This window comes from Arthrobacter castelli DSM 16402, from assembly GCF_000430705.1.
Classification (GTDB): Bacteria; Actinomycetota; Actinomycetes; order Actinomycetales; family Micrococcaceae; genus Arthrobacter_C; species Arthrobacter_C castelli.
On record NZ_AUMN01000024.1, the window covers coordinates 1 to 56,653 of the forward strand.

The following is a 56,653-nucleotide window of genomic DNA, read 5'->3' on the forward strand; positions in this document are numbered from 1 at the left end:
CGACCGGCTCTATTACGCCAGCCCGGCCGGGCAGGTACCGGCCACAGGCGGCCAGTGGAAGAAAGCCGGCTCCCCACCCATCACCCACACATAAACCGGCGTCGTGGAAGGGACCTGTTGTTTTCCGCTGCCGGCACAGTAGCCTGAGACGTGTCAAGGCAATGGCGTCGATCTCAGGAGACAGCAATGAGTGCAAACACATACCGCGTCATCGAAATCGTGGGAACGTCCACCGAAGGGTCGGACGCGGCCATCGCTAATGGGGTGGAACGTGCAGGCCAGACCATGGAAAATCTGGACTGGTTCGAAGTTATCCAGCTCCGCGGCCACATCGACAACGGATCAATTCAGCACTACCAGGCAACCCTCAAGGTCGGTTTCCGGCTCAACGACCCGGCGAGCTGAAGCGGGCGCCGCCCAGGACCCTAGATGTACATGGCCGGGTCAATGTACTCGGCCGGGTCCACCTGGGGTTGCTTTTCATGTTCCGATACGCGCGGCCTGGCCTTGGCCGGGATGCCGGTCAGGATCGAGTCTGCCGGCGCGTCCTTGACGACGACGGCGTTGGCTCCCACCGCGCTGTCCGCACCGATCTCGACCGGGCCCAGCACCTTGGCGCCGGCGCCGACCACCACCCGGTCACCGAGGGTGGGATGGCGCTTGACGCGCGCCAGGGAACGGCCTCCCAAGGTGACGCCTTGGTAGAGCATCACGTCTTCGCCGATTTCCGCGGTTTCGCCGATAACGACCCCCATGCCGTGGTCGATAAAGAAGCCACGTCCAATGACCGCACCGGGATGTATCTCAATGCCGGTAATCCACCGCGCCGCCTGCGAAATCAGCCGTGCCGGAAGCTGCAGACCCGGGTTGGCCCACATCCGGTGGGTCAGCCGGTGCACCCAGATGGCGTGCAGTCCCGAATAGGCCAACAGGTTCTCCACGTCGCCACGGGAAGCTGGATCGTGCGCGCGTGCGGAGGCGAGATCGTCCCGGAGCCGGGAAATGAATGTCATGACTTCCTTTTCGTGGGCGCGGTGCCGGGCGTCGAAGCCATCAGCTGCGGATGTCGTCGTATAGCAGGGTGGAGATATACCGCTCCCCGAAGTCGGGCACGACGGCGACAATCAACTTGCCTGCGTTTTCGGGGCGCTTCGCCAGCTCCAAGGCCGCCCAGACGGCTGCTCCGGAGGAGATGCCGCCGAGGATACCTTCCTGGGTGCCCAATGCCCGGGCCATCGAGACCGAGTCATCAATGGTGGCGTCGAGCACCTCATCGTAGACATCTGTATCGAGGATTTCGGGAACAAAGTTCGCCCCAAGTCCCTGGATCTTGTGCGGGCCGGGGGCGCCACCGTTGAGGATGGCGGAATCCTGCGGTTCGACGGCGACAATCTGCACCTCCGGCTTGCGCTCCTTCAGCAGCTGGCCGGCGCCGGTGATGGTGCCGCCGGTGCCGATGCCCGAGACCAGCACGTCGATTTCGCCGTCGCTGTCGGCCCAGATTTCCTCGCCGGTGGTGTTGCGGTGCACGTCCACGTTGGCCTGGTTGGCGAATTGCTTGGCCCAAATCGAGTTATCGGTGTTGGCCACGATTTCCTGGGCTTTATCCACCGCGCCGCGCATTCCTTCGGAGCCGGGAGTGAGGACTATCTCAGCGCCGTAGGCACGCAGCATGACGCGCCGTTCGGTCGACATGGTCTCGGGCATGGTGAGGATGACCTTGTAGCCGCGGGCGGCGCCGACCATGGCCAGGGCGATACCGGTGTTGCCGGAGGTGCCTTCAACAATGGTGCCGCCCGGCCTCAGGGCACCTGCGCGTTCGGCGGCGTCCACGATGGACACGCCGATCCGGTCCTTCACCGAATTGGCCGGGTTGTAGAACTCCAGCTTCACCGCAACCCGGGCATCGAGCCCTTCGGTCAACCGGTTGAGCCGCACCAAAGGAGTGCCGCCAACCACCTGTGTTACGTCGTCGTAAATCCTTGCCATCAAAGCCTGCCTCTTTAGTAGTGTGAATTAGCCCGCTGCCAGCCTACCGACCGCAAAGAACGCTCTGCTAAGCCACCAGCCATTCTCTGTAATGTTTTCGGGCCTTGGCCAGTTTCGGATTAATGATCACCTGGCAATATCCCGCCTCCGGGCGCTTGCCATAGAAATCGTTGTGAATTTCTTCTGCGGCGTGGAAACGAGGCAGCGGAGTCAATTCCGTAACAATCGGTGCGTCCCACGCATCCTGGTTCCGGTCGATGGCCTCCTTGAAGAGCCGCTTCTGCTCGTCATCGGCGTAGAACATCACCGAGCGGTACTGCGTACCAACGTCGTAACCCTGGCGGTTCAGGGTGGTGGGATCGTGGGCGGTGAAAAACATGTCCAGAATGACGTCGGCCGGGATGATTGACTCGTCGAATGTCACCGATACGACTTCGGCATGACCCGTTGTGCCCGAACATACGCTCTCGTATGTCGGTTCCGGGTCTTCACCGCCTGAATAGCCGGATACCACCGCGGTCACGCCGCGGGTCTTTTGATAGATCGCATCGAGGCACCAAAAACAGCCACCACCGAGAACATAAGTCTGCATGCCCTTAACAATGCACGCGCGGCCCGGAAGATTCCCGAGCCGGGTACGGCGCGCTCATTTAAGGTAAAACTGGGGTATGGACACACCAGCAACGCCCCCGGGCGGACCCGGCGGTGGCGCTTCGCCGCGAGCCGGCGCCGTGGCCGGTCACGGCACAGTGGCCGGCGACGGCGTGGCCGGGCCCACTGTGGGCGAAGTGCTGGCCGCAGCCGAAGAATTGTGGCCGGCGACGCTGGCCGAACAGTGGGACGCCGTCGGACTGGTGGCGGGCAGGCCGTCACGGCAGGTGCAGAAGATCCTGCTGGCGGTCGACCCGACGTCGGCGGTGGTTGACGAAGCCCTGCAGTGGGGCGCGGACCTGCTGATCACCCATCACCCGCTGCTGCTGCGCCCCGTCACCTCCGTCGCGGCCACTTCATTCAAGGGCGACGTGGTCCACCGGCTGATTGAGGGCGGATGCGGGCTGCTGACCGTCCACACCAATGGGGACAGCTCCGTTGGCGGCGTGTCCGACGTGCTCGCTGACGCGCTCGGCCTGACCGATGTGCAGCCGCTGCAGCAGGCACCGGCGGGATTGGATGAAGAAGGCCTCGGCCGGTACGGGGAGCTGGCCGAAGTAAGCAGCCTGTCCGACTTCGCCGCGAAGGTGTTCAGCATTCTCCCGGCCGTGGCCGGGGGCGTGCGGGTGGCAGGCGACCACGATGGCATTGTGAAGCGGGTGGCCGTCTGCGGGGGAGCGGGCGATTCCCTGTTCGAAGCAGTCCGTAGCTGTTCGGCCGACGTGTTCGTGACAGCCGATATGCGCCACCATCCCGCATCCGAGGCGCGCGAGGCGGCGGCCAATGGCAGGCCGTATCTGATTGACGTGTCTCATTTCGGTAGCGAATGGTTGTGGTTGACGCCGGCGTCCGAGGCGCTGGATAACGTGCTGACCGATCAGGGCCACCAAGTCGATATCCGCGTCAGCAACATCAACACCGATCCCTGGGATTTCGTTCTCACTCCCGGCGCAGGTTAGGGTTCCACACGGTCGGTCCATCGCGTCCGGGCTGATTTTCGAAGGACGCCTGCACTAACCTGTTACAGACCGGGCCGACGGCGTCCGGGTGACGTTTGGAGGAATTCAGTGGCAAAAGCGGCAGCAGCGGACCAATTGAAATTACTGGATCTGCAAGCCCTGGACACCAAACTCGCGCAGCTTTCCCACCGGGCACGCACGGCCAACGCCAACCCGGACATTGCCGAGGCGGACAAGGGCCTCTCACAATCACGCCGTCAGCTGGTGGAGACCGACACCGCTATCGAGGACACCCAGCGGGAGCTGACGAGGGCGGAGAACGACGTCGAAATGGTGGTCAATCGTATCGACCGGGACCAGAAACGGCTGGACAGCGGAGCAGGCACCTCCAAGGACCTGACAGCCTTGCAGAGCGAACTGGAATCGCTGGCCAAGCGCCGCTCCGACCTGGAGGACGTTGAGCTGGAAGTGATGGAGCGGATGGAGGCGTTGACGGTCCGCCGCGGCAGCGAGGCAGCAGCGTCAGACTCGCTGGCGCAGCAGCACGATGAGCTGCTCCGGCAACGCGACGAGGAACTCGCCGCCATCGAGACTGAGCGGGAATCGGTCGAGCAACAGCGTGCCGAAACGGCCGACGGTATCGACGCCGGGCTGGTCGGCAGCTATGACAAAATCCGTGCCAATCACAACGGCGTAGGGGCCGGTGCGCTGCACCAGCGCCGCTGCGGCGCCTGCCGGATGGAACTGAACCCCCGCGATCTGGCCGACATCGCCAAGGCTGCCGAGGACGACGTCGTGCGTTGTGAGGAATGCGGCAGGATATTGGTGCGTACAGCGGAATCGGGGTTGTAGAGCCGTGACACTTTTCGATGAGTCTGAACCCTTGGACGCCCACAGTGGAGACCTGCTGGTTGTCGAGACCGACGGCGGCTCCCGAGGCAACCCGGGCCATGCCGGTTACGGGGCGCTGGTCCGTGACCCCGACTCGGGGCGGATCCTGGCCGAAACGGCCGAGTACTTGGGCGTGGTGTCCAACAATGTTGCTGAATATTCCGGTCTCGTGGCCGGACTGCAGCTGGCGTTGGCCCAGGATCCCGATGCCCGAATCCACGTGAAGATGGATTCGAAACTCGCCGTGGAGCAGATGACCGGGCGTTGGAAGATCAAGCACGAAGACATGCGCAAGCTGGCGACCAAGGCCCGCAGCATCGTCGATCCGCAGCGGGTGACGTACGAGTGGATTCCGCGCGAGGAGAACCAGGACGCCGACCGGCTCTCAAACGAGGCCATGGACGCCGGAGAGGCCGGCGAGCAGTGGGTCCCGTCCCCGCCGCCGGATCTGAGCCCTGAACCCACCACATCGCCCATGCCCATCATCGTGGACCGGGATCCGGAACTGTTCGTTGAAACCGAGGCGCCCGCCGAAACCCAGGCTGCGGCCCCGGCGGCGCCGGCGGCGCCGTCGGAGCCTGTCGTCGCGGCACCGCCGACCGGCCGGGTGCACCACATCGAATTGTGGGTGGAGGACTTTGCCGAGGCCCGCCGGTCGCTGGGATGGATCTTCGAGCAACTCGACTACCAGCGGAAGAACGAATGGGAGTCGGGCGCGAGCTGGCAAGGCGCCGTCGGATACATCGTGCTCGAATCCGGGCCCGACGTGACCCCGGGACGGCATGAGCGCAAGCGCCCGGGCCTGAACCATCTGGCATTCTGGGCCGGACCGCCGTCGGCGGTCGATGCGATGGTCGCAGACGCACCGGCCTACGGCTGGACACTGATGTTCGAGGACCTGCACCCGTACGCCGGCGGCAGCGGCCACTACGCGGCGTACTTGGAAAATGAAGCCGGCTTCGAAGTCGAACTCGTCGCCACGATTGAACCTTCGTAAGCCCCGAGCCTCCACAGCCGGGCAGCTGAAACGCCGCGCCGGCCGGATCCAGGACGACCTGGAACCGGTGGCGAACGCCGCGGAAGAAGTGGCGAATACCCGCACCCTGGACGCCGTCGCGCGGCTGGGCTACGCCATCACCGCCATACTCCATCTGCTGATCGGCGTCGTGGCAGTGAGGCTGGCCCTCGGCGGAACCGGCAGGGCCAGCACCGCCGGGGCCATTGAGACGCTGGCCCAGGACACCCCCGGACGAGTGGCTGTCTGGATCGGGTTTATCGGTTGTATGGGACTTTCCCTGTGGCAGCTGAGCGAGGCGACCGTGCGCAGCCGGAGGCAACCGGCGCGGTACCGGCTGAGCAAGGCACTTACCTCCGGAACCCTGAGCGTCGTATACGCTGTCCTGGCGTTGACCTTCGCCAACTTTGCGGTGGGACCGGGCTCAGATGCCCGGGCGGGCACTCGCCATTTCAGCGCCATCGTGCTGTCTTATCCCATGGGAGCCGTGTTGCTCAGCGCCGTCGGTGTGGTGGTCGCCGGCGTCGGGGTTTACTTCATTGTCAAAGGCATCCTGCGTAAATTCCGCCCGGAGTTGAGTTTCTTCAACTCCGTGGGCGGTACGGTCATCGACGCGCTGGGAATTCTTGGCCATGTGGCCAAGGGTATTGCGTTGATTCTGGTCGGTGTGCTGTTCGGCGTTGCCGCCGTCCAGCACAATCCCGCCCGTCCCACCGGGCTGGACGCCAGCTTGAAGGCGCTGCTGGATGAACCGGCGGGCCAGTATGTGCTGGCCGTGATCGGAATTGGATTCATCTGCCACGGCATCTTCGGAATCATCCGCGCCAGATACGGCCGGATGTGAAGGGGGCCCGGGTGGCCGGTTCGTGCAGGAAAGGGTGCAGGGATGTGAACGTCTGCCGGAGCTATCCGTGCAGCACAATATTGAGCTGGTACGGCTTACGGCCGGAAGCCTCGACGAGTTCTGCGTCCCAGTGCCGGCGGGCCGCCTTGAGCAGTGACTGCGGTGTGGACGGCGGTGCGCCGCGTCGCGTCAGCAAGTGCCGGGCCAGCTCACCGCGGGTGTGTTTCGCGAAGTGCGACACCACGGTGCGACGGCCATGGCGCTGCTGGAAGACGTTCACAGCCGCCGTCTGATGCGCCGGGGCGGCCCAGGCGGAAGAGTAACTGCTGGAACGGCAGTCGATGATCAGTTCATCATCGGCACGACGGGATAACGGTTCGGAAAGTTCCCGCTTCCAATAGGAGGACAGCCGGCCGGTTTCGGGCAGCGAAACACCCATCGACAGTCGGTATGCGGGAACCCGGTCGGCGAAACCAATGGCACCCCACAAGCCGGAGATAATGACGACGGCGGCATCAGCCCTGCGCTGCTGCACCGGTGTCATGCGGTGATAGCCCAGAGCGTCGTACAGCACACCGGAGTAGATGGTGTGCGCTGGTGCTGCAGGTTCCACGTCAAGTGCGGTATTGCGGCGCACCTCGTCGAGCAGTGAAGCACCAACCCCGAGGACGCCCAGCGCGTCATCGGCCGAACTGGCGCCGGCCAAGGCCGCCAGCACCTCCTTGCGCGCCGGATTGAGCCCGGGGAAGCTGAGCTCGTCCAGGGCAAACGGGGCGCCCGTGGCGGCGGGGGTCTTACCTTCGGAGGGCGGCAGTAAAATCAGCACCCGTCGATCCTACCGGTGTCCGCACCTTGCCATCAGCCGGGTAGGATGGACGCGGATGGGTTGGCCAGGCGGCCGCGTGTGAACGAGGAACGTCCGGGCTCCGCAGAGCAGGGTGGTGGGTAACGCCCACTCGGGGTGACCCGCAGGAAAGTGCCACAGAAATCAGACCGCCGGTGCATGCCACCGGTAAGGGTGAAACGGCGGTGTAAGAGACCACCAGCGCCCCGGGCAACCGGGGCGGCTAGGTAAACCCCACCCGGAGCAAGGTCAGACAGGACGTGTTGGAGGGCTGCTCGCCCGAGCGTCCGGGTAGGCCGCTGGAGGGCACCGGTAACGGTGCTCGTAGATGGATGGCCGCCACGCCACATGCGGGCAACTGCGGTGGCGTACAGAACCCGGCGTACCGGCCAACCCATCCCGATAAAATCCTTTGCCCGGCGGTCTTTGTGTGCCATGATGCCGACATGGACGAATCTGCAGAATACCGACAGGCGGAAGCGAACCTGAAGGAAGCGGACCGGCAATTGAAAAAGGCCCAGGAAGCCCACAAAGCCGGTGAGATCGACGATGCGCGTCTCGATGAGCTGATCAGGTTGCGCCAGACCGCCGCGGAAGACGTACAGCGGCTCTCCGGGCAGTGGTACTGAAGCCCGGGCAGTGGTACTGAAACTGCTGCCTGAGCAGGCTTAGTGGCCGAACGGGTCGGGATCCACGCCCGGCATCCAATGGTGCCCGGGTACGCCCCAGCCGTGGTCTTTGGCTGACCGCTTCGCCTTTCGCGCATAGCGGTCGTTGAGGCGGTCCACGTAGAGTTTTCCATCCAGGTGGTCGTATTCGTGCTGCATGCACCGGGCAAACCATCCGGTTGCTTCAAATTCGACCGCTGCACCGTCGGCGTCGAAACCCGTCAGGCGCGTCCATGCTGCCCGCTGCAGCGGAAAGGAATCCCCGGGCACCGACAGGCAGCCCTCGGAGTCCTCCTCAGGGTCCGGTGCGGTCCCGGGAACCTTCGTGGTGGTGATCCTGGGGTTGACCAGCACTCCGCGATCGGGGACGCCGTCGTCGTTGCCCATGTTATAGACGAATATCCGCAGTCCTACGCCTATCTGCGGCGCTGCCAGTCCGACCCCGTTCGCGGCATCCATAGTCTCGAACATGTCATCGACAAGCCGGGCCAGGTCGCTGTCGAAGCTGGTGACCTCCGCCGCACGCCGGTGCAGCACCGGTTCGCCGGTGATGACAATGGGACGTACCGTCATTTCGTCGTGTCCTTCGTGGCGGCGAACTGTCCTCCAACGACTTCAGGCATGATTTCGTACCGAGTGCGTTCCATCGTTGCTGCTGCCTCTCCGCCGGTTGCGGCGCAAAATCAGTGGGTAACCTCATGCGAAAGGCCGCCCCGGACGGATCCGGTGCGGCCTGCAGAAACCGTTTGGCCTCGCATTTTCAATGGGGTGAGTAACGGGGCTTGAACCCGCGACCTCCTGGACCACAACCAGGCGCTCTGCCAACTGAGCTATACCCACCATGTGACCCTACGACTTTATTCTGCTTCGGCCCTGGACACAAACCGGGCAGCGATTCGCTTGGCTTTGTCGCTGTCCGGGCCGGGGGCGGGCACGAATACCGACTCCCGGTAGTACTTCAATTCGTTGATCGAATCCTTGATATCGCCCAGGGCGCGATGGTTGCCTGTCTTCGCCGGAGACTGGAAATACGCCCTTTGGAACCAGCGCCGGGACAATTCCTTGATGGTTGACACGTCGATGATCCGGTAATGCAGGTGATCGATGACGGCAGGCATGTCGCGGGCCAGGAACATCCGGTCCATGCCCACCGAATTTCCGGCCAGCTGAGCCTTATTGGGCGTCGGCACCCAGGCGGTGATGTATTCCAGCACCTGTTGTTCGGCCTCGGCCATGGTGATGCCGTGCGGCAACTCGTCGAGCAGCTTGGACTCGGTGTGCATATGCCGGACAAAGTCGCCCATCCGGTCCAGGGCCCCTGGTTCCGGCCTGATGACGACGTCGACTCCGTCCCCAAGGATGTTCAATTCGGAGTCTGTGACGAGCACGGCCACCTCGATCAGCGCGTCGGCGAGCGGGTCCAGACCGGTCATCTCACAGTCGATCCATACGATGTGTTCGTTAGATATAGGCACCTGACCAATGTACCGTGCCGTCATGCCGGCAGCACCCGAAGCAACCGCAGCACCCGCAAGCCCCCGCAGACTCGCGGCCCCCGCTGCAGCGCCGCGTGCGTGCGCTAGACTTGCGGCACGATGCCGATGTTGCTTCGAAGATAGGAAATCCTTCCAGAGATGACCGGTCCGGTTCCGTCCACAGAGCCCCCTGCACGGGGCTCCGGTCCGGAAGTGGACAACCCGAAACGTGCCATCGTGTCCGGAACCGTCGGCTCGGTCATGATGCTGGCCGGCTCCCTCGGCGTCGGGTGGCTCCCGGCCGTATCCGATCTTTCACGCTGGCCATTGTTCATATTTCTGCGGCTCAATCCGTTTGGGGTCGTGCTCTGCGTCGTGCTACTCGCAGCCGGCGCCATGTTGCTGGTGCGCTCCTGGCTCCGGCTGGGACAGCAAGTACGTGTCTGGGGCCGGCAGGCGCGCAGGGCCACACTGACGGCCGTGGCGGCCTGGGGTGCACCGATGATGCTCGCCATTCCACTGTTCAGCCGCGATGTGTACGCGTACATGGTGCAGGGCCAGATGGTGCTCAACGGACTCAACCCCTACGAAGAGGGCTACTCCCAGGTGTCCAACTGGTTCTCCACCGGCGCCGACAAGCTCTGGGCCCAAAGCCCGACGCCTTATGGGCCCTTGTTCCTGTGGGTCGAGGAATGGGTCGCCTGGCTGTCCGGCGGCCAGCAGATGCTGTCCATCCTGCTGTTCCGGCTTGTCGCACTCGCCGGAGTGGCGCTGTGCATTGTGTACGTACCAAAACTCGCCAGGCTGCACGGCATCAACCCGCACCGGGCGCTGTGGCTGAGCGCGGCCAACCCGTTGTTCCTCATCAACTTCATCGCGGCGGTGCACAACGATGCGCTGATGCTGGGCCTGGCCCTGGCAGGTCTGTACCACACTGCGGTCAGGCGGCCAGTGCTGGGGATCCTGCTGGTCTCCCTGTCGATCGCCGTCAAGCCCGTGACAATCATCTTCCTTCCTTTTATCGGCCTGCTGTGGGCGGGCAGGAGAGCCGGCTGGGGGCGGAAAAGCCTCTACTGGGCGCTGACCGCCTGTGCCTCCTTCGCGGTGCTGGCGCTGCTGGGGGCATTGAACGGCTACGGATTCGGCTGGGTTGGCGCCATGAGCACCCCCGTCACGCTGTGGATCTGGTACGCACCGGTGGGGATTGCCGGATGGATTGTGGCCACGTTGTTCAGCGCCTTCGGGCTCAACGGCTGGGTCTTCGGCAATGTCGTGCACCTGCTGGGGCTGGCCGCAGCCGGAGTCATCATCGTGCTGCTGGCGCTCAAGGGAAGCTACCAGCGCATCATCCGGCGGCTGGCGATCGCTCTTGGCGCGCTGGTGCTGCTATCGCCGATGATCCAATCGTGGTACGTGGTGTGGCTGATCCCGTTGTTCGCGGTGACCGGCATCCGCACCGACTGGCAGGTCAAGACCCTGTACTTCCTGGTCTCGTTCTTCATGATCTATTCGGTCTCCGACCAGCTCGATATCACCTGGTTCATCGACCTGAACCTGCTGGTGGCACGCTGCGTGGCGGCCGTGGTGGCCGTCGGGTTCGGCCTGTACCTGGTGTTCATCGACCCGAAGACGAAGGCGCTGTTCCTGCGCAAACTTGAAGACCCGCAGTCAACGCCGCAGATCTAGCCGCTGCCGGCGGCCCAGCCGGACAACGGCCTTCACGGCCCATCCGAGCAGCACAAACAGCAGGACATTCCGGCCGGTCAGCAAGAGGGCAACCCATGGGTTCAGGGTGTACAGCTCCCCGTAGAAAATCGGATACACCAGCGTGGTCAACGCCGCGATAACAAGCATCAGCAGCCCGGGCACCCGCCAGCCGTGCCGGTCGTGGGCCAGCCCGACGGCGACGACGGCGATCAGCCACACTTGGAACTGCGGCGAGCCAACCTTATTGAACACCACGAACGCGCTCACCATAGCCAGCGATCCGGCCAGGATCAGCGGTGTACGTGCAGCGCCATTGCGCATCGCCCACACCAGCAGCCCGGCGATGCACAGTGCGGCGAGGATCAGCAGCGGGGTCATCAGGTTGGCCATCACGGGGCCCCATGCACCCCGGATTTCCAATGTATTGATGTCCCGGTGGTGGAAGACCCGGGCGTCATCCAGTCCCAGTACCGCCTGCCACAACCCCGGAGTAGTGAATGGGGCTTCAAGCTGCATTCCCCGGTCTGCCTGCGCGCCGATGAAACTCAGCAAATGGGACAATCCGCCTGCCGCGGCTACGGCGGCGGCAATCAGCACCGATACCGCGAAACCGGTCAGCAGCAGCGTCAGCCGCTTCCGGCCGGCCACCAGCAGCACGCCGATGACGGCGGCCGGCCACACCTTGATCCATGTGGCCAGTGCCAGTACAGCGGAGGCAATGACGGGGCGGGCAGCAAACAGCATCAGGCCGGCGACCACCATCGGACCGGTGAGACCGTCGATGCGTCCGACGGCGACCGGCGCCAGCACGGATGTGGCGGCCAGCCACCAGTACGCGGCGGGAAAGCCTTGGACCCGGCGCCCGCCACGGGTCAACAGCAGCACCGCCGCGGCGTTGAGCAGGGTGAAGATCAGCCACCACGTCAATTGGTAGAGATCGTAACCGGCAGCCATCGAGGCCAGCATCGGCAGCAGCGCGGCAATGGGATATACCCAGTCCTTATCCAGACCGACCCAGTTGCCGTTGTGCAGGCCGTTGAAAGCCCACCAGCGGTAAAAGGCGACGTCGCTGAGCACATCCCCTTGGACAATCAGCGGCAGCAGGAACATCAGGAACCCCAGGTGCACAGCGACGAAGACCAGCAGCAGGGTTCGGGGCCGCCGCATGCTCCGGCGGACCGCCGGAGGCAGCCGCTGCTGAAAGGTGGCAGGCATCAGGGCCGGCCGAGCGCGCCGAATGTCCATCCGGCGTTGCGCCACTTGGTGGGATCGAGCACATTGCGGCCATCGATCATCACCGTCCGGGCCACCTGAGAGCTGAGCTGATACGGATCGAGCTGTCGGAATTGCTTCCACTCAGTCAGCAGCAGCAACGCATCCGCGCCGGCCACCGCCTCGGCCAGCTCCGGGGTGTACGCCAGATCTGGGAAGCGCAGTTTTGCGTTACCCGTGGCGTGCGGATCACACACCACCACGTCTGCTCCCGCGTCCTGGAGCTGTTGGGCCACGTCCAGTGCCGGTGAATCACGTACATCGTCACTGTCGGGTTTAAACGCTGCACCGAGCACCACCAACCGCATCCCTTCCAGCGGGCCGCAGATCCGTCGGGTCAGTTCCACCAGGCGGCTCCGCTGGCTTTGGTTGATGTGATCAATATCATTGAGGAAATTGACGGCGGAGTCGACCCCGAGTTCTTCCGCCTGCGCCTGCAACGCACGGATGTCCTTGGGCAGGCAGCCACCGCCGAACCCGAGACCGGCGTTGAGGAATTTCCGTCCGATCCTCTCATCCAGTCCCAGCGCTTCGGCCAGTTCGGTGACGTCGGCTCCTGCGGCATCGCACAGTTCCGCCATGGCGTTAATGAACGAAATCTTGGTGGCCAGGAATGAATTGGCGCTGTTTTTGACCAGCTCCGCGGTTTGGTAATTCATGATCATCCGCACGGTTCCCTCGTCCAGCATGGGCGCGTATGCCTCGTCCAGGGCGGCGATGGCTGCCGCGGCATCCGTTTCGTCACGCACCCCGTAAATCAGCCGGTCAGGATGGAGGGTGTCCTTGACAGCATGGCCTTCACGCAGGAATTCGGGATTCCAGATCAACTCGGCACCGGCGTCGAGCACCAGCGGTGACAGCCGCGCTGCCGTGCCCACCGGGACTGTGGACTTTCCCACTATGACATCCGACGCTTCGAGGTAGGGCACCAGCGACCGCACCGCGGCATCGACGTATGACACATCGGCCGCGAGGCTGCCATCCAGTTGGGGGGTACCGACGCAGAGAAAGTGCATGGTCGACGACGCGGTGTCGGCGAAATCGGAGCTGAAGCGCAGGCTGCCGCGGTTCTGCGCCTCCAGCAGCAACTCGTCGAGGCCCGGCTCAAAGAAGGGGGAGTGGCCGGCCTTGAGCCGCTCCAGTTTCTGTTCGTCGATGTCGATACCGACGACGTCATGGCCCAACGAGGCCATGCCTGCGGCGTAAACGGCGCCAAGGAAGCCACAGCCTATCACTGAAATCTTCACAGTTGTCCTTTGCTCCACGACAATGCCATGCCCTTCGCGATGAGTTCGAAAGGTATCAATTACACTCTAAAGGGACGCGTTCGGCCCTCGCGGCATCACGCGACCTGAACAGAATCACGCGACCTGAACAGATCATACGTGGGTAAGGGAAATAGCTGGCATGAACGCTGCCGACTTTGCGGCCGAGAACAATCTGCACCGTGTCGGTGCCAGGCCGCCCCTGCATCGCTACCTGCAGGAAATGTGGGAACGCAGGGACTTCGCCATCACGATGGCGAAGTTCAAGATCGAGGCGAACAATCAGAAGAACCGGCTGGGCATGTTGTGGATTGGCCTGAGCCCGGTCCTCACTGCCGCGGTGTACGGCGTCGTCTTCGGGGTGCTCCAAGGCGACCGTCGCCCGGACAACTTCGCATCGTTCATCATTGCCGGGGTCTTCCTGTTCCAATACTTCACCAACACGATGAACAATGGTGCGAAGTCGATCGTGAGCAACCGTGCGTTGGTCCAGTCGCTCGCGTTCCCCCGGATGACGTTGCCCATGGCGACGGTGGTCCAGCAATTGCTCAACGTGACAGTGATCATCTCGGTGATGTATGTCATCTTGTTCGTGCTGGGGAACCCCATCAAGTTGTCCTGGCTGCTGATCGTGCCGCTGGTCGTGATCATGACCGTCTTCAACGCGGGCGTGGCGCTCTTCATGTCCCGATTGACGGCGCACACACGGGACATCACGCAGTTGCTGCCCATTATTAATCGGTTCTTCTTCTACAGCTCCGGAGTCTTGTTCCCCATCGACCGGATCCTGTCCAGTTTCCCCGCCCTGCTGCAGGTGTACGACTTCCATCCCATCTATGAATTCCTGGTGATCGGCCGCGGGGTGCTGCTTCAGGGATACACCGTCCCTTCTGAATACTGGTGGTATGCATCCGGCTGGGCAGCGCTGCTGCTGATCATTGGTACCGTGACATTCTGGGCAGCTGAGGAGAGCTATGGACGTGTCGACTAGAACGGAGGGCATCGTGGAACAGAGCGAGACGCCCCCCGGCAAACCTGTCGTCGTCGTCGATGACCTGCATGTGGACTATAAGGTCCACGCCACGGGCAAACGGGCCAAGAATTCGCGCAGGAAACTGTTAACTCCCACCCGTGGTCTGAGCAGCGTCCATGCACTCAGGGGTGTTTCCTTCACTGCCTACGAAAATGAGTCGATCGGGGTGATCGGTTCCAATGGTTCCGGCAAGTCGACCTTGATGCGTGCCATCGTCGGATTGACTCCGCCCAGCAAAGGTGCAGTCTATGCATCGTCGCGGCCCAATATGCTGGGCATCGGCGCAGCCTTGATTCCGGATCTGTCCGGGGAGAAGAACATCATCCTCGGCGGACTGGCATTAGGGCTGCCGAAGGAGCGGATCAAGCAGCTGCAGGAAGAGATCATTGAGTTCGCCGAGCTGGAGAACTTCATCGACCTGCCTATGCGGACCTATTCGTCGGGAATGCAGGCCCGGCTGAAATTTGCCATTGCCGTGGCGCGTGACCACGAAATCCTGATCGTGGATGAAGCGCTGGCGGTGGGGGACCGGCGGTTCCGTCAGCGCAGCGAGGACCGGATCCGCGGGATCCGGGAAAATGCCGGAACTGTGTTCCTGGTCTCCCACTCCATGAAGTCAATTGCCGACACCTGCAGCCGCGTGATCTGGCTGAACCAGGGGCAGCTGATGATGGACGGTGGTCCCGAAGAGGTTATCGAGGCCTATCAGGGCAGCAAGGGCCAGCCGGATGACTGATCCGCTGAGCACGGGCGAATCGAGCAGAATGCCCGGCGTCTCATTCATCATGCCCATCCTGAACGAGGCGAAATATATTGAGCGTGCCGTCACCAGTGTGCTGGCTCAAAAGTACGACGGCGACAAGGAAGTAGTACTGGCACTGGGCCCGTCGGCTGATGGCACTGACGAGATCGTCGCCCGGATGCAGCAGACCGAACCGCGGCTGAGGACGGTCCACAGCCCCACCGGAGCCACCCCTGCCGGCCTGAACCTGGCTATCGGCGCCTCCATCCACCCGGTGGTGATCCGGGTGGATGCGCACTCCGAACTGCTCCCGGACTACACACGGCTGGGAGTGGGCACCTTGTTGCGCACCGGAGCGGACAATGTCGGCGGATTAATGGATGCCAAGGGCGAGAATGCCTTCCAGGCAGCAGTGGCCCGTGCCTATGTCAGCCCGGTCGGGCTGGGCGGCGGTGTCTACCACAGCGGCAAGCAGTCCGGCCCGGCTGAATCCGCCTACCTGGGCATCTTCCGGCGCGATGCACTCGTGTCTGCAGGATGTTTCGACGAGTCGTTGCGGCGTGCCCAGGACTGGGATCTCAATTTGAGAATCCGCCAGAGCGGAGGCACCGTCTGGTTCGATCCCGACTTGCGGGTCACCTACTGGCCACGGTCGTCCTGGACCAAGCTGGTCCGCCAGTTCTATGCCACGGGCGTGTGGCGCGGGGAACTGGTGCGGCGCCACAGCGCACGCAATTCGCTGCGCTACTTCGCGCCGCCGGCGTTGGTCGCTGCGATATTCGTGGGATTGTCTTCCGCCATGCTCAAGGCCCTTGGACTCGGCTCGATGCTGCCCGCCGCCGCGGCGCGCACACTGACGTTCGCGGCCTGGGCGCCAGTGAGCTACCCGGTGTGGCTGTTGTGGGCGATCGCGACGTCGGGAAAGGGTATGAGCGTACGGGAGCGGATGTATTTGCTTGCCGTGCTGCCGAGCATGCATATCAGTTGGGGGTTGGGTTTCATCTCCGGCCTGTCAGCCGGCGCCGCCGACCAAGTCGACACCAGCCGGTAACGCCCCGTGGCTTCTGAGAACATGAATTCCGACGACAACGCCGCGCGCCGTCCTGATCGCCCGGCACGGCCGGCGCGTCCGACCCTGAATGAATTGCGGGCTGTTGCACAGCCGCCCGAGGTGCGCAGCCGGAAGAACGCAGAGCATTGGACGGCGGATCTGTACCTGCGGCACATGTCGATCTACTTCACGATGCTGCTGGTGCGGACCCGCATCTCGGCCAATGGTGTGACGGGATTAATGATCGCAGCCGGGTGGGCCGTGGCCGCCGCGCTGTTAATCCCCGGCATCTGGGGGCCGATACTCGCCGTCGTGTTTTGCCAGCTGCAAATGTACATCGACTGCTGCGATGGCGAGGTGGCCCGCTGGCGGGGGACCTCCGGCCCCAAGGGCGTGTTCCTGGACAAGGTGGGGCATTACACCACCGAGGGCTTCGTCGGGCTGGCCATCGGGCTGCGGGCCGTGGGGGACCTGGGACGGTTCAGCACGGATCCGGCCACGGCGTTCGGTTACGCTTTCGCCGGCGCATTGCTTGCCTTCTTCATCGTGCTGAATAAGGCGCTGAACGACATGGTGCATGTGTCTCGGGCCTTCGCCGGCCTGGAGCGGCTGCCCGACAAGGCCGAAGCGACCTCCTTTGGGCGGCGGTCAGTGGTGGCCCTGCTGCGCAGTGCTGCCCGGTTCGTCCCCTTCCACCGGATATACCACTCCGTTGAGCTCGCGCTGCTGACGCTTGCCGCTGCTATCGCCACCCTGATCAGCGGCGTGCCGCTGGCTGGCGAGCGGGTGTTGGTGCTGGCGCTGGTCCCGCTGGTGATTCTTGCCACGATCGGCCACTTCATCACTATTGTTGCCTCCTCCAGGTTGACCAAATGACGCCGCCGGCTTCCGGGCACCGGCCGTCCTTCGGCGTCGTCGTCCTCACCCAAGGCACCCGGCCCGGCGATTTGCACCGGGGACTGGCATCGTTGCAGCAGCAAACCGGTGTCGACCTCGATGTCATCGTGGTGGGAAACGGCTGGAGGCCCGAAGGGCTTCCCGCAGGTACTGGCAGCCACTACATCGAAGAGAACGTAGGGATCCCGGCCGGGCGCAATGCCGGAGTCCCGCTGGTTGACGGTGAGTACCTGTTCTTCCTCGACGACGACGCATGGCTGCCGGACAGCGACTTCCTCGCCAACGGCGCTGCACTGCTGGCGGCCGAACCCGGTATCGGCATGATCCAGCCGAGGATTGAGGACCCGGCCGACCCGGCTTCCCCGACCCGGTGGATCCCGCGGCTGCGTAAGGGGTCGCCCTTCCACTCGAGCAATATCTTCTCCGTGGTGGAAATGGCCGTGCTGATGCGCCGCGGGGTGTTCGATGCGACTGGTGGCTGGCCGGCCCCTTTCTGGTACGCCCATGAGGGCATCGAATTTGCATGGCGGGTATGGGACACCGGCTTCCGGGTCTGGTACGCCGGAGACCTGAGGGCGGCCCATCCGGTTATTGATCCGGCCCGCCATGAAGAGTATTTCCGGCTCAACGCCCGCAACCGGGTCTGGCTCGCCCGCCGTAACCTCCCGTGGCCGTTCAGCTGGCTGTATGTGACGACGTGGATGCTGGTGCAGGTGGTGCGGTGGCGCTCCCACCCGGAGCGGCTCAAATCCTGGTTCGGCGGCTTCCGTGCCGGCTGGCGGCAGCACCCGTGGGTGCCGGGGGAGAGACGACGGCGGATCCGGTGGCAGACGGTGCTGGCGATGGCACGATCCGGGCGCCCACCGGTGGTCTGAGGTGCGCGGAAACCGACAATGTTCCGCATAGACTTGACGGCACGAACGAGAACCGACAGCTGCCGGCGAATTGAGGAAGACAATGGCGAAGACAGTTTTGACGTACGGGACTTTCGACCTGTTCCATATCGGACACTTGAACATCCTGAAGCGGCTCAGCGAGCACGGGGAGCGGCTTATTGTGGGGGTGTCCACTGACGAGTTCAACGCCATCAAGGGCAAAAAGCCGATTGTGCCGTTCGACCAGCGGCTGGAGATCGTGCAGTCCATCCGTTACGTGCATTCGGCGATACCCGAGGACCGCTGGAGCCAGAAGCGGGAGGATATCGACACCTACCAGGCAGACGTTTTCGGCATCGGCGAGGACTGGAAGGGCAAGTTCGACGATCTCGAGGACCGCGTGGAGGTGGTATACCTGCCCCGCACGAGTGGAATTTCCACCACCGAGATGAAGCGGGTGCTCAGCGCCTTTGACGCCAAACACGTCGAGGAACTCAAGCGCACGTTGGACAGCATCAGCCAGATCGTGAAGGAATTGAGCTAACAGCACTGGCCGGCTGCCCGGTCAACAGCGGCGGGGCCGGTAGCGTGGCCTGCGGCGCTGTCACCGGCCGCCGCAGCGCCTACAGCGGATAGCCGAACCTCAGGTAGTCGGCTTCGTAGAATTCCTTGACGGCCGTCTCCATTTTGGGCGAGACCACCACGTCCTTACTGGAAAATCCAGTCTCCTTCTGCCCATCCTTGAGCCGTGGAATATTGGGGCCGACATCCAGGCCAAACCGCCGATTAAGATCGTCCACCACAAACTGCATCCCGGTTTCGAAGTAGTAAACATTGCTGCCGGGAACGTAGAAATCCACTTGCGGCCGCAGGTGGTTGTCGAACAGGAAATTGTCCGTTCTATATTTCCTGAAGGCCTTGGCGCCCCAGCTGTTGACCGACTCCGCATCGACCCCTTTGAGGCCTTTCCGGTTCCGCCAGATGTATTCGGATTTGAACCTGTTCAGCGGGTCGCGGACCATCATGAAGGTCGCGTCGAACCTCTCCAGCCGGAAATTAGTCTGCAGCATCTCGGCATGCATGTGTTGAGGGGTGCAGCGGCGAACATGGTTCACGGCTTCGCGGCCCATTTTTCCGTCCAGGTAGAGCACTTGGTATCCGCTGTCGCGGAAGACATTCTCGATCGTTGTCCCACCGGTTTTGGGGACGTGGACGAAAAGAAAGTTCCGTCCGTCTTTCTTGAAAATTGGCACTTCGCAGAGTCTTCCTTTGGCTAGTCAAACGATGGGACGGACTCCACAGCGGGTGTCCGGGCAGTGACGGTGTGTAGCGGTGGTGGACAATAGTTTATCCGGTGGGGGCAGCTGCGGTGTGCGTGATCAGGTGCAGAATGTCCGCCGTCGCATCTTCAACGGACGTGACTGATGTATCGACGACGAAGTCCGGGTCCACGGGAACGTCATACGGTGAATCAATTCCTGTGAAATCCGGAATCTCGCCGGCACGGGCCTTGGCGTACAGCCCCTTTCGGTCGCGCTGCTCGCATACCTCCAACGGCGTCGAGACATGGACCAGCAGGTACTGCCCGGCCGCCCGCGCAAGTTCGGCGACCCGCCGGCGGCTTTCCTCGAAGGGGGCTATGGGGGCGCAGACTGCGATGCCGCCGACCGCCGATATCTGCGCGCCGACCCAACCGATTCTCTCCACGTTCGTATTCCGGTCTTCGCGGGTGAAGCCCAGGCCGGCGGTGAGGAACCGGCGGATATCGTCTCCATCCAGCAGCAGTGCCTTGCGCGGATCGACGCGGTGGACCTGCTGTACCAGCTCGCGGGCCAGAGTGGACTTTCCGGATCCGGACAACCCCGTGAATAGCACCACCAGCCCTGTGTGTGGCTCTGCAGCATTTTCTGCCGGTTCGTGGCCGGCGAAGTCGAGTACCTGGCCGGCTCCCAGCCGGCCGACGACGTGTGCACCGCACGTACCGGCCGTTCCGTGTGCGGCGTCGTCGTGCCCCGGTACGACCAGCACGTGGGCTGAAGCATTGTCCAGTTCCGCAGCACAGGCGCGCAGCACATCGATCAGTGCGGCCAGCTCCCGGTTGCCGCCATCGGCTCCGTCGCTGATGGCGATCAGGTGCAGGTGTCCATCCAGGCGTGTGACAGTTGCGGTTGCCTTGGCGATGTCGGCGGCCGCCGGCGGCGCATCAAAGATGGCGGCGATGTGCGGCCGCCCCTCGGGGGCCTCAAGCGGGGAGGTGATTCGAATATCACGCCCCAGGCCGTGTTCGGGAGGCTGCAAGGCCGACACCTGCCCTGACAGGTGGATGGTCCCGTCCGCTGCAGGCTCGCTGTCGGCGATATCCAGTCGGGCCAACGGCGTACCATCCGGGTCCCTGAGCTGCAGGCTGCCGTGTGCGATGCCCTGCTCAGCCGGGCCGGCAGGAACCTGCAGCAGCGGCGCTGCCGGATTCGGACCGCCGGCCTGCCGGGGCAACACGTAGGAGGCGGAGCCATCCGCCAGTAATCCGCCCAGCAGGAGTTCAAGCGTGTCCAGGACGTCGTAGTCGAACGAATGGCCTGGTTCCTGCAGTACATCCTGCCAGTCAGTCATCGTCTGGTCCTTCCTTGGGAGTGAGGGGATGGTTGCCGGCAGCACGGAACGGCAGTTTCATGTGCCAGGCGGGGAAGCCCAGCCGGGTACGCATGTACATCCACAGCGGGGGAGCCACCAACAGTACCGCGAGCAGGATGATTCCCGTCGTCAGGTTTTCGAGGCCAAGCATCTTCAGCCCGGATGCCAACAGTACAAAGGCCAGCGCCCGGCGCACGAGCCCGCCGTTGAGACGGGATGAAAGCTGCGCGCCCAGAAAGACACCGGGAATACTACCAATGATTAAGGGCAAGGTGACGGACATACTGATGTCGCCAAAGAAATAGTGGCCCAGAGCGGCGGCCAGCACCAGCGGAACGGCCTGTACGAGGTCCGTGCCCACCAGCTGGTTGGCCTTCAACCCGGGGTACAGCAGCATGAGCCCGACGATGATCAACGATCCGGACCCCACTGACGTCATGCCCACGATAAATCCGCCCACCAGCCCCAGCAGCAACGTGGGCACGATCCTGGGGGACACGCGCACCGGGACGGTGCGGCTGCTCGGGATGCCCCCGCGCGTTTGGTCCCGGCCATCCCGGTTGCGCGCCTTTTCGACGAGCCGGAGATACGCTCTCACCACGAGCAGCGTCGCGGTCAGCAACAGGGCCAGGCCGAGGGCGGTCTGAATGTTGGATTGGACACTTTGGTCGTCGCCTAATGCTTTCAACACCAGAACACCGCAGAACGCGGCGGGCACCGAACCGATGACCAGCCATTTGACCAGCGACAGGTTCACGGTCTGATGCCTGAGGTGGACGGCTGAGCCGACCGGCTTCATCATGGCACTGGCCACCAGATCACTGGAGACGGCCGCCAGCGGAGGGACGTTGAAGAACAGCACGAGCACCGGCGTCATCAAGGCGCCGCCACCCATGCCGGTCAAACCGACGACTATTCCAATGGCGAACGCGGACGACGCCATAGTCAAATCCACAATTGGCGATTCTCTCACACCACCTCACAAGTCGATGCGGATTATCAGGGCGGAAGCCATGATCTGTAAAGTGATGGCCGACAGGGTTCACCCCCGGGTGCCGACTACACAATGAGCTTGGAGCGTGCATGGACCAGGAAGAGTGGCTGAAGACCGAATTCGGCCATGCCGAAGACGACGCCACTTTCGCCCATCACTTGGCTGAAGCAGCCGGACGGGCGTTGGCAGACTTCAGGACCGAGGCACTGGCCGAGGGGCTGGACGGAAAGAAGCTGAAGGATCAGGGAGACGCCCGTTCACAGCAGCTGATCAGTTCGGTACTGCGCTTCGCTCGTCCACACGACGCCGTGTTGTCCGAGGAAGCAACGGATAGCGAGGAGCGTCTTTCTGCCGGTCGGGTCTGGATTATCGACCCCCTGGATGGAACTCGCGAGTACTCCGAAGACCGGCACGACTGGGCCGTGCACGTCGCCTTGTGGTCGGACGGATCCTTGGTGGCCGGCGCCGTGGCACTGCCGGGCCTGGACACGGTGCTCAGCACCGGGCGTGAGGGCACCAGTGATGCAACGGTAAACGGACGTCGTCCAAAGATCGCCGTCTCGCGCAGTCGTGCCCCGCAACTGGTGACTGATGTTGCCGACATCCTCGATGCCGAACTGGTCCCCATGGGATCGGCCGGATACAAGGCAGCAGCGGTTATCCGCGGCGAAGTGGATGCGTATATCCACGCCGGCGGGCAGTACGAGTGGGACTCTGCGGCCCCTGTTGCCGTGGCGCAGGCGCGCCGGTTGCACACTAGTAGGATTGATGGCTCCAGTCTTCGATACAATCAAGCAGATCCCTATTTGCCTGACCTGCTGGTATGCCGTGCCGATTTGGCCGACCAACTGCTGAATACCATCAGTAAAGTCAAGTGACCCTGACAGCGAAAGCTGAGAACGGACTAGATACATGAGTACCGACAGCGGCTCAAAGTACAACCTGAGCCAACTAAAGGCGCTCGAATCCGAAGCGATCTTCATCATTCGGGAAGTAGCCGCCGAATTGGAGCGGCCGGCGATGATGTTTTCCGGCGGCAAGGATTCCATGGTGATGCTGCACCTCGCGGTGAAGGCCTTTGCCCCGGCGCCGCTGCCGTTCCCGGTGGTCCATGTCGACACCGGCGTCAATTTCGACGAGGTCCTCGAGTTCCGCGATCGCGTGGTCGACGAGCTCGGCGTCCGGCTGGTGGTAGGTTCCGTGCAGGATGCTATTGACCGTGGGGAGGTGCAGCCCGAACCCAACGGTTCGCGCAACCGGATTCAAACGCCGGTGCTGCTGGCCACCACCGAGGAACACGGATTCAACGCCTTGATGGGCGGTGCCCGGCGCGATGAGGAGAAGGCACGCGCCAAGGAACGCGTCTTCTCTTTCCGCGACGAGTTCGGCCAGTGGGATCCGAAGAGCCAGCGGCCCGAACTGTGGAGCCTGTACAACGCCAAGGTGCACCAGGGCGAAAGCATCCGCGTTTTCCCGTTGTCCAACTGGACTGAACTGGACATTTGGGACTATGTGGCACACGAACAGATCGAGTTGCCGCCGGTGTATTATGCCAAGGAGCGCGAGGTGTTCGAGCGTGACGGCATGCTGTTTGCCGTCAATCAGCACTCCCAGCCCAAAGAGGGCGAAGATGTTTTCACCGAGATGGTCCGCTACCGCACCGTGGGGGATGCCAATCTCACCGCGGCGGTCCGTTCCGCGGCGACCACGGTGGAGGATATTGTCACTGAAATTGCGGCTACCCGTATTACCGAACGCGGTGCGACCCGCGGGGATGACCGTGTGAGCGAGGCGGCGATGGAAGACCGCAAGAAAGAAGGCTATTTCTAAATGGATCTCTTGCGATTTGCTACCGCAGGTTCGGTCGACGACGGCAAGAGCACGCTGATCGGCCGGCTGCTGCACGACTCCAAGTCCATCTTCGAGGACCAGTTGGAGGCCGTGGAGAAGACCAGCCGGTCCCGTGGCACCGACTACACCGACTTGGCACTGTTGACGGACGGACTGAGGTCCGAGCGCGAGCAGGGCATCACCATTGACGTCGCGTACCGCTACTTCGCCACCCCGCAGCGTAAATTCATTATTGCGGATACTCCCGGGCACATTCAGTACACCCGGAATATGGTCACGGGCGCGTCCACTTCGGACTTGTCCATCGTGCTCGTTGACGCGCGGAAGGGCCTGGTTGAACAGAGCCGGCGCCACGCCTTCCTGGTGTCCCTGCTGCAGGTGCCTCACCTGGTCGTGGCGGTGAACAAAATGGACCTGGTCGATTGGTCCCAGGAAGTCTACGAACAGATTCAGCGGGACTTCTCCGAGTACGCCACCCGGCTGAACATTCCGGACATGACGGTCATCCCGGTGTCGGCTCTGGCCGGCGATAACGTGGTGAACCGGTCAGAGAACATGCCATGGTACGAGGGCCCATCCCTGCTGCACCACTTGGAACATGTACACATTGCCAGCGACCGCAACCTGGTCGACGTCCGTTTCCCGGTGCAGAACGTTATCCGGCCAAAGAGCGACGCCTACCACGACTACCGCGGTTATGCCGGTCGGGTGGCCGGCGGCGTGATGAAGCCCGGCGACGACGTCGTCGTGCTGCCCAGCGGTATGCCGTCCACTATCGAGGCGATCGACACGGCCGAAGGAGAGCTGGACGAGGCCTTTGCCCCGATGTCGGTCACGGTCCGGCTCAAGGACGATATCGACGTCTCCCGCGGCGATATGATCTGCCGGCCCAACAACCAGCCCATCATCACCCAGGACGTGGAAGCCATGATCTGCTGGATGGACCATGCGCCGCTGAAGCCCGGCGCCAAGCTCGCCATCAAGCACACCACGCAGTCGGCCCGTGCCCTGGTCAAGGACCTGCACTATGAGCTCAACATCAATACCTTGCACCGCAACATGGACGCCGAGGAACTGAGGGTCAACGAGGTCGGCCGTGTACGGATGCGGACCACCAAACCGCTGCTGGCCGATGAATACCACCGCAACCGGATCACCGGAGGGTTCATCTTGATCGATGAGTCCAACTACAGGACCGTCGCGGCCGGGATGATCGTCAACGCCGAATAGCTCATGCGGCGCTCTCGGAGCGCTCGTGCCGCCGCGTGATGTGCCCGCCGGACGGATGTGGTCAGTTGCATCCGTGCGGCGGGCCTTCGGCATAGTGAGTATTTTTGATCACGACAATTGAGTAGGTGCACGCAAGTTGAACACCCCGCTATGGAACGGCGTCCGTCCTCCCGCCAACTCCTTCGTGTTGCCCGAGCGGAAAATGGTCTACATATCGGTGACCAAGGTCGCCTGTACCAGCCTGAGATGGATGGTTGCCGATCTTGCCGGCGAGGACCTGGACATGTTTGCCCGGGCGACCGGCGGGCAGCAGAGCCGGCTGATGACAATTCATGGTGGACGCAACCGGTGGAAGAAAACCCCGCAGCTGCATCACCTGAGCCAGCGGCAACTCGATGAGATCCACCCGGACAACGGCTGGCTGATATTCGCCGTCGTCCGGGATCCGTGGAGCCGGCTGTGGTCCGCATGGGAATCCAAATTCCTGGTCCGGCATGTCAGTTACATGCGCCGCTTTGGCGATGAATCATGGTTCCCGCGGGTGCCGAGGAGCGCCGATGACGTTGTGGAGGACTACCGGACGTTTGTGCAGGAGCGTCCGTGGGAGAGCTATCCGGAGTTGATCAAGGACGCTCACTTTTGGCCCCAGGTCAAGTCGGTCCGTCCGGATGAGCTTCCTTATACGAACATCTACAACCTGAGCGAGTTGTCAACGCTGTTCCAGGACATCCACGCGCATCTGCAGTCGGCCGGGACTGACCAGGAGCTCTATCTGCCCCGGGCCAACGAGACTCCGCTGGGCATGACGGCGGACACGCTGGGCGGAGGAGTGCTTGAGACCGTCAGGGACGCCTATGCCCCCGACTTCGAGGCCCTTGGCGATCGTTGGGATGCGGATAAGTTGAAGCTGGTCCCTTCCGGATGGACCCAGGACGCCATCGACCATGTTGCCTTCCACACCGCGGCCAATGAGAGGATCGGCGACTTGTCCTCGGCGCTGCGGACCACGCGGGAGCAGCTGGGCACCACCCGTCAGAAACTAAAGCAGTTGCAAGCAAGGAAGTCGCCGCAGGACCTGGCCGCCGACGAGGTCAAGCGGCTGCGGTCCATACCCGTTGGCGAACTGCCGGGCAGGGCGCTCAAAAAGGCCAAGGGCACACCGGCCGGGCGGCGTGTCCGCAAACTGCTGAAACGCTGACTGACTGCAGTTTACTGCAGCAGTCCCAGCAGGTAGTTGCCGTAGCCGCTCTTCACGAGTGGCTCGGCGCGGGCGCGCAGCTGGTCGTCGTCAAGGAGGCCAAGGCGCCACGCGGCCTCTTCGGGACATCCAATGGACAATCCCTGCCGCTTTTGCACAGTCCGGACGAATTCCGAGGCCTCATTGAGCGAATCGAAGGTGCCGGTATCAAGCCACGCCGTCCCGCGGGGCAGGACCTCGACCTGCAACTTCCCGCGCTCCAGATAGGCACGGTTAATGTCGGTGATTTCCAGCTCGCCGCGGTCCGACGGCTCAAGGTTCCGGGCGATATCGACCACGTCGTTGTCATAGAAGTAGAGCCCGGGAATGGCATAGTGGCTGCGGGGCTCGGCGGGCTTTTCCTCCAGCGATACTGCCGTGCGCGCCTCGTCGAATTCGACCACTCCATAGGAACCGGGATCTGCGACCCAATACCCAAAGACCGCGGCCCCGTCGATGTCCCGGAATCTGGCCAGACTGGTTCCGGTTCCGGGGCCGGAAAAGATGTTGTCGCCCAGGACCAATGCGGCCGGCCCGCCGCCAATATGTTCCGCTCCGATGGTGAACGCCTCAGCCAGGCCGGCCGGCTTGTGCTGCCTGGCATAGGTGATGGAGATGCCAAACCGGGAGCCGTCCCCGAGCAGCCGTTCGAATGCGGCCGCGTCATGGGGAGTGGTGATAATCAACACGTCTGTGATTCCTGCCAGAATCAGTGTCGACAACGGGTAGTAAATCATCGGCTTGTCATAGACGGGCACCAGCTGCTTGCTTGTCCCCAGCGTGATCGGGTGCAGCCTCGATCCGGATCCGCCGGCCAGAATAATTCCACGCATAACAGCAATCATGTCCCAGCCGGGCCGTGGAGGCCAAACCGGTAGGGTAGGAGGAATGCAGAATCTTTTGGTGACCGGTGGCGCGGGTTTCATCGGATCGAATTTCGTCCATTACTGCGTCGAACATACCGGCTTTCACATCACGGTGCTGGATAAGCTCACCTACGCAGGCCACCGGGAGTCGCTCGCTTCATTGCCTGCGGACCGGGTGGACCTGGTTCATGGTGATATCGCCGACGCCGCGCTGGTAAACGACTTGGTGCCACGGGCCGACGTCGTCGTCCACTACGCCGCCGAATCCCACAATGACAATTCATTGCACGATCCTCGGCCGTTCCTGGATACCAATATTGTCGGCACCTACACGCTGCTGGAGGCAGTGCGCCGCCACGGGAAGCGTTACCACCATATTTCCACTGACGAGGTCTATGGAGACCTTGACCTTGACGATCCCGGCAGGTTCACCGAAGAGACCGCGTACAACCCGTCGAGTCCGTATTCGTCCACCAAGGCAGGCTCGGACATGCTGGTCCGGGCCTGGTTCCGGTCGTTCGGGGTGCAGGCGACCATCAGTAATTGTTCGAACAACTATGGGCCGTTCCAGCACGTGGAAAAGTTCATTCCCCGGCAGATCACGAACCTGATCGATGGCGTGCGGCCGAAACTCTACGGTGCCGGCGCCAACGTCCGGGACTGGATCCACGCCGACGACCATTCGGCAGCGGTGCTGAAGATCATCGAAAAGGGACGCCCCGGGGAGACATACCTGATAGGGGCCGACGGCGAACGGTCCAATCAGCAGGTGATCGAGACATTGCTGGAGCTGTTTTCACTGCCTGCCGGCGCCTACGACCAAGTGACCGACCGTCCCGGACACGACCTGCGGTATGCCATCGATTCGACGAAGCTGAGGACCGAGCTGGGATGGCGGCCGGTGGTTGACAGCTTCGAGACCGGCCTGGCTGCCACTATCGACTGGTACAAAGCGAACGAGACGTGGTGGCGCCCCCAGAAGGCCGGCACCGAGGCCCGATACGTGGAACAGGGACAGTAGACGAGGAGCCGTTCGAGTATCTATGAGCATCGAGTTTTCAAAGGCATTGGCTGTCGAGTCGACGTCGATCCCGGGGCTGCAGGTCATCGACCTGGCGGTGCATGGTGACAACCGCGGGTGGTTCAAGGAGAACTGGCAGCGCGCCAAGATGACTGCCGCCGGGCTGCCGGATTTCGGACCCGTGCAGAACAACATCTCCTTCAATCCTGCGGCCGGCACCACGCGGGGGATCCACGCGGAGCCCTGGGATAAATACATTTCCGTGGCCAGCGGCCGGATCTTCGGTGCCTGGGTCGATCTGCGACGCGGGCCCACCTTCGGCAATACCCACACCGTGGAATTGGACCCGTCCAAGGCCGTCTTCGTCCCCCGCGGCGTTGGCAACGCCTTCCAGACCCTGGAGGATGACACTGCGTACACGTACCTCGTCAACGACCATTGGAGTGCCGATGCGCAGGGTCAGTACACCTTCCTGAATCCGGCCGACCCGACGGCGGGCTTCGAATGGCCGATTCCCCTTCAGAGCGCCCAACTGTCAGATAAGGACCGCCTCCACCCCTGGCTCGCCGACGTCGAGCCCATGGAGGGCCGGAAGATTCTGGTCCTCGGATCGAACGGCCAATTAGGCATGGCGTTGCGCGCTGAGCTCGGCGATGCGGCAACTGTCGAATATGCAGGCCACGAAGAATTCAACCTCGCGGAGCCGTCTTCCTGGCCGGCGCTCGACTGGCGCAACTATCAGGCCATCATCAACGCGGCCGCGTACACAAAGGTCGATGACGCCGAGGCACCCGGCGGGCGGAGGGCGGCCTGGGCCGTTAACGCCGCGGCACTGGCGCGGCTGGCCGACATCGCCAACGCCAACGGCCTGACCCTGGTGCACGTGTCCAGCGATTATGTATTTGACGGCACGGCCGCGGTCCATGATGAAGACGAAGGATTCAGCCCGCTGAACGTCTATGGCCAGACGAAGGCAGCCGGCGACATGGCTGTGTCCACCGCCGCACGGCATTACCTGATCCGCACCAGCTGGGTCGTCGGGTCCGGTAAGAACTTCATCTCCACGATGATCACGCTGGCGGAAAAGGGCGTGGATCCTTCAGTGGTTTCGGACCAGATTGGCCGGTTGTCCTTCACCACCGACATTGCGCGCGGCATTGTGCACCTGCTGGACGGCGGCGCCGCCTACGGAACGTACAACCTGACGAATACCGGGCCGCCGCAAAGCTGGTCAGATGTGGCCAAGCAGGTATTCGAGATCGTCGGACACGATCCGCAAAGAGTCACGCCCGCCACGACCGAGGCCTACTATGCGGGCAAGCCTCACGCACCGCGACCCGCCAACAGTGTGCTGAACCTCGACAAGTTGCAGTCAACGGGGTTCACCCCGCGTTCGGCCAGTGAGGCGCTCAGCGATTATCTTCAGGTAATGGATACCCGAAACGAGTGAAGTCGTCGTGGTAGAAGTCGATCAGCCTGGTCTGCAGCTGGTCAGAGATTTCCACATCGCTGCTGGAGGAACCACTGGCGCTCTTCCGGTCCATCACCCGCGGAATGTTTGGATCAAGCCCCAACCCGTAGCGTGAGTTCAGGTCCGCGACGAGTGTATCGAGTCCATCCTCCAGCCGGTACACATCCGACTTCTCCAGCTTGAATTCGCTCTGCGGCCTGAGGTGATTGTCAAAGACAAAGCTGTCCGCCAGATACTTCTTGAAAGCTTTATCCGCCCACTGGTCGACATCGGCCGCGGTACCATGTTGCAGGCGGTCGGCATTGCGCATGCCGTACTCGGAGCGGAACCGGGCAAGGGGCTCCCTGGTGACCATCAAGATCAGGTCGAAGGCGTTGAGCCGGAAATTCCGGTCAAGCATCTCGGCGTGCATGTGCTGGGGCGAACAGCGCCGCAGCCGATTGACGGACTTCGGGCCGGTCTTCGGGTCGCGGTAGAGCACTTGATACCCGCTGTTGCCGAAAACCCGTTCGACAGTCGATCCTCCGGCCTTTGGAACGTGGACAAACAGAATATTCTGTCCGTCTTTCCTGAAAATCGGCACTACTTGACCTTTCGCTTAATCTGGGCACCGACCCGCTTCATCCTGCGCTTTACGCCGGTCGGCAGGCGGCGGGAAGCGAGTTCGCGCGCCGCCGAGAAAATGTCAACCACGGGCTGCGACTGCGCTACGTCCCTGGGAGACGGCCCGGCAGCCGGTGCCGGAACGCTGATATCGAGGGCAAGGAAGCCTTTTTTGGTCGGGTAGGCCGTAACTGTCCTGTCGGAGATGTGGTTGGTGACCGCTGATTGGCCCAGCATGGAGATCCGGTGTGTCGCGGTGTATCCGAGTTCAGTGACTCGGTGGAAGAGCTCCCATACTCCGGCCTCGAGCGGTTGGCCCATCGCTGCTGTTTCCGGATCCACCGCGCCGGTCATGCGGACTTCAATGGTGTGGCCGCCGTCCTCCAGCGGGACCACGTCCACGTCGCTCTCGGTGGGAAGTATCCAGTCGACATTGGAGGGCCGGTGCCGCACGGCAATCTCCCCAAACGCCTTTTGGACATGATCGGTTAAATCCCAGACATCTGCCGGTGTGTCGCCCCGCAGTTCCTCCGGGACGACCCGCGACACCCTCCCATCACGGGTCTGAACCTGCAGCGGCTGACCGTCGCGGTCCACGATCCTGGTGCTGAGCGACACATTAAGCTTTCCGCGCGCCCAGTGGGCCTCGAACGCTGTTCCCTGCAGCCTCATGCCATGGTCAAGGGTCGAGAGTGTATGGAGCTGTTCCCGGGTTCCATGCCGCAGCAGGGATGACCGCGCGCGGTCCGCAGCTGACAAGTAGAAGTCGAGCTCTGGGGGGAAACAGGGCAGCAGCGTGGCAAACTTTTTCAGCAATCGGTTCTGGTATTTTTCGCCGTGACCCTGGAACTGGCCGTTGAGCCGTTCCAGCATCCGGCTGCGGTACCAGCGAACCAGCAAATGATTGCGCTTTTCGCCGTGGGGCAGCTCATCCAGGATTGGATCGAGCGAGCCGCGGAATGCCTTCCAGTACTCTTCGAAGTCATAGCCCTTTTTGTGGCTGTTGTCCTCATACAGGATCCAGCGGTAGCACGGATATTCGGCGAAGATGCCGATCGCGTGAGTGCGGACCCAGGCCTGGGCGTTGAAATTGAAATCTTCCAGTCGCGGCCTGTCCTCCGGGAACCGGATCCGTGCCTCATTGAGGAAGCCGAGACGATACAGATTATGCGGAGTGATGCAATGGAGCGCGGTCTGGTCCAGTTCCGCCAGCACCGGGCGCTGCTGTCGCCAGGTGACCCACCCTGGCGTCGACCACCCTTGCACCACTTCCTTGGGATGGACCACGTCCAGCTTGTTTGTTGCGGCAAAATGGTACATGCGCTCGAGCGCTTCGGGAAATACATAATCGTCGTGGTCTACGAAGAACACATACTCGCCCTGCGCCAGATCGATTCCGACGTTGCGCGGCCGTGACGGCCAGCCGGAGTTCTCGATGCGGCGCACCACGACATTCGTGCGCTGGGCAGCGATGTCCTGCAGCCGGGCATAGGTGCCATCCGGGGAACCGTCGTCGACGAAAATCACTTCAAATTCCGACGCCGGCATGGACTGGGCGTCCAGGGCCGCGACGACGTCGTCAAGCTCCGGCGGTGAGGAGTAGGTGGGAATGATGACGCTGACTTTGACTGTCATTTCATGTTGCTCCGCGGTAGTTTCGGCTGGTCATCCTCCGCGCCAATGGCACGGTAGAACTGCTGCATCGCTTTTCTGTTGTAGGCATCGGCGTCGAACTCCGCCGTGGGTATCTCCCCGCGGATGGCTCGGCGCATGCCGTCGGCGAGAGCCGTGTCGTCCCGATCCACGACGAGTCCTGTCCCTTCCGGCAAGGCGCTGGCTGCCGACTCAAACGCCGTCGTCAACACCGGGATACCGAGGATCAGGGCCTCGAGAATCACCATCGGCTGCCCCTCGTAGTCGCTGGACATCACCATGCAGTCCGCGGCCGACATCAACACCGCCGCGTTCGGTTGTTGCCCGGTGAATGTCACGGATCGGCTGAGCCCGTGATGCGCCGCGATATCCCGCAGTTCCCCCGTCAGGGGACCGCTGCCCACGATCACCAGACGGGTCGCCGGATTCTCGTGATGGATGTCCGCGAAGGCCCGCAGCAGACGGGCGTGGTTCTTTTCAGGTGATAGACGGCCCACCGTGACGAACGTGGTGACATTGTCCCGGTGCGGCATGTAGGTATCGACAATCCGCTGCCGCTGGACTTCGCTAGCCACGCTCGCCAATGGATACCCCTGCTTCAGGTAAGCCACAGCCTCGGACAGATTCTTCGGCGTGGACTCCAATGCGGGCGTATCAGCCGGAGCGTTGGAGTCAGCATCGCCAAACGCATTGCGCCGGATCTGATCCGCATTGACCGTATTGACTGCGGAGACGAACCTGTCGGCGCTGGCATATTCAGTCAGGTTGGGCTGATTCACTTCCTGGAGGGCTTCAGACACAGAGACCAGTCGATCGAACCGGTGGTACGTCTTGAAGACTGCTCCAAGCCCGCGCCGCAAGGGTTGTTTGCCGTCAACTGTGCGCTGCGAGTCGTTCCACACGTCGTTGTGCAGCCAGATGGAGTGGGTTTTGGCCCGGCCGTTCAGCAGGATGTAATCCCAGAACGGACCATATCCGCTGAAATCGACGATGTAGTCGAATTCGCTGTCGCCAAAGCACCGGCGCCACTCGTCTTTCCAGATTCTGGCATCCGGCGCGTGGTCGGGGACGACCTTGACCGGGCCCTTTCCGATATGGCTTCGCATCATCCAATGCTCCACCTTGCTGCCGTTGAGTCCGCCTTCGCGGGGGAACAGCCGAACATTGGGATTAATCGTCGCGGCGCTGCGCTTTTTGGAGTCCATCCTGCTGTAGGAGTAGAACGCAGACACGTCGAAACGCGAGTGGTCGATGTTGTTCAGCAGATTCAACGCCGAGGCGGTGATGCCATTGGGCGCCATGCCGCCAAGGTAGATCAGAATAGCTTCGCGCCCGTCGGAGAAGCCATGACGTACGTTCATGCCCTCGACGCCCTTGAAAATGATGTCGACAATCCGCTGTGCTGCGTGGCCGTCTTCATGACGGCAGAATCGTTGCCGGGCGCTTTCATACCGTGCGCTCAGGTCCGGATCGGCGAAGACCTGGCCGTCGGTCCGCTGTTCCAACGACTTGATGTTGGCCGACAGCTCAGTCACATCGGTCGAGACCGGCCCGGGAAGCTCATCCGTGGACAAATACAGGCCCCGCCCGGAGGAGTACTGATCGAGATCCGGCAGGTGGAACAACACGGGGTGTCCGCTGGCCAGGTAGTCGAAGAAGATGCTCGAGTAGTCAGTCACCAGCACGTCGGTGGCACCGAGGACCAAATTCGCCGGCACATCGTTCGGAACCAGGTATCCGGCCAGTTCCGGCATCTCAGCCATTTCCCTGTAGACCACTTGGTGGGTCTTCAGCAGAATCCGGTACTCGGAGGTGTCGATGTTTTGTTCGAGCTGTTCGACAACACGTTTGAGGGCAATGGCATCATTGACCGGACGGTAGAAGGATTCGCCCTTCCACGTGGGCGCATAGAGAATGATCTTACGATCATCAAGTTCAATGCCGGCCGAACGCATCTGCTGCCGAAAAGCACTGGGATCATTGGCGGTGGCAAACTGGCGATCGACCCGGGGGTAGCCTTCTTCGACGATTTTTCCCTCGAAGATGTTCCGGAGTTTGTAGCCTTCCAGATACATCTGCTCAGACATAAACTCGTTCGCGGACAGCAGGTAGTCCGCAGCCACAAAGTTCCGGATGACGTTGCGGGTATCCGGCCCGCCGCCTTCGACGTCGTACCCCATGCGCTTCAGGGGTGTCCCGTGCCAGGTGTTGATATATGTTTGCCCGTCACGTTTGCTGAACTGCCAGGGGAAGGTGGCGTTGTTAATCAGGTATTGAGACGTGGCAAGAGCCTTGTAGTACCTGTCTGTCTTATACTCGACAAACTCCACATTGTCGTAGTGACTGTACCGTTCCACCGCTGAGCGATAGTGGTCCAGGTCGGAGAGCACCCAAATATGCCGTAGGTGGGACATTTGGGGGTCGTTCAGCAAGGTCTGGAAGATCGCCTCAGGATTGTCCAGCATGCCATTGCCCGAGAATGACTCGTAGACTACTGAATCCGGGCTGATCGGCCGGGAGCGCCAAAAGGCATATGACTCATAGCGCTTGGCTCTTGTCAACTTCTGGTTGACAAGATCTACGTATTTGTTGCGACCCAATACTTCCTCCGTATCAACATTACCGCCGGGCGGTGTCCAACCTCATACGCGGGTTGCGAGTGACCGCCCCGGTGAGCCACACGATAAGGACGGACAATCAAGTCTAACTTAGGAGGTGCGTCGAGGCCGGTGTTCCACGCCGTGACACCGGTACTGTTGCACAGGAGGGCGTATACGGCCCGGAAATCATGAGTTCGTCCCGCAGGACGGAAAGAAAAGGGAGCATGTCAGTCAGTGCTTAAAATACTTCGCCGGGTGCTGGAAATCTTTTCCTCGCAGGTGGGAAATGCCTTGGCCGCAAAACGGGTCCGTGCCCGACTCAAGCAGACACATCCGGTGAAGGGGCCGGTTGAATGTGTGCTGTATTTCGCCGACGAGCCCGTCAATTCGTATCAAGTCCGCCAGTGGTACGAGCCGATGCTCAGGCTCGCCGACAGCCATCGGGTCACCGTGATGGTGCGCAAGCCAATGACGGTCCGGAGTCTTCATGACTGTCCGCTACCGATGGTGCTGGCGACCAATATGCCTGAACAGGAGGCATTCCTTTCGGCCCACCCGGTGAAGATCATCTTCTATGTCAATAACAACAAAGAGAACTTCCTGACGCTTCGCTATACCGGCCCGATCCACATTCATCTCAGCCACGGGGAGAGTGACAAGACCTCGATGGCGTCAAATCAGCTGAAAGCCTACGACTATGCTTTCATCGCCGGGGAGGCGTCCAGAAGCCGCATCGAACGTACCGTCAAGAGGCTGGACCCGGATCACTTGGTCCAGATCGGCCGGCCGCAGCTCGACGCACCGCAGTATCAGCACCAGTTGCCGGACGATGGCCGGACGGTGGTCCTTTATGCCCCGACATGGGAGGGCGAACGCTCCGCGATGGCCTATGGCTCGGTTGCCTCGCACGGGACGGCCATGATCTCCGCGTTGTTGTCGGACCCAAGCATCCGGGTGATCTACCGGCCCCATCCGCGGGTCGGTGTGAGGGAAGCCGTACAATCGCGGGCATCGAAGGCGATCAAGACATCGATCAACGCCGCGAACGATGCTGATCCGTCGGCCTGCCACCTGGTTGATGAACAAGCCGACTTCCGATGGTCCCTGTCGGTTGCCGACATCGGCATTGTGGATATTTCAGCTATGGCTGCAGACTGGCTCGCGACGCGTAAACCAATGGTCATTACCCGCCCGTCCAACCCGCATGCACACGTCGACCCGGCAGGAATCGCCGGTAGCCTCGATCTGCTCTCCGCCGGCCGCGCAGACGATGTCCTGCAACTCGTCGCCGAACTCAAGCATGCCGGTCCATCGGCGGCACAACTGGGGCAAGTGGAACACCATTTCGGGGACACCACGCCAGGAAACGGTACCCGTCGATTCCTGCGGGCAGTCGATAGAGTGTTGGCAGAATGAAGGGACGTTCTGTTGCTGCCTCACATCAGTCAAACCATCGTGGATAAGCTTTCTCTGCTGGACAACGGCCTCCTCGAGGTAACCGGGCGCGCGGCTTTGTCCGGCTCGAAGGCTGCGGCCGATTCAACGGCGTGGCTGAAGCTGACCAGGCGGGGCACCACTCAGTCACATCTGGTTCCTGTCAGCCTCGATACCGACGGCTCGGGAGGCTCACTATTCCGGTTTGAAATCGACCTGCGGAACGATGCCGGTGCCTTGGAGGCGGACGACATCGTTGACGCCCACCTGGTGCTCAAGAGCAACGAAGGTGACGCTGTCGGCCGGCTCCCTTGGCCCCGTGCATTCAGCTCCTGGACTGTTTATCCGACTGCCTATGGAAACCTGAGTCTCAAGAAATCGCCTAAGCGTCCAGACAACGAATAGGAATCGAACGGAACCATGACACAGAGCTCTCCGGAAGAATCCTTGCAGCATTTTATGGTTACGTGGGGGATCGGTGATGAATTCGGCGGGATGACGACAATGTGTCTGTACCGTGCAGAGATATTCCGCCGCCACAGAGGAATTACGGCTCCGATTGTCACATTCGATCCCGTGGGAACCTATGACGAGATCAGGGCAAGGCTGAGGAGGACCGGCCTTCTGCACGCCGATACGCCAGTGCTCAATCTCTACGAATACCACCGTGACAAGGATTTTTGCCGGCTCGAAGCACTGGCTGCCCCACAGCATCTCCACACCGATTTGCCCGACGATGTGATGGTGAAAGACAGCAACGATTCTGCCGGCCGGTTGTTCAGCACCATTTTGACGGACCTCGAGGGGGAACAAACCTTCTGGCGCAAATACTTCCGCACCGACGGTTCGCTTTTCGCCCGGGATGAAACACCGCCGGCGGCGGACGGGCAGCCCAAACGACGGTTGATTTCCTTGTTCAACGGCCAAGGCGATGTCGTCAAGCAATACTCGACGGGATCAAAATGGTATCGGGACTGGGTGGATACCCTGGTTGCCCAACGCCCCTCCGCACTTGTTGTCGACAGCGCACATGCCAGCAGGTTTATGGCAAAGTACCAGTCACCATACGCCGTCAAAGCGGCTGTATATCATAGCAACCACATCGGCTCTGCGGGAGATCCGTATAGAGGCAACCTTGCCAAAAGCAGGAAGCACATTGCCGAAAATCCCCATGAGTGGGATGGCATAGTATTTCTGACCGAGCAGCAGCGGCAGGACTTCATCAGCCGCTTCGGCCATACCAACAACCTTTTTACCGTCAGCAACCCACGTTCCCGGTTAGCCGAAGCGCCGGATGCTTCCACCCGACCACATAACCGCGGAGTGATGCTTTGTCGGCTTGAACCAGTAAAGAACATCAGCGCGGCCATCGATATCATCGAGGCCGTGCGGCGGACCGTTCCGGACATTCAGCTCGACATCTACGGGGACGGGGTGCAGAAAGCCCGGTTGCAGAGCCTGATCGAAACCCGGGGGCTTGGCGGCAATGTCGCGCTCAGGGGATATGCCAACGATGCGGTCAATCAACTGGAGCGTTCCACATTCTCTTTGTTGACCAGCAAGTATGAAGGGCAGCCATTGAGCATCATGGAGAGCCTTGCCAGGGGGTGCCCGCCGGTTTCTTTTGATATTCGCTACGGTCCCCAAAATCTGATTCAGGACGGGCACAACGGATTCCTGGTTGCAGCAGGCGACATCGAGGCTGCGGCCGAACACGTCGTCGAACTATGCCTCAACCCAGACCGGGCGGTGGAGATGAGCCGTAATGCGTGGGAAAGCAGTAAGCGCTTTGATGATCGGTCAGTCGCAGATACGTGGAAGAGCACCTTTGACATGATGTGGGCCCAGCAGGAGGCCTCCATCTCCGATGTTCACTTTGCCCTCGAGCGCGTCGATCTCGAACGCGACGCCGGACTCTCCCTTCACGGCGAGGTTTCCTGGACCGATCCTGTCCCGTCGGGCAGTACGATGCTTCCTGCCGTGGAACTGCAGGCCTTGCCCCGGACACGAGGAGGGCCAAAGCGAAAGTCAATGGACATCGACTATCGGCGCCCAGGCGCACTAGGGGTCAGGGCGGCTTTCGACCAGTCGGATTTGGACGAGATCGCTACAAAAGACGACCAGCAGATCGATTTCTTCGTTATCGTTACGTGCGGGAAGGTCCGGAGCGTCGTGCGCGTTGCCTTTGGCAGCCCGCTCGACCCCCTTCGTCCCTACCCGACAAGTGAAACAAACGTGAGCCTGAAGACCGTACGGTAGGCTCAGTACTTTGTACTTTTAGCACCTGCCCTGTTTAGCGTTCATAACCGAACCTGATGTAGTCCTCGGCATAGAATTCCTTGATCCTTCGTTCCAGCAACGGCGGGACAACGACATCCTTGCTGGACATATGGGATACGCTTCCGCCCTCCCTGACTCTTGGGATATTCCGCTCTAGTGAAAAGTCGAACCGGTGATCCAAGTCGTCGACGACGTGCTGCATGCCTTGTTCGAAGTGGTACACGTCGCAACCAGGCGTCAAAAAGTCCACTTGGGGGCGTACATGGTTGCCGCCCAGGAATTTGTTCGTCGAGAACTCCCTGAATTGCTTCTCGACCCACTCGTGACTCATCGTCGAGTTGATCGAGGCTTGCTTGCGATGGGACCAGACGTAACGGGACTTGAATCGCGCCAGCGGATTTCTCGCCATCATAAAGGTGAAATCAAACTTGCTGAGCTCAAAATTGGTCTCCAGCATTTCTGCGTTCATATGCTGGGGGGCGCACTTGCGAAAGTGGTTTGGGGAGTTTGGGCCCATTTTTCCATCCAAGTACATAACTTGGTATCCACTCGAGCGGAATACTTCTTCAATGGTGGAGCCACCGGTCTTTGGGACATGGATAAAGAGTATGTTTCTACCGTCTTTTCTGAAAACCGGCATGTAATTATCTTCTCTTTCGATTCGTAGCGGCCATTGGGGTTGGGAACACGTCCGGGTGGAGCCTCAAGCAGTATTTAGGTGTCAACGGCTTCGCCGGACGTCGCATGGAACTCATAATCCTCGAGCCTCTTGTTGCGTTCGGACAGCAGTTCTTCCACAGCGGTAATGAAGGCTCTGGTCGAGTCGCCCTTTTTGAGGTCGCCGAAATAATAGCGACGCATCCTGGCGCGTTGTGACGAGCCGTCTTCGGCCTCCAAAACTGATGAGATGAGTTTGTCCATCCCGGTTACGGTGGTTTCGTCGACGACGGGACAGGCGCGGGCTATAGGCGCATCGCGTTCAAGCTGCTGACGATTACTTCGCCGGTCGCTCAATACCAGCGGCTTATCAGGGTGGAGATACAGGAAGTCCAACCCCACACTCGACACATCTGTGACGAGCGTCTCCACGTCGTTGAACATTGCCAGGATGTTTCCCGCGGTGGAAACTATGTGAGGGATACTGCGGCCGATATTCGCCTGTTCTATAGCTTGGACGATGTCGAAATGCGCCCCGGAGATTTCCGGATTGCGGCTCGTGGCGATCCGGGGGTGGGGTTTGTAGACTACGCGCGTATCGGGAAGGCGCAGCAAGGCATCGACAATTTCCCGGCCATAGAGATCCAGCGACGTATAGTTATTCGATTCGTTCTCGCCCTCCCACGTCGGCGCGTACATGACGGTTCGCATGTCCTCTTCGGCCAATTCGCGGGGGAAATCCAGGTCGAGCTGCGGACGGCCTACCATTGCCAGCTTGGATTCGTCGAAATCCAGTAGAACTGAACGGTGCCTCTCCATCGCCGCCGGTCCGGCTATGAACACTTTATCGTAGGCTTTTGCCTGGTTCGAGACCATCGACAGTTTGTCGCTTTCTCCATGATTGACATGAACATGCACCATGCGGCTGAAAGTGAGTGACTGGAAATTGGTGACGCCATTATTCACATAGATGCCCAGTCGGTAATCATTGGTGTCATAAAGATCCATCACATCCTCAAACCGACGAACAAAAATCATGGGGAGGGATGTTTTCTTCTTGACCTCCCGAAGCGTTCCGACTTTTCGGAATAGCAGCAAGACTTTATGCTCCCGGTTCAGCTGCTCCAATACCGGCAACCATTGTTCGAGTTGGTAGAGTTTGGTCGTGACGTCACCAAAGTAGACGACTATCTCTGCTGGCACGGGTACACCGTGTAATTCGTGGTTGGAGCGCAAGACGCTTCGGAGCCCTAACCAGTGACGGGTGGCTACGCCTTTCGGCGACGTGATTGCTGTATGGAGCTGCCGGCCGATCCATTTCTTCATAGTTCCCCCTTGTCGAAGTCCCCGTGCAGGTGCGTGCCTGGTGTCCCAGGATAAAGGCGACGCTACTCCCTTCTATGGTCTGAACGTCTCAGCCATGCGGTGAAGTGGCGAACTTTACTTCGTGGCGATGTCAGCAGCGTCTGTTTGCGGACGGGACCAGTAGGACCGCTGGAGATATTGCGCCCGTTAAGCCGCCGGATCTCCTCTTCCAGCTCCCCTATTCGTTGCCTGGCCTTTTGAAGCTTTGACGACTCCACCTTCGCCCGGTGGAGGAGGGGCGGGACGACTTTCAAAGCGGTTCCAAGGACGTCGCTCTCGGGCACATCGTCGGGATGGACGGCACCATCCAATCCTCCAAAGCGGAGTTCTTCAAGGTCGCCCTTGACTCCGAACCCCGCACGTTTTATGGCCGCCACCGAGTGGTCCGACCTTGACCTTATAGCGGAGACGTCGGCATCGCGCAGTCCTATCCTGCTTCCGCCGAGGGGCGCCAGTATTGAATGGGAGAGAAAGCTGCGGATCCAACGATAGGGCACGGTCCATGGGCCGTCGTCTGCATTGACAGCCTCTCTGAGTTCGGGGCCAATCAACTGAAGAAGGCGGGCACTTTCCGCGCCGACAGATTCGTTGGCCGAGGCGCCGTTGGTGCTGCACATGGCGGGATCAATATTGCACGCAGCGGCAAAACGGTTCCAGAGGGCATCAGGGCCGGCGCTCTTCGGCGGGACGGTGACTATCTGGATCCGGTCTGCCGGTACTGCCGTTGTCCAGTCGGCCAGCACCACCGCCGGGTCGAGGGTTCCCCACCACCATCGCGGGTTGGTGCCGGGTTCATCCAGGTCTTTGACGAAGTCGTCGAGTCCAATGGTGAATCCCAGCTTCAGGGTTTCCTGCCAAGCAGCCGGCACCGTGTTAACCAGGTTCCGTGCGGTGAAAATGACATGAACCTCCGCAGGGCTTAATACGTCAACCAGGCGTTGTATTTGGGTCGGCGAAGCCAATGTGAACCACTCGTTGCTCAGCACCACCGGCCCGGCCCATTCTCTGATTTGTGCCTCAAGGCGCCGCCACGTTTTTAGCACGGCGGCGGGCGGCCGATCGCTACGGGCAAACGTCGCTATGTGGTTGTGATCGAACTTCTTTGTACCGGGCAGCAGGACGCCTGAAGCGGCCAGGTTTTCCTGGTTGGCCCACAGCAGTGTTTGCAGGAACGTTGTACCCGACTTGGGTGCCCCAATATGGATATAGACTCGGTCTGCCATCGGAATACTGTACCTCAGCATCTCGCCATGACAGGCTCCAACAGGCGGCTTATGGTGAATAGATTGCCCAATCACTTTCTCGTGATCGCCCGAGGTATCGAGAGGGCTGACGGCGGACCACCTGCTGGAGGCAGGGTCGACCCCGTGGCAGACTTTCAGGATGGAGAGTCAAGCGGATGCTTGAAGTATAGACCCCCAGCAGCAAGGATTTCGGTGTGCCAGACAGCGTAAAGATGCCCTCGTTCCGGTATTTCATGGTCACGTGGGGCGTCGGAGGGGAATTCGGCGGAATGACCTCCATGTGTTTGACCCGTGCCCGCACGATGCGGCAATTCTCCGGGACTCACGCTCCCGTGCTCACGTTCGATTTTCAACCGGACTACAGCGAGATCCTCGGGTCCCTGCACCAGTCAGGCCACTTGGTTGATGGCATGGAGATCAGGAACCTCTACCATTACTACCGGGCCGCTGACTTGGATGGCCGCGCTCCAGCACCCGACGAGGGCGGCCGGAAGCTTGAGATACCGCAGCAGGACATTCAGGCACAAACCGTTCGAGATGGCGACGGAGGCGTCTTTTGCCGGATCATTCGCAGCCTCGATGGCGAAAGGGAGTACCGCCGCGAGTACTGGCGGCCGGACGAAAGTATATTCCTGACCGAAACCACTGAATACGATGACAACGGGGAACAGCACCGTGAGCTCCGTTTGATGACCCGGTCCGGCGCGACTGTCCGAGTGTTCAAAAGCCGGGAGGACCTGTTCCGCTTTTGGATGGTTGAGCAAACCGAAGGTGAGCCATCCGTCTTTGTGGCAGACAGTGTTCAAACGACACAGTTCACCGGCCGAATCCGCGCCAAGCATGTGATGAAGATGGCGGTGATGCACAACAGCCACGTGGCCGGGGGAGGAGAGCCGCTGCGTGGGCGGCTCGGCGGGGGACGACGGGACGTGGTGTTACAGTCACAGCGCTGGGATGGAATCTTGTTCCTGACCGAGCGCCACCGGCAGGATTTCGTTGACAGATTCGGCAGCGCCAATAATCTGTTTGTGCTTTCCAACCCGGCGCCGCGAGCTGATGAGTTTCCCCCATTTTCCCGTCGCGTGCCAGCTCGCGGGGTCATGCTGTGCCGGCTGGAGGACGCCAAGAACGTGTTTGCGGCGATCGACATCATCGACATCGTCCGGCGCTCGGTTCCGGCCATTCGCCTGGATATTTACGGCAGAGGCAAGCAACGCCAGGACATTGAGGGTCGGATCGCGGAGCTGGGTTTGCAGGACAATATTCAATTGCACGGCCATGCTCCCGATGCCTCCGGGCAATTCAGCACCGCCACATTTTCGTTACTGACCAGCCGAAAAGAGGGCCAACCACTTGTCTTGCTGGAGAGCCAGGGACAGGGCTGCCCGCCTGTTGCTTTTAACGTTCGGTACGGTCCCGATGACGTGATCTCTGATGGGGAGAATGGATTCCTCGTCGACGAAGCAGACGTGCAGACGGCGGCGGAACACGTGAGCGCACTGTGCTCTGACGACGCCCTTGCCCGGCGGATGAGCAAATCGGCTTGGGCGGCCAGCGAACGGTATAGCTACAGCCAAGTGTTGAAGCGCTTCGGTTCCATTGTTGATCGCGCCTGGACACAGCGGCCGGGACGACTGGCGCTGGCCAACACAGCCGTGAAGATCCTGAGCACGACGGCGGGCGCCGACGGTGTGGCGCATATCGTCGCATCGTTTACCTGGAAGCAGAACGCGGGTCCGCCTGCCAAGGACGAGTTGATGCTGCGCTTGCAAATACTGCCGCGTCATAGGGGCCCGACCCAAACCGTATCCGGACAGATCGTTCATCGTGAGGATGGCAGGCTCGATGTGCGGTTCGACCTGCCCCGCGACCAGCTGGTTCCTGAGGCCCCTGCAGAGCCGAGGGAGCTGTTCATCCTCGCCGGGGGCAGGAACATTCTCTTCAGGCAGCGCATCGACGCGGGCTTCGCAACGGTCGACAACGCGCTGTGAGCAGGGCCGCGCGATGGGGCACTGACATGTGGCGCTCACGTCGAACCGATATTGTGTTGGCATGGCGCAGCATCGTCTTTACACAGTCGGGCACGGGTCCGCCGAAGGGCAGCAGTTTGTCGAGAGACTGAAATGGGCCGGCGTGGAACAACTCGTCGATGTGCGTATCGGGCCCGGCAGCAGGAAACACCCGCACTTCGGCAAAGACAGCCTGCAGCAATGGCTTCCAGAGGCCGGCGTCGGCTATCGCTGGGACAAGCGGCTGGGCGGATTCCGGAAGCTTGAGCCCGATTCACCGGACGTTGCCTTGCGCAACGAATCCTTCAAGGCCTACGCGGGCCATATGAGAACGGAACAGTTCCTGCACGGGCTTGACGAACTGTTGGAACAGGCTATGGGCGCTCCCACCGGGATCATGTGCAGCGAGACCGTATGGTGGCGGTGCCATCGCCGCCTCATTGCCGACCACTGCGTGCTGGTGAATGGCTTTGAGGTGCGCCACCTCATGCCGCAAGGCAGAAGCACCGGCCATCAGCCAACCGCCGGCGTCCGTACCGCCGACGGCGGGTTGGTCTACGACGACGTGGAATCAGCGCGGCAGGGGACCCGGAATTGAGGCGCTGCCTGCTTAGACGGTCTTTGCGGGCCCCTCCGAGCCGCTGCGGCTCTTCGGTCCCCGCACCGCGGCTCCGATGCCGACCACGCATGAGATGCCGCCGATGACCCAGGCCACGAACGCACCGCCGGGGTTGTCCATCATGTCCAGCCCCCAGGGTGCGAGGAACAGCAGCAAGCCCGCCAGCCCGGCGACCCAGAAGACGGAGAAAACCTTGGGGGCCGCCAGATTGATGACCCCGGCCAGCGCAAGCACGCCGCCCACCAGGGCCAGCGCGCCGGCTGAGGCAGGCGTGGTCTGAACCATAGACGGGCTGAATGCCGCGATGAACCCTCCTGTGATGAGGATCCAGTCGGCCATCCGTGTCCACGCCTGCATTGAATTCACGCTCCTGATTCGAGTGCACTCTTACAGTCAGTATTGCTCAACCAGTGCCCCGGGCGGGAATCGAACCCACGACCAAGAGATTAGAAGGCTCCTGCTCTATCCGCTGAGCTACCGAGGCGCACGGCTTCCGTCCCGGCACACCGGCGGCGGATCCTCCAATACTCTATCAATCCTGTCACTGACTCGGCCTCCACATGGTGCGCGCTGCGCCGCGTTGTGCACATAGGGCCGATCGGACCTTTCCTGTGCCCCAGCTTCCGTCGAAGCTGGTTCCTGCAGCGGTTGCTGCCAGAGGGAAAAGGAGACTTGAGATGAGCATCACCGTAACAGTGAGGGGATTCGTCGCATCCGATGTGCGCAGGCATGAAACGCAGGCGGGAGATGAGCTGGCAACCTTCCGGTTGGGTTCGACTGACCGACGGTTCAACCGCCAGCAGAACACGTGGGAAGACGGGGAGACGAATTGGTTCTCCGTCTCCGGATTCCGGGGATTGGCACGAAACGTAGCCCACAGCTTGCGCAAGGGCCAGAAGGTTGTCGTTCACGGCCGATTGCGGATTTGGCCCTCGACACGGCCCGACGGGACGCCCGCAACCAACATTGGTATCGATGCAGAGACGGTGGGACACGACTTGGGCTGGGGCATCTCCGAATACCAGCGGAACAGCAAGGATGCGCCCATCCCGTGGGTGGCCGTCCAAGCACCGGAGCTTGGCACTGAAACCTCCCCTTCCTGGGTAAACACCGAGACAGGGGAGATCCCCGAGACGGAGGAACCGGAAGAGGCCGGAGCGGATGCAGCATGGCAGCCGGAGGTCAGTGCATTGGACGAGGAATCCCCCTCCGAAACACCGGACGAAGCCGGGGACACTGTACAGGCGGCATGACGGGCGGCTCTCCAAGGCGGGTGGCGGAAGTCCACGCAAGGGGCTGCCTGTCGATAGAGTGACGGTGTGATTACCTCAGCCGGCCGCCAGGGACCCGGAATCCGCGCGCGCCGCCGCACACAGCTGGTGCTCTGGTGCGTGATTGTCCTTGCGCTCAGTGCCTGCGGCAGCGGAACCGGGGTGGCCGGTGAGCGACCCGATCGACCCGTGACCGCTGCGTCCCGGGCAGCAGCCGGGCAGCAGCCAGAGGCGGGAAACGGCGACTCCAGGGGCATCAGTGGCACCAAGGGGACCGGGAAGCCCAAGGAAGCTGGCCGGGCACGCGACCGGTTCACCACGGCGCTGGAAGGGATACTCGCCGGTGACACCGACCCTTCACGGAAGCAGATCGCTTCGGCCCTCAAGTCGGCCGGCTTTGACGAGGTGGAAGTATCGATTGGTCAGACTCCCACAGGTCTTGAGGTTGAAGCGATGGAGGCTGCCGTGCGTTTCGGTGGCGACTGCCTCGTCGGCCAGGTCCGCGGCGACAAGTTGTCGGTGGCGGTGCTGCCGGTGCTTGCCAGCGGCCATTGCTTCGTGGGCGATCAACGCTGAATGTGAGTTCGGCGCGCCGAACGATTAGCCTTGAGGCATGGCGGAATTTATCTACACAATGACCAAGGCCCGCAAGGCTGTTGGCGACAAAGTTATCCTCGACGACGTAAGCATGTCCTTTTACCCGGGCGCGAAGATCGGCGTCGTCGGCCCTAACGGTGCGGGTAAGTCCACCATCTTGAAGATCATGGCCGGGCTTGACACTCCATCCAATGGTGAGGCCCGGCTCAGCCCCGGCTACACTGTCGGCATCCTGCTCCAGGAGCCGCCGCTCAATGAAGACAAGACGGTGCTGGGCAACGTTGAAGAAGGCGTTGGCGAGATCAAGGCCAAGCTGGACCGTTTCAACCAGATTTCCGAGGAGATGGCCAGCCCGGACGCGGATTACGACAAGCTGCTCGATGAGATGGGCAAGCTTCAGGAAGCCATCGATGCCGCCGATGCGTGGGACCTCGATTCGCACCTCGAACAGGCGATGGACGCCTTGCGGTGTCCGCCGCCGGAGGCCGACGTATCGGTGCTCTCCGGTGGTGAACGCCGCAGGGTTGCCTTGTGTAAATTGCTGCTGCAGAAGCCTGACCTGCTGCTCCTCGATGAGCCGACCAACCACCTGGATGCCGAGAGCGTGCTGTGGCTTGAGCAGCACCTGTCCACCTACGCCGGCGCGGTGCTGGCTGTCACTCACGACCGGTACTTCCTGGACCACGTGGCTGAATGGATCGCCGAAGTCGACCGCGGCCAGCTGTACCCGTACGAGGGCAACTACTCGACCTACCTGGATAAGAAGCGCGCCCGGATGGAAGTCCAAGGCAAGAAGGACGCCAAGATGGCCAAGCGTCTTGCCGATGAACTCGAATGGGTGCGGTCCAACGCCAAGGGCCGGCAGACGAAATCGAAAGCCCGTCTGGGACGCTACGAGGAGATGGCCGCCGAGGCCGAGCGCACCAGGAAGCTGGACTTCGAGGAGATCCAGATTCCGCCGGGACCCCGCCTGGGCACGCAGGTGATCGAAGCCAAGGATATCGAAAAGGGCTTCGGCGACCGTGTGCTGATCGACGGGCTCAGTTTCTCCCTGCCACGAAACGGCATCGTGGGTGTGATTGGCCCCAACGGCGTCGGCAAGACCACGCTGTTCAATACCATCGTCGGCCGTGAGGAGCTCGACGGCGGTGAACTTAAGATCGGTGAATCGGTCGACATCGCCTACGTCGACCAGTCCCGCAGCGCCATCGACCCGGAAAAGAACCTGTGGGAAGTTGTCTCCGGCGGCCACGACTACATTCAGGTCGGCAAGGTCGAAATGCCGTCCCGCGCTTACGTATCGGCCTTCGGATTCAAGGGCCCGGACCAGCAGAAGAAGGCAGGAATCCTCTCCGGCGGTGAGCGCAACAGATTGAACCTGGCGCTGACGCTGAAGCAGGGAGGCAATCTGCTGCTGCTCGATGAGCCCACCAACGACCTGGACGTGGAAACACTGGGCAGCCTGGAAAACGCGCTGCTCGAATTCCCCGGCTGTGCCGTTGTCACCTCCCACGACCGGTGGTTCCTGGACCGTGTCGTCACCCATATCCTGGCGTGGGAAGGCACCGACGAGAACCCCGGCAGCTGGTACTGGTTCGAGGGCAACTTTGAGGCGTACGAGCAAAACAAGGTGGAGCGGCTCGGCGCCGAGGCCGCCAAGCCCCACAGGGTGACCCACCGCCGCCTGACACGCGGCTGAGAACCGGCTTCATCAAAGGCAGGTGCCGGCGCCCAACGGTCGCCGGCACCTGCCTTTGGTGTATCACGGTGGTGTCCTACTCCGTGGGCACGCGGATCATGCCCTCCTGCGCCACGGATGCGACCAGCTCACCCGACCTGTTGAAGATGCGGCCAAACGACAACCCGCGTGAGCCGGAGGCGCTGGGGGAGTCCTGCACGTAAAGCAGCCACTCGTCCGCGCGCGTCGCACGGTGCCACCACATGGCATGGTCCAACGACGCCACGCTCATCCCGCCGGTCACCCAGCTCAGCCCGTGCCGGCGCAGCACCGGCTCCAACAGTGTGTAATCGCTGGCATAGGCCAGCGCCGCCCGGTGCAGATTCGCGTCGTCGGGAAGCGGGCCGAGCGTCTTCATCCACACCGCATTGTGCGCGGTCCGTTCCCCATCGACCTCGATATAGATGCTGGAGTCGATGTGACGCACGTCGAAGGGCCGCTCATAGGCCCAATGCCGGGCCACCGGATGGTCAAACGAGCCAAGCAGCTCGGCGGTGCTGGCGATGGACTCCGGGTCCGGCACGTCTTCGGGCACCGGGTCCTGGTGATCGAGGCCCTCATCCGGGACCTGGAAGGAGGCAATCATGGACAGAATGGGCACGCCGTTCTGATACGCATGCGCCCGGCGGGCGGAGAACGACCTGCCGTCGCGCAGGCGCTGCACGCCGAAGGTGATGGGCTGGTTGGCGTCGCCGGGGCGGAGGAAGTAGCCGTGCATCGAATGTACCGGCCGGTCCGGATCCACGGTCCGGATGGCCGCTGCCACCGACTGCGCGAGCACTTGGCCGCCGTATACCCGCTGGCGCGGCTGCGGGAGGGACACACCGACAAATATGTCCTCATCGGTGTGCGCTCCATCGGCGTCGCTGAGGCTGAGCAGGTCGATCAGTGCCTGGGTGGGCTCCTGCTTCTGCGTCGCTTCGTTCGTCGTCTCCGTCAAGGGGCGCTCCTCGCCATCGATCGGTGTGCCATGGACACGGGTACCTCGACTTTAGAGCCGGAGAGTATGCGGCCTCAACTTTGCGCCGGCACCGGCGGTTCGTAGTCCATCGCAGGGTTTGAGAGTATTGATGGATGGATTCCAAGCATCAGGCCGGGCTGCAGTTTCCCGTGCAGATCCGGTTCGACGACATCGACTCATACGGCCATGTCAACAACGTCACGTTCCTGACGTATCTGCAGGATGCACGCGTGCAATTGATCCACCGCTCCCTGGGGTCTGCAGCCGGCGCCGGAGCAGCGGAGGAAGACACCTTCCATGACCTGGTGGGCAAGGACAACTTCGCCCTGGTCGGCCGCCATGAAATCGAATACCTGCAGCCGCTGAATTTCCGGCCGGTGCCGGTATACGTCAACATCTGGGTGACGTCGGTGGGCAAGTCGAGCTTCGAGTTCGGCTACGCGGTGGCCGAACAGGATGGGGCGAAGATCTATGCACAGGCCACGTCCGGCATGGTGCTGATGAATAAGGCCACCGATAAGCCCATCGAGTTAACTCAGGCGCAGCATCACGCACTCCAGGAGTGGTCAGGCGCGCCGGTCGAGTTCCGCCGTCGCCCTAAGCCCCGTAATGCGTGAGGATTCGAAGCAGCTTCAACTGGCCGATGAGCAGGTCACAGCGGATCTGCGCACCTTCGTGTCATTGGCCAGGGCGATTGACGACGGCGGCGTCCGGCTGCAGGCCTCCGGAACCGTGCTGGCAGCATATGTCTGCGTGATGCAGCCCAAGGGGCTGGGCGAATCGACGCCCACCATCCTCGGCTTGCGGACTATGAACTTGGCCGCGCCGGCCGAACTCGACACCACGGTGCCGCTGTCGGCGGTGTCCGACCGGCTGGCCCGGATGCGCGACGCCGAGACCGCCCTGCAGATCCCCCCGATGACTGTCAGCCACAGCTGGTCGGGAATCTCACCGGACCGGTCCGGGTGGAGCCGGCAGGGAACCTTATCCGGCGAACACCTGATGGATACCGCCAAGGCCGGTGTACGTGAGGTGGCCGAAATCGTTCCGGCCAATCCCGGAACGTTGATCGTCAATAATGCCCGCAACGCGGTCTGGGGCCGGCCGATCGAGGGCACGCAGGTTCCGGCCGGAGCGGCGTTCGCCGCGTACGGGCTGGGGTTCCTGACTCCCGAAGGACAAGTGGCCGTCTACGGGCATCACCGTTGGATGCGGTTGAGCAGTGAACGCGGGCATGTGCTGATTCGTCCGGCGGTGTCGCTATAGCCGGTGCCTTATTGCCGGTGCCCTATAAGGCGCGGGGAGGCGTCAGGCGCTGTTGACCATGGAATGCGCCGCGCGTTCGAGATAGTCCCACAGGGTCGACTCGTGCAGCGGCGACAATTGGAGCGACTCAACGGCGTGCCGCATATGCAGCAGCCACCGGTCGCGCGCCTGTGGAGTGACTTCGAATGGCATATGCCGCATCCTCAGCCGCGGATGGCCGCGCGTCTCGCCATACGTCTTAGGGCCACCCCAATACTGCTCCAGGAACATCCGCAGCCGTTCCTTCGCCGGCCCGAGGTCTTCCTCCGGGTACATCGGCCTGAGCAGCTCGTCGTCGGCCACGGCCTCATAGAAGACGTCCACCAGCTTTTGGAATGTCGGATGTCCGCCGACCGCGGAATAAAAGTTCTCGGTGTATGAGGGCTGGTCGAAATGCGTCCCGACCGGACGCAGGTTCGCCACGGGCTGTCCGAGGTGGGCGGGCCCGGCTGCCGGCGGGCTGCCGCCGGTGTCGTGCTGTTCGTTCATTAAAAAGCCTTCCGGGTGAGGGAGGGGAACTGTCTCCACCTTACGCCGTGCACCAGCGCCGGGTCGCCCGGTGGCCCGCGATGCTGGTCAGGCTGCGACGACGATCCCGGGCTCGTGGTGGACGGGAAAATTCACCGACCGGCGGATAAAGCAGGCACCGGCCGCGTCGCGGTGCAGCGTTTTGGCCAATTCGGCATGGTCACGAGAGGCCACCACCACCTGTGGATGAAGCGTGGCATGTACGAATTCGCCGCTGCCGTCCCGGTTCAGTTTCAAGGTCCCCGACGCGTGATCGGTGTAGCCGGTGACCACGACGCCGGCCGCCGAAGCCACATGGAAGTAGGACAGCATGTGGCACTGAGTCAACGCAGTGAGCAGCAGTTGCTCGGGGTTCCACCGGCCCTCATCGCCATGGAAGGTACGGTCGGCTGATCCGAACAGCTTGGGCAGGCCCGGTGCTTCGACCTCGTGGTTCCGGCTGTACTTGCGGTATCCGGTGGTTCCTTCACCAAGGTTGCCGGTCCACGTTACTGTCACGTCATAGTGGTGCTCGACCAGCGACGCCGTGCGTACCATTGTCCACCTCCTGATGCTTGTCCGCCGCCGGTCCGAAGCGGGTGCGGCCCTCGGGCCGGCGTGCCGGCACTGTTACTTGTCTCTCTGCTGGGCCTTCAGAGCGCGGGCAATATTGTCCCGGTTCTCCAGCGTCAGTCGGCGCAACGAATTGGAGCCGGCGGGGAGGGATTCCAGGAAGGCATCCGTCTGCTCCAGCGTGCGGCGGGTGGCCAACTGGGCAGGGAAGAGGCCGACGACGATCTGCTGCGACAGTTCATGAGTGCGGGTATCGACGATGCCCGGTACGGCGTCGAAATATTTGTCCACGAAAGGCTCAAGCAGCGACGTGTCATGGACCCTGTTGAATCCGGCGATCCGGGCCTGTTGCACCGCATTGGAATTGTCATCCTTGACGACAACGGAGTGCCACACCGCTTCCTTCGCCTCGGGCGTCGGGATGGCCGCCCTCGCCAGCGCCGCCGCGCGCTGGCCGCTGGAGGTGTTGTCCCGGGTCAGTTCATGATCGATGGCGGACTCATCGGCACGTGCGCCGGCCACCAGCGCGGTGAGCAGCTCCCAGCGCAAGTCCGTGTCGACGTCGAGCCCGTCAAGAGTCACAGACCCATCCAGCAGGCCCGCCGCCCGGTCCAGTTGTCCGGCCGTGCGGGCCAGCGATGCGAAGGCCTTGGTGAACTGCAACTGAGAGTCCGAGCCGGCCCCGGCGTCGCGGGCCAAACGCCACAGCGAGTCGGCCGCCGACTCGATGGTCTGCCGGCGTACGCCCGGGTGTACATAGTAGTTCAGCGCGCTGGTCAGCTGCCGCAGCAGCACCAGCACCACTGAAGAGTCCGACTCGTGGGCGATATTGTTCAGCACCAGGTCGACATACCTGCGTGCCGGGGTCTCTCCGTCGCGGGCGGCGTCCCAGGCAGATCCCCAGACCAGGGTTCGCGGCAGCGAATCGGCGAAGTCCTTCAAATGGTGCTTGGCTGTCTCCAGGGACGAGTCATCCAGCCGCACCTTGGCGTAGGCGAGGTCATCGTCGTTGAGCAGCACGAGGTCCGGGCATTCCAAGCCGACCAGTTCGGGAACCGTTGTGCGATCGGATGAAATGTCCAGCTCCAGCCGGTGATTGCGCACCAATTTGCCGGTCCCGGTGCCGTCCTGGGCGACGTCGAGATCATAGAAGCCGATGGCCATCCGGTGCGGCCGGATGCTCGGGTAGTCATCCGGAGCGGACTGCACCACGGTGAAGGACGTTATGATCTCACCGCCGTCGGTCTCTATCTCGGGCCGGAGGGTGTTCACGCCGGCTGTCTCCAGCCAGTGGGCCGACCACAGTGACAGGTCGCGTCCGCTGGATTCTTCCAGTTCCGCCAGCAAGTCCTTCAGCTCGGTGTTCCGCCAGGCATGCTTGGCGAAGTAGCGGCGCACGCCTTCCATGAATTCATCGCGGCCCACCCAGGCCACCAGTTGCTTCAGCACCGAAGCACCCTTGGCATAGGTGATGCCATCGAAATTGACCTGCACGTCTTCCAGGTCATTGATTGGAGCAACGATGGGGTGTGTGGTCGGAAGTTGGTCCTGGCGGTAGGCCCAGGACTTCTCCAACGAGGCGAAGGTTGTCCAGGCCTGCTTCCACTCCGTGTTCTCGGATGCCGCGAGGGTGGACATGAATTCGGCGAACGATTCGTTGAGCCACAGGTCGTTCCACCACCGCATGGTGACCAAGTCGCCGAACCACATATGTGCCAGTTCGTGCAGGATGGTGATGGCGCGGCGCTCGACCATGGCGTCGGTGACCTTGGACCGGAAAATGTAGTTCTCCAGCAGGGTCACGGCGCCGGCATTTTCCATTGCGCCGGCGTTGAATTCGGGAACGAACAATTGGTCGTACTTGGCGAATGGATACGGCGTACCGAAGTGATGCTCGTAGAATTCAAAGCCTTGGCGCGTCAGTTCGAAGATGTTCCCGGCGTCCAGGTACTGCATCAAGGATTGGCGGGCGTACACCCCCAGTTCAATCGTCCGCCCGTCGCAGCTGGTCAATTCGCTCGTCACGGAGTCGTACGGGCCGGCGATCAGGGCGGTGATGTAGGACGAAATCGATTCAGTCGGCGGGAATTCCCAGATGCAATTGCCGTCGTCGGCGGGGTGGGGGCGGGGAGTGGCAGAATTGGAAACCACTGTCCAGTGGGCCGGAGCGGTGACGGTGAAGGTGAAACTGGCCTTGAGGTCCGGCTGCTCAAAGACGGCGAACATCCGGCGGGAATCAGGCACTTCGAACTGGCTGTACAGATAGACCTCGTTGTCGACCGGGTCCACGAACTTGTGCAGCCCTTCACCTGTGTTCATGTACGTAGCGTCGGAGACGATGCGCAGTTCGTTGACGGCCTCGAGGTCGGGCAACTGAATGCGGACGTCGTCGGAGACCTCACCAGGGTCCAGCGGCCGGCCGTTCAGCACCACCTCGTGCACGGTGTCCGTGATGGCGTCGATGAACGTGGACGTCCCTGCCTTCGCCCGGAACCTCACGACCGTCGTCGAGCCGAAGGTTCGCTGCGGACGCCTCAAATCGAGAGTTACGTGGTACGACTCGATATCGAGCAATTCAGCACGCCCGCGGGCTTCATCACGGGTCAAGTTCATACCTGGCAAGGTAGTGCCTCCAGTGTCGTCACGTTCGGCCACGCCATGGGCCCCAATAAGACAGATTTAGCTATTCTCTCACTCAGCCTTGGAATGCCAAGTTCGAAGTTCCCCCCGGTGCCCCGATCTTCACCTGTACCGGGGTTAGGCTACCAAAATGACTGAATCGTTCACTTCGCCAGCTGCTTTCACCACTCGGCCCACTCTCCGTGGCACCTTCGGTATGACGTCCTCGACCCACTGGCTCGCCACGGCGGCCGCACAGTCAGTGCTGGAGCGGGGCGGCAATGCCTGCGACGCGGCCGTGGCCGGCGGCTTTGTGCTGCACGTGGTGGAGCCGCATCTCAATGGCCCCGGCGGTGACATGACCGCGATCGTTGCCGCCCCTGGCCAGGCCCCGGAGGTGCTGGCCGGACAGGGAGCCGCACCGGCGGAAGCCACCATTGAACACTTTGAGGGCCAGTCACTGGCCATGATTCCCGGCGCCGGCGGACTGGCAGCGGCGGTCCCCGCAGCCGTGGACGCCTGGTTGCTGCTGCTGTCCGAGCGGGGGAGCTGGGAGTTGGCCGATGTGCTGGCCTGCGCCATCGATTATGCACGCCACGGACATCCTGTGGTCGGTCGCGTTGGTTCGGTCATTAGCACCGTGTCAGAACTCTTCGAAAAGCACTGGCCGACGTCGGCACGGCTGTGGATGCCTGAGGGCCGGGCGCCGGCCGAACACGAGCTGATCACCAATCCCGCCTATGCGGCAACCTTGGAGCGACTGGTGGCCGCCGGCACTGGCGCGGCGGACCGGAAGGCGAGGATCGAGGCGGCGCGGGCCGAATGGCGCGACGTCGTCGGCCGGGCTGCCGAGGAGTTTCTTCGGCAGCCGCATCGCCATTCCACCGGCACCGACCATGCAGGTGTGATCCGCCAATCTGACTTCGACGGCACTTTGGCACGGTTCGAACCGGTGGTCAGTATCGATTTCCGCGGCGTCACCGTGGCAAAGTCCGGGCCGTGGGGACAGGGCCCGGTCTTGCTGCAGACGCTGGCTATCCTGGACGGGTTCGACGATGCCGATATTGACCCGTCCACCGCCCGCGGCGCGCACCACGTGCTGGAGGCGCTGAAACTGGCGATGGCCGACCGCGACGCCTACTATGGCGACGCGGACGACGGCGGGCCGGACGACGGCGGGGGCGCCCCGGCGGTCCCGCTCGATACCTTGCTGTCCCGGGAGTATGCGGACGAACGCCGGGCACAGATCGGTTCCTCGGCCTCGGCCGAGTTCCGCCCCGGCGTCGTCGAGGGCTTCGCTGCGTACCGGCCCCCGCTGCTGACCGAGCAGCAGTGGCAGGCGGCCTCCGCCGGCTCCGCACCGGCAGGTGCGGCAGGCGAACCAACTGTCAGCCGCGGCGGGGACACGCGCGGCGATACGTGCCACATCGACGTGGTCGATCAATGGGGCACGATGGTGGCCGCCACGCCGTCGGGCGGATGGCTGCAGTCGTCGCCGGCCATCGAGGAGCTGGGCTTCTGCCTCGGCACCCGGCTGCAAATGAACTGGCTGGACCCGGCTGCCCCGTCGGCGCTGCGCCCCGGTCGGCGGCCGCGCACCACACTGACGCCGACCATGGTGCTCTCCGGCGGCCGAGCCGTTGCGGCGTTGGGTTCGCCGGGTGGAGACCAGCAGGAACAGTGGCAGCTGCTGTATCTGTTGCGCACCCTCGTCGGCAGATACACGCCCCAGCAGGCTATCGACGCGCCGGCGCTGCACACCACGTCGCTGGCCGGCTCCTTCTGGCCCCGGACCTGGGAACCGGGTGGCGCAGTCGTCGAGGATCGCATCGGTGCCGAGGTCATCGCCGGGCTGGAACGGCGCGGGCACCGGGTGACCAGGGCGGGAGACTGGTCGCTGGGGCGGCTGTGCGTCGTCGGGATCAACGACGACGGCAGCTACTACGCGGCGGCCAACCCCCGCGGCGCGCAAGGCTACGCCGCCGGACGATAAGCTGGGCTGCAGACCCTGCGTCAGCGACCCCACCTGCGAACCCACCAGCGACCCCGGCGGGCAAACCCGGCCAGAACGGACATCCCATGCGTGTACACATCGCCACCGACCATGCGGGCATGGAGCTCAGTGCCCATCTGAAACAGCACCTGACGCCGGCCGGCCACGACGTCGTCGACCACGGCCCGGCAACCTACGATGCGCAGGACGACTATCCCGAGTTCTGCATCCGCGCTGCCCAGGCCGTCGTCACCGATGAAGCCGCGGGCACCGAAACACTCGGCGTCGTGCTCGGCGGATCCGGCAACGGGGAGCAGATCGCCGCCAACAAGGTGACAGGTGTGCGCGCGGCGCTGGCGTGGAACCACGAGACTGCCGCACTGGCGCGGGCGCACAATAACGCCAATGTGGTGGCTGTCGGCGGGCGGCAGCATTCGGCCGAAGAAGCCACGGCGATCATTGACGCGTTCCTCGCCGAGCCGTTCAGCGCAGAGGAACGGCACCAGCGCCGGATCGACCAGATCAGCCGTTTCGAGTCGACGGGCCAACTGCCCGCCGACATCGGCCAGGCTCCGGCCACCGGCACCTTCGAGCTGCCGGAAACGGACTGAGGCGGTGCCCGAGGGGCATTCTCTGCATCGGCTGGCCAGCCAGTTCAATTCGGTGTTCGCCGGTCACCGGTTGCGGCTGAGCAGTCCGCAGGGGCGGTTCGCCGCCGGCGCTTCCCTGTTGGACAATCACCGCCTCTCCCGGGCCGAGGCGTACGGCAAGCAGCTGTTCCTGACCTTCGACAACGAACTGGTGATGCGTGTCCACCTGGGGCTGTACGGCGCCTGGGATTTTGGCGGCGACCGGCATTTTCGCGGCGCATCCAGTATCGGGGCGCCACGGCGGGTCGGCGAACGCGAGCTGGGCTCCAACGACGACGCGGATGCGGACGCCGGCTATACAGGTCCGCCTGAACCGGTCGGCGCGGTGCGGGCCCGGCTGGTGGCCGCGCATGGCTGGGCCGACCTGCGCGGGCCCACAGCGTGCGAAGTGCTCACCGGCGACGAGTCCCGCGCCGTGTATTCAATGCTGGGGCCGGATCCGCTGCGTCCGGACGCAGACCCCCACGGGTTCGCTCGCGGGATCAGGTTGAAAGGC

General features: G+C 62.3%; 55 protein-coding genes, 2 tRNA genes and 1 other RNA gene (1 of these 58 cut by a window edge). 33 read left to right on the plus strand and 25 right to left on the minus strand.

Annotated elements, in window-relative coordinates; all coding sequences use genetic code 11:
- Nucleotides 1-186 precede the first annotated feature (186 nt).
- Nucleotides 187-405: a dodecin gene (locus H535_RS0118875; protein ID WP_026820776.1), complete on the plus strand. Its 219-nt coding sequence runs from the start codon at nt 187-189 to the stop codon at nt 403-405.
- Between the two features lie 20 nt (nt 406-425).
- Here H535_RS0118875 and epsC read toward each other — a convergent pair whose 3' ends face one another.
- The 3 genes from epsC to msrA all read right to left on the minus strand — a co-directional run bounded on the left by epsC (nt 426) and on the right by msrA (nt 2,581).
- The gene (gene epsC, locus H535_RS0118880) at nt 426-1,013 is read right to left on the minus strand and encodes a serine O-acetyltransferase EpsC (protein WP_026820777.1); all 588 of its coding nucleotides are present in this window, start codon (nt 1,011-1,013) and stop codon (nt 426-428) included.
- A 40-nt stretch (nt 1,014-1,053) separates the two neighbouring features.
- Entirely contained in the window at nt 1,054-1,989 is a 936-nt protein-coding gene (cysK, locus tag H535_RS0118885) for a cysteine synthase A (protein WP_026820778.1), read from the minus strand.
- 67 nt (nt 1,990-2,056) lie between these two features.
- Nucleotides 2,057-2,581, minus strand: a complete 525-nt coding sequence (gene msrA, locus H535_RS0118890) for a peptide-methionine (S)-S-oxide reductase MsrA (protein ID WP_026820779.1) — start codon at nt 2,579-2,581, stop codon at nt 2,057-2,059.
- A 76-nt stretch (nt 2,582-2,657) separates the two neighbouring features.
- Between msrA and H535_RS26655 the strand changes: the two genes are divergently transcribed.
- From H535_RS26655 to H535_RS0118910, 4 genes are all read left to right on the plus strand, one after another.
- Nucleotides 2,658-3,599 carry a Nif3-like dinuclear metal center hexameric protein gene (locus H535_RS26655; RefSeq protein ID WP_081416815.1) on the plus strand — a complete coding sequence of 314 codons (942 nt, stop codon included), beginning with the start codon at nt 2,658-2,660 and terminating at the stop codon, nt 3,597-3,599.
- A 108-nt stretch (nt 3,600-3,707) separates the two neighbouring features.
- Nucleotides 3,708-4,451: a zinc ribbon domain-containing protein gene (locus H535_RS0118900; RefSeq protein ID WP_026820780.1), complete on the plus strand. Its 744-nt coding sequence runs from the start codon at nt 3,708-3,710 to the stop codon at nt 4,449-4,451.
- A 4-nt stretch (nt 4,452-4,455) separates the two neighbouring features.
- Nucleotides 4,456-5,487 (plus strand): reverse transcriptase-like protein, encoded by a 1,032-nt coding sequence (locus tag H535_RS0118905; protein ID WP_245580384.1) that lies wholly within the window; start codon nt 4,456-4,458, stop codon nt 5,485-5,487.
- Nucleotides 5,438-6,349 carry a DUF1206 domain-containing protein gene (locus H535_RS0118910; protein ID WP_081416816.1) on the plus strand — a complete coding sequence of 304 codons (912 nt, stop codon included), beginning with the start codon at nt 5,438-5,440 and terminating at the stop codon, nt 6,347-6,349. The genes H535_RS0118905 and H535_RS0118910 overlap by 50 nt, the downstream gene beginning before the upstream one ends.
- 61 nt (nt 6,350-6,410) lie before the next feature.
- Here H535_RS0118910 and H535_RS0118915 read toward each other — a convergent pair whose 3' ends face one another.
- The gene (locus H535_RS0118915; RefSeq protein WP_026820783.1) at nt 6,411-7,175 is read right to left on the minus strand and encodes a YaaA family protein; all 765 of its coding nucleotides are present in this window, start codon (nt 7,173-7,175) and stop codon (nt 6,411-6,413) included.
- A gap of 56 nt (nt 7,176-7,231) precedes the next feature.
- Between H535_RS0118915 and rnpB the strand changes: the two genes are divergently transcribed.
- Both rnpB and H535_RS29180 read left to right on the plus strand, forming a co-directional pair.
- Nucleotides 7,232-7,594, plus strand: an RNA gene (gene rnpB / locus H535_RS28020) — RNase P RNA component class A.
- Between the two features lie 45 nt (nt 7,595-7,639).
- Entirely contained in the window at nt 7,640-7,822 is a 183-nt protein-coding gene (locus tag H535_RS29180; protein ID WP_026820784.1) for a hypothetical protein, read from the plus strand.
- A 39-nt stretch (nt 7,823-7,861) separates the two neighbouring features.
- Here H535_RS29180 and def read toward each other — a convergent pair whose 3' ends face one another.
- The 3 genes from def to orn form a co-directional block, all read right to left on the minus strand.
- Nucleotides 7,862-8,434 carry a peptide deformylase gene (gene def, locus H535_RS0118925; protein ID WP_026820785.1) on the minus strand — a complete coding sequence of 191 codons (573 nt, stop codon included), beginning with the start codon at nt 8,432-8,434 and terminating at the stop codon, nt 7,862-7,864.
- 191 nt (nt 8,435-8,625) lie between these two features.
- Nucleotides 8,626-8,701, minus strand: a tRNA-His gene (locus H535_RS0118930).
- Between the two features lie 17 nt (nt 8,702-8,718).
- Entirely contained in the window at nt 8,719-9,336 is a 618-nt protein-coding gene (orn, locus tag H535_RS0118935) for an oligoribonuclease (RefSeq protein ID WP_281171278.1), read from the minus strand.
- 159 nt (nt 9,337-9,495) lie between these two features.
- On the opposite strand from orn, the gene mptB reads away from it, so the two are divergent.
- Nucleotides 9,496-11,022 (plus strand): polyprenol phosphomannose-dependent alpha 1,6 mannosyltransferase MptB, encoded by a 1,527-nt coding sequence (gene mptB / locus H535_RS26665; protein WP_035770192.1) that lies wholly within the window; start codon nt 9,496-9,498, stop codon nt 11,020-11,022.
- On the opposite strand, the gene H535_RS26670 is transcribed toward mptB, so the two are convergent.
- Complete coding sequence (locus H535_RS26670) at nt 11,005-12,258, minus strand: glycosyltransferase 87 family protein (RefSeq protein ID WP_051299548.1); 1,254 nt, start codon at nt 12,256-12,258, stop codon at nt 11,005-11,007. The genes mptB and H535_RS26670 overlap by 18 nt on opposite strands.
- The gene (locus H535_RS0118950; protein ID WP_026820787.1) at nt 12,258-13,562 is read right to left on the minus strand and encodes a UDP-glucose dehydrogenase family protein; all 1,305 of its coding nucleotides are present in this window, start codon (nt 13,560-13,562) and stop codon (nt 12,258-12,260) included. Before H535_RS0118950 ends, H535_RS26670 begins: the two co-directional genes overlap by 1 nt.
- Before the next feature lie 160 nt (nt 13,563-13,722).
- On the opposite strand from H535_RS0118950, the gene H535_RS0118955 reads away from it, so the two are divergent.
- The 6 genes from H535_RS0118955 (at nt 13,723) to H535_RS0118980 (ending at nt 18,722) form a co-directional block, all read left to right on the plus strand.
- The gene (locus H535_RS0118955) at nt 13,723-14,571 is read left to right on the plus strand and encodes an ABC transporter permease (protein ID WP_026820788.1); all 849 of its coding nucleotides are present in this window, start codon (nt 13,723-13,725) and stop codon (nt 14,569-14,571) included.
- Nucleotides 14,555-15,349 (plus strand): ABC transporter ATP-binding protein, encoded by a 795-nt coding sequence (locus tag H535_RS0118960; protein WP_026820789.1) that lies wholly within the window; start codon nt 14,555-14,557, stop codon nt 15,347-15,349. Before H535_RS0118955 ends, H535_RS0118960 begins: the two co-directional genes overlap by 17 nt.
- Complete coding sequence (locus tag H535_RS0118965) at nt 15,342-16,406, plus strand: glycosyltransferase family 2 protein (RefSeq protein WP_026820790.1); 1,065 nt, start codon at nt 15,342-15,344, stop codon at nt 16,404-16,406. Before H535_RS0118960 ends, H535_RS0118965 begins: the two co-directional genes overlap by 8 nt.
- A 21-nt stretch (nt 16,407-16,427) precedes the next feature.
- Entirely contained in the window at nt 16,428-17,282 is an 855-nt protein-coding gene (locus tag H535_RS0118970; RefSeq protein ID WP_026820791.1) for a CDP-alcohol phosphatidyltransferase family protein, read from the plus strand.
- Nucleotides 17,279-18,178 carry a glycosyltransferase family 2 protein gene (locus tag H535_RS0118975; RefSeq protein WP_026820792.1) on the plus strand — a complete coding sequence of 300 codons (900 nt, stop codon included), beginning with the start codon at nt 17,279-17,281 and terminating at the stop codon, nt 18,176-18,178. Before H535_RS0118970 ends, H535_RS0118975 begins: the two co-directional genes overlap by 4 nt.
- 82 nt (nt 18,179-18,260) lie before the next feature.
- Complete coding sequence (locus tag H535_RS0118980; RefSeq protein WP_026820793.1) at nt 18,261-18,722, plus strand: FAD synthase family protein; 462 nt, start codon at nt 18,261-18,263, stop codon at nt 18,720-18,722.
- 79 nt (nt 18,723-18,801) lie between these two features.
- On the opposite strand, the gene H535_RS0118985 is transcribed toward H535_RS0118980, so the two are convergent.
- The 3 genes from H535_RS0118985 to H535_RS26680 all read right to left on the minus strand — a co-directional run bounded on the left by H535_RS0118985 (nt 18,802) and on the right by H535_RS26680 (nt 21,782).
- The gene (locus H535_RS0118985) at nt 18,802-19,431 is read right to left on the minus strand and encodes a sulfotransferase family 2 domain-containing protein (RefSeq protein ID WP_026820794.1); all 630 of its coding nucleotides are present in this window, start codon (nt 19,429-19,431) and stop codon (nt 18,802-18,804) included.
- Nucleotides 19,432-19,525: 94 nt separating this feature from the next.
- Nucleotides 19,526-20,788 carry an adenylyl-sulfate kinase gene (gene cysC, locus H535_RS26675; RefSeq protein ID WP_051299549.1) on the minus strand — a complete coding sequence of 421 codons (1,263 nt, stop codon included), beginning with the start codon at nt 20,786-20,788 and terminating at the stop codon, nt 19,526-19,528.
- Nucleotides 20,781-21,782, minus strand: coding sequence for a sulfite exporter TauE/SafE family protein (locus H535_RS26680; RefSeq protein ID WP_245580385.1), 1,002 nt, complete (start codon nt 21,780-21,782; stop codon nt 20,781-20,783). The genes cysC and H535_RS26680 overlap by 8 nt, the downstream gene beginning before the upstream one ends.
- Before the next feature lie 110 nt (nt 21,783-21,892).
- On the opposite strand from H535_RS26680, the gene H535_RS0119000 reads away from it, so the two are divergent.
- The 4 genes from H535_RS0119000 to H535_RS0119015 all read left to right on the plus strand — a co-directional run bounded on the left by H535_RS0119000 (nt 21,893) and on the right by H535_RS0119015 (nt 26,082).
- Entirely contained in the window at nt 21,893-22,681 is a 789-nt protein-coding gene (locus H535_RS0119000) for a 3'(2'),5'-bisphosphate nucleotidase CysQ (protein ID WP_051299550.1), read from the plus strand.
- 34 nt (nt 22,682-22,715) lie between these two features.
- A complete protein-coding gene (cysD, locus tag H535_RS0119005) occupies nt 22,716-23,633 on the plus strand; it encodes a sulfate adenylyltransferase subunit CysD (protein ID WP_026820796.1) in 918 nt (305 codons plus the stop codon).
- Nucleotides 23,634-24,884 (plus strand): sulfate adenylyltransferase subunit 1, encoded by a 1,251-nt coding sequence (locus H535_RS0119010; protein WP_026820797.1) that lies wholly within the window; start codon nt 23,634-23,636, stop codon nt 24,882-24,884. It abuts the gene before it with no gap.
- Nucleotides 24,885-25,020: 136 nt separating this feature from the next.
- Nucleotides 25,021-26,082, plus strand: coding sequence for a sulfotransferase family 2 domain-containing protein (locus H535_RS0119015; protein ID WP_155838776.1), 1,062 nt, complete (start codon nt 25,021-25,023; stop codon nt 26,080-26,082).
- An 11-nt stretch (nt 26,083-26,093) separates the two neighbouring features.
- Here the strand turns inward: H535_RS0119015 and rfbA are convergent, their stop codons facing one another.
- Nucleotides 26,094-26,954, minus strand: coding sequence for a glucose-1-phosphate thymidylyltransferase RfbA (gene rfbA / locus H535_RS0119020; protein WP_026820799.1), 861 nt, complete (start codon nt 26,952-26,954; stop codon nt 26,094-26,096).
- Nucleotides 26,955-27,009: 55 nt separating this feature from the next.
- Here rfbA and rfbB point away from each other — a divergent pair, with 55 nt between their 5' ends.
- A complete protein-coding gene (gene rfbB / locus H535_RS0119025; RefSeq protein ID WP_026820800.1) occupies nt 27,010-28,008 on the plus strand; it encodes a dTDP-glucose 4,6-dehydratase in 999 nt (332 codons plus the stop codon).
- 22 nt (nt 28,009-28,030) lie between these two features.
- Nucleotides 28,031-29,458, plus strand: a complete 1,428-nt coding sequence (locus H535_RS0119030; protein ID WP_026820801.1) for a sugar nucleotide-binding protein — start codon at nt 28,031-28,033, stop codon at nt 29,456-29,458.
- On the opposite strand, the gene H535_RS0119035 is transcribed toward H535_RS0119030, so the two are convergent.
- Genes H535_RS0119035 through H535_RS26685 form a run of 3 tightly spaced genes read right to left on the minus strand, consistent with a single transcriptional unit; the run spans nt 29,418 to nt 34,296 of the window.
- On the minus strand, nt 29,418-30,062 hold the full coding sequence (locus H535_RS0119035) for a sulfotransferase family 2 domain-containing protein (RefSeq protein WP_026820802.1): 645 nt from the start codon (nt 30,060-30,062) through the stop codon (nt 29,418-29,420). The genes H535_RS0119030 and H535_RS0119035 overlap by 41 nt on opposite strands.
- The gene (locus H535_RS0119040) at nt 30,062-31,717 is read right to left on the minus strand and encodes a glycosyltransferase family 2 protein (RefSeq protein ID WP_026820803.1); all 1,656 of its coding nucleotides are present in this window, start codon (nt 31,715-31,717) and stop codon (nt 30,062-30,064) included. The genes H535_RS0119035 and H535_RS0119040 overlap by 1 nt, the downstream gene beginning before the upstream one ends.
- On the minus strand, nt 31,714-34,296 hold the full coding sequence (locus H535_RS26685; protein ID WP_245580386.1) for a glycosyltransferase: 2,583 nt from the start codon (nt 34,294-34,296) through the stop codon (nt 31,714-31,716). Before H535_RS26685 ends, H535_RS0119040 begins: the two co-directional genes overlap by 4 nt.
- Nucleotides 34,297-34,590: 294 nt before the next feature.
- Here H535_RS26685 and H535_RS0119050 point away from each other — a divergent pair, with 294 nt between their 5' ends.
- Genes H535_RS0119050 through H535_RS0119060 form a run of 3 tightly spaced genes read left to right on the plus strand, consistent with a single transcriptional unit; the run spans nt 34,591 to nt 38,028 of the window.
- On the plus strand, nt 34,591-35,751 hold the full coding sequence (locus H535_RS0119050; RefSeq protein ID WP_026820804.1) for a CDP-glycerol glycerophosphotransferase family protein: 1,161 nt from the start codon (nt 34,591-34,593) through the stop codon (nt 35,749-35,751).
- 39 nt (nt 35,752-35,790) lie between these two features.
- Nucleotides 35,791-36,174 carry a hypothetical protein gene (locus H535_RS0119055; protein ID WP_155838777.1) on the plus strand — a complete coding sequence of 128 codons (384 nt, stop codon included), beginning with the start codon at nt 35,791-35,793 and terminating at the stop codon, nt 36,172-36,174.
- A gap of 15 nt (nt 36,175-36,189) precedes the next feature.
- On the plus strand, nt 36,190-38,028 hold the full coding sequence (locus H535_RS0119060; RefSeq protein WP_026820806.1) for a glycosyltransferase: 1,839 nt from the start codon (nt 36,190-36,192) through the stop codon (nt 38,026-38,028).
- A 34-nt stretch (nt 38,029-38,062) separates the two neighbouring features.
- Here H535_RS0119060 and H535_RS0119065 read toward each other — a convergent pair whose 3' ends face one another.
- From H535_RS0119065 to H535_RS0119075, 3 genes are all read right to left on the minus strand, one after another.
- Nucleotides 38,063-38,689 carry a sulfotransferase family 2 domain-containing protein gene (locus H535_RS0119065; RefSeq protein WP_081416820.1) on the minus strand — a complete coding sequence of 209 codons (627 nt, stop codon included), beginning with the start codon at nt 38,687-38,689 and terminating at the stop codon, nt 38,063-38,065.
- A 74-nt stretch (nt 38,690-38,763) separates the two neighbouring features.
- On the minus strand, nt 38,764-40,032 hold the full coding sequence (locus tag H535_RS26690; RefSeq protein ID WP_155838778.1) for a CDP-glycerol glycerophosphotransferase family protein: 1,269 nt from the start codon (nt 40,030-40,032) through the stop codon (nt 38,764-38,766).
- Between the two features lie 62 nt (nt 40,033-40,094).
- Entirely contained in the window at nt 40,095-41,294 is a 1,200-nt protein-coding gene (locus H535_RS0119075) for a hypothetical protein (RefSeq protein ID WP_155838779.1), read from the minus strand.
- Nucleotides 41,295-41,725: 431 nt separating this feature from the next.
- Between H535_RS0119075 and H535_RS0119080 the strand changes: the two genes are divergently transcribed.
- Together H535_RS0119080 and H535_RS0119085 are read left to right on the plus strand one after the other, a co-directional pair.
- Nucleotides 41,726-43,306 (plus strand): glycosyltransferase, encoded by a 1,581-nt coding sequence (locus tag H535_RS0119080; RefSeq protein ID WP_162144912.1) that lies wholly within the window; start codon nt 41,726-41,728, stop codon nt 43,304-43,306.
- Nucleotides 43,307-43,367: 61 nt separating this feature from the next.
- A complete protein-coding gene (locus H535_RS0119085) occupies nt 43,368-43,922 on the plus strand; it encodes a DUF488 domain-containing protein (protein ID WP_026820810.1) in 555 nt (184 codons plus the stop codon).
- Nucleotides 43,923-43,934: 12 nt separating this feature from the next.
- Here H535_RS0119085 and H535_RS0119090 read toward each other — a convergent pair whose 3' ends face one another.
- Together H535_RS0119090 and H535_RS0119095 are read right to left on the minus strand one after the other, a co-directional pair.
- Entirely contained in the window at nt 43,935-44,309 is a 375-nt protein-coding gene (locus H535_RS0119090; protein ID WP_155838781.1) for a hypothetical protein, read from the minus strand.
- Nucleotides 44,310-44,354: 45 nt separating this feature from the next.
- Nucleotides 44,355-44,427: transfer RNA gene (locus H535_RS0119095), tRNA-Arg, on the minus strand.
- 193 nt (nt 44,428-44,620) lie between these two features.
- Between H535_RS0119095 and H535_RS28010 the strand changes: the two genes are divergently transcribed.
- The 3 genes from H535_RS28010 to ettA all read left to right on the plus strand — a co-directional run bounded on the left by H535_RS28010 (nt 44,621) and on the right by ettA (nt 47,510).
- Nucleotides 44,621-45,196, plus strand: a complete 576-nt coding sequence (locus H535_RS28010) for a single-stranded DNA-binding protein (RefSeq protein ID WP_051299553.1) — start codon at nt 44,621-44,623, stop codon at nt 45,194-45,196.
- A 66-nt stretch (nt 45,197-45,262) separates the two neighbouring features.
- A complete protein-coding gene (locus H535_RS30120) occupies nt 45,263-45,790 on the plus strand; it encodes a DUF6993 domain-containing protein (RefSeq protein ID WP_245580387.1) in 528 nt (175 codons plus the stop codon).
- Between the two features lie 37 nt (nt 45,791-45,827).
- Entirely contained in the window at nt 45,828-47,510 is a 1,683-nt protein-coding gene (gene ettA / locus H535_RS0119110; protein ID WP_026820812.1) for an energy-dependent translational throttle protein EttA, read from the plus strand.
- 76 nt (nt 47,511-47,586) lie between these two features.
- Here the strand turns inward: ettA and H535_RS0119115 are convergent, their stop codons facing one another.
- Nucleotides 47,587-48,489: an acyl-CoA thioesterase gene (locus H535_RS0119115; RefSeq protein WP_026820813.1), complete on the minus strand. Its 903-nt coding sequence runs from the start codon at nt 48,487-48,489 to the stop codon at nt 47,587-47,589.
- A gap of 134 nt (nt 48,490-48,623) precedes the next feature.
- Between H535_RS0119115 and H535_RS0119120 the strand changes: the two genes are divergently transcribed.
- Together H535_RS0119120 and H535_RS0119125 are read left to right on the plus strand one after the other, a co-directional pair.
- A complete protein-coding gene (locus tag H535_RS0119120) occupies nt 48,624-49,127 on the plus strand; it encodes an acyl-CoA thioesterase (protein WP_026820814.1) in 504 nt (167 codons plus the stop codon).
- Nucleotides 49,120-49,776 (plus strand): DUF8185 domain-containing protein, encoded by a 657-nt coding sequence (locus tag H535_RS0119125; protein ID WP_026820815.1) that lies wholly within the window; start codon nt 49,120-49,122, stop codon nt 49,774-49,776. The genes H535_RS0119120 and H535_RS0119125 overlap by 8 nt, the downstream gene beginning before the upstream one ends.
- A gap of 42 nt (nt 49,777-49,818) precedes the next feature.
- Here H535_RS0119125 and H535_RS0119130 read toward each other — a convergent pair whose 3' ends face one another.
- The 3 genes from H535_RS0119130 to pepN form a co-directional block, all read right to left on the minus strand.
- Entirely contained in the window at nt 49,819-50,304 is a 486-nt protein-coding gene (locus H535_RS0119130) for a globin (RefSeq protein WP_026820816.1), read from the minus strand.
- A gap of 87 nt (nt 50,305-50,391) precedes the next feature.
- Complete coding sequence (locus tag H535_RS0119135; RefSeq protein ID WP_035770195.1) at nt 50,392-50,880, minus strand: OsmC family protein; 489 nt, start codon at nt 50,878-50,880, stop codon at nt 50,392-50,394.
- Between the two features lie 72 nt (nt 50,881-50,952).
- Complete coding sequence (gene pepN, locus H535_RS0119140; RefSeq protein WP_026820818.1) at nt 50,953-53,508, minus strand: aminopeptidase N; 2,556 nt, start codon at nt 53,506-53,508, stop codon at nt 50,953-50,955.
- A 157-nt stretch (nt 53,509-53,665) separates the two neighbouring features.
- Here pepN and H535_RS0119145 point away from each other — a divergent pair, with 157 nt between their 5' ends.
- The 3 genes from H535_RS0119145 to H535_RS0119155 all read left to right on the plus strand — a co-directional run.
- A complete protein-coding gene (locus tag H535_RS0119145; protein ID WP_026820819.1) occupies nt 53,666-55,507 on the plus strand; it encodes a gamma-glutamyltransferase family protein in 1,842 nt (613 codons plus the stop codon).
- 86 nt (nt 55,508-55,593) lie between these two features.
- On the plus strand, nt 55,594-56,118 hold the full coding sequence (locus tag H535_RS26705; protein ID WP_035770197.1) for a ribose-5-phosphate isomerase: 525 nt from the start codon (nt 55,594-55,596) through the stop codon (nt 56,116-56,118).
- 4 nt (nt 56,119-56,122) lie between these two features.
- Nucleotides 56,123-56,653, plus strand: partial view of an Fpg/Nei family DNA glycosylase gene (locus tag H535_RS0119155; RefSeq protein WP_026820820.1) — the 5' portion only. Its footprint extends 357 nt past the window's final position; the window shows 531 of its 888 coding nt (coding positions 1-531); the start codon lies at nt 56,123-56,125; its stop codon lies beyond the right edge, outside the window.

Coding starts and splice junctions, on each gene's coding strand:
- H535_RS0118875 (WP_026820776.1), top strand. CDS start 187: ATGAGTGCAAACACATACCGCGTCATCGAAATCGTGGGAACGTCCACC.
- epsC (WP_026820777.1), bottom strand. CDS start 1,013: ATGACATTCATTTCCCGGCTCCGGGACGATCTCGCCTCCGCACGCGCG.
- cysK (WP_026820778.1), bottom strand. CDS start 1,989: ATGGCAAGGATTTACGACGACGTAACACAGGTGGTTGGCGGCACTCCT.
- msrA (WP_026820779.1), bottom strand. CDS start 2,581: ATGCAGACTTATGTTCTCGGTGGTGGCTGTTTTTGGTGCCTCGATGCG.
- H535_RS26655 (WP_081416815.1), top strand. CDS start 2,658: ATGGACACACCAGCAACGCCCCCGGGCGGACCCGGCGGTGGCGCTTCG.
- H535_RS0118910 (WP_081416816.1), top strand. CDS start 5,438: ATGAAGCCGGCTTCGAAGTCGAACTCGTCGCCACGATTGAACCTTCGT.
- H535_RS29180 (WP_026820784.1), top strand. CDS start 7,640: ATGGACGAATCTGCAGAATACCGACAGGCGGAAGCGAACCTGAAGGAA.
- def (WP_026820785.1), bottom strand. CDS start 8,434: ATGACGGTACGTCCCATTGTCATCACCGGCGAACCGGTGCTGCACCGG.
- mptB (WP_035770192.1), top strand. CDS start 9,496: ATGACCGGTCCGGTTCCGTCCACAGAGCCCCCTGCACGGGGCTCCGGT.
- H535_RS26670 (WP_051299548.1), bottom strand. CDS start 12,258: ATGCCTGCCACCTTTCAGCAGCGGCTGCCTCCGGCGGTCCGCCGGAGC.
- H535_RS0118955 (WP_026820788.1), top strand. CDS start 13,723: ATGAACGCTGCCGACTTTGCGGCCGAGAACAATCTGCACCGTGTCGGT.
- H535_RS0118960 (WP_026820789.1), top strand. CDS start 14,555: ATGGACGTGTCGACTAGAACGGAGGGCATCGTGGAACAGAGCGAGACG.
- H535_RS0118965 (WP_026820790.1), top strand. CDS start 15,342: ATGACTGATCCGCTGAGCACGGGCGAATCGAGCAGAATGCCCGGCGTC.
- H535_RS0118970 (WP_026820791.1), top strand. CDS start 16,428: ATGAATTCCGACGACAACGCCGCGCGCCGTCCTGATCGCCCGGCACGG.
- H535_RS0118975 (WP_026820792.1), top strand. CDS start 17,279: ATGACGCCGCCGGCTTCCGGGCACCGGCCGTCCTTCGGCGTCGTCGTC.
- H535_RS0118980 (WP_026820793.1), top strand. CDS start 18,261: ATGGCGAAGACAGTTTTGACGTACGGGACTTTCGACCTGTTCCATATC.
- cysC (WP_051299549.1), bottom strand. CDS start 20,788: ATGACTGACTGGCAGGATGTACTGCAGGAACCAGGCCATTCGTTCGAC.
- H535_RS0119000 (WP_051299550.1), top strand. CDS start 21,893: ATGGACCAGGAAGAGTGGCTGAAGACCGAATTCGGCCATGCCGAAGAC.
- cysD (WP_026820796.1), top strand. CDS start 22,716: ATGAGTACCGACAGCGGCTCAAAGTACAACCTGAGCCAACTAAAGGCG.
- H535_RS0119010 (WP_026820797.1), top strand. CDS start 23,634: ATGGATCTCTTGCGATTTGCTACCGCAGGTTCGGTCGACGACGGCAAG.
- rfbA (WP_026820799.1), bottom strand. CDS start 26,954: ATGCGTGGAATTATTCTGGCCGGCGGATCCGGATCGAGGCTGCACCCG.
- rfbB (WP_026820800.1), top strand. CDS start 27,010: ATGCAGAATCTTTTGGTGACCGGTGGCGCGGGTTTCATCGGATCGAAT.
- H535_RS0119030 (WP_026820801.1), top strand. CDS start 28,031: ATGAGCATCGAGTTTTCAAAGGCATTGGCTGTCGAGTCGACGTCGATC.
- H535_RS0119040 (WP_026820803.1), bottom strand. CDS start 31,717: ATGACAGTCAAAGTCAGCGTCATCATTCCCACCTACTCCTCACCGCCG.
- H535_RS0119060 (WP_026820806.1), top strand. CDS start 36,190: ATGACACAGAGCTCTCCGGAAGAATCCTTGCAGCATTTTATGGTTACG.
- H535_RS0119065 (WP_081416820.1), bottom strand. CDS start 38,689: ATGCCGGTTTTCAGAAAAGACGGTAGAAACATACTCTTTATCCATGTC.
- H535_RS26690 (WP_155838778.1), bottom strand. CDS start 40,032: ATGAAGAAATGGATCGGCCGGCAGCTCCATACAGCAATCACGTCGCCG.
- H535_RS0119075 (WP_155838779.1), bottom strand. CDS start 41,294: ATGGCAGACCGAGTCTATATCCATATTGGGGCACCCAAGTCGGGTACA.
- H535_RS0119080 (WP_162144912.1), top strand. CDS start 41,726: ATGGAGATCAGGAACCTCTACCATTACTACCGGGCCGCTGACTTGGAT.
- H535_RS0119085 (WP_026820810.1), top strand. CDS start 43,368: ATGGCGCAGCATCGTCTTTACACAGTCGGGCACGGGTCCGCCGAAGGG.
- H535_RS28010 (WP_051299553.1), top strand. CDS start 44,621: ATGAGCATCACCGTAACAGTGAGGGGATTCGTCGCATCCGATGTGCGC.
- ettA (WP_026820812.1), top strand. CDS start 45,828: ATGGCGGAATTTATCTACACAATGACCAAGGCCCGCAAGGCTGTTGGC.
- H535_RS0119120 (WP_026820814.1), top strand. CDS start 48,624: ATGGATTCCAAGCATCAGGCCGGGCTGCAGTTTCCCGTGCAGATCCGG.
- H535_RS0119125 (WP_026820815.1), top strand. CDS start 49,120: ATGCGTGAGGATTCGAAGCAGCTTCAACTGGCCGATGAGCAGGTCACA.
- H535_RS0119130 (WP_026820816.1), bottom strand. CDS start 50,304: ATGAACGAACAGCACGACACCGGCGGCAGCCCGCCGGCAGCCGGGCCC.
- H535_RS0119135 (WP_035770195.1), bottom strand. CDS start 50,880: ATGGTACGCACGGCGTCGCTGGTCGAGCACCACTATGACGTGACAGTA.
- pepN (WP_026820818.1), bottom strand. CDS start 53,508: ATGAACTTGACCCGTGATGAAGCCCGCGGGCGTGCTGAATTGCTCGAT.
- H535_RS0119145 (WP_026820819.1), top strand. CDS start 53,666: ATGACTGAATCGTTCACTTCGCCAGCTGCTTTCACCACTCGGCCCACT.
- H535_RS26705 (WP_035770197.1), top strand. CDS start 55,594: ATGCGTGTACACATCGCCACCGACCATGCGGGCATGGAGCTCAGTGCC.